This window comes from Aquabacterium sp., from assembly GCF_036279655.1.
Lineage (GTDB): Bacteria > Pseudomonadota > Gammaproteobacteria > Burkholderiales > Burkholderiaceae_C > Aquabacterium.
Genome location: NZ_DASUIT010000089.1, coordinates 1 through 55,526 on the forward strand (window position 1 = coordinate 1; position 55,526 = coordinate 55,526).

Genomic DNA, 55,526 nt, shown 5'->3' on the forward strand with positions numbered 1-55,526 from the left:
TATAGGAATCAGATCAGACCTTCGGCCTTCAGCGCGGCCTGGACGGCAGGTCGAGCGCCCACCCGGCCCAGGAAGGCGGTGAGGTGGGGCCAGGCGCTGAGGTCCAGTTGAATGACCTTGGCCCAGTTCACCACGGTGAACAGGTAGGCATCGGCGACGCTGAAATCCTCGCCCAGCAGGTAGTTGCGACCTGCCAGTTGGTCGTTGGTGTAGGCCAGTCGGCGCTCCAGATTGGCCCGGGCGGCGTTCTTGATGTCAGGTGTGGCGGCCGGGTTGAAGAAGGGGCTGAAGTTCTTGTGGATCTCGGTGCCGATGAAGGTCAGCCAGCTCTGCATCTGGTAGCGGGGCAGGGTGCCGTTGGCGGGGGCCAGGTTCTTCGCTGGCACCAGATCGGCCAGGTATTGCACGATGGCCGGGCCTTCGGTCAGCAGCTCGCCGCTGTCGAGCAACAGGGCGGGCACATAGCCCTTGGGGTTGATGGCCAGGTAGTCGGCGCCACTGGCGGTGACTTTCTTGGCCAGGTCGACCACTTCGGTCTCGTAGCTCAGGCCGGCTTCTTCCAGCACGATGTGGGGGGACAGGGAGCAGGCGCCGGGTTTGAGAAAGAGTTTCATCGGGGTGTCCTGAAGGAGTTGGGAGCGAAATGATTGTGGCCGAGTCGTCTTGTCCCCGCGCAGGGACAGGGTTTGAGGGGCCAAGGACCAGGGCCGGACGGGCTTGACATCGATGTCGTGCGGGCGCACGCTGATCGCTCGATCATGAGGAGGTGTGCATGAACCTGTCGTCCATCGTCAATCGCACGGTCGCGGTGGCTTTGCCCCACACGTCGGTCACCCAGGCCGCCAAGCTGATGCGTGAGTATCACATCGGGGCCCTGGTGGTGATGAGTTCGGATCAGCCCGATGCCTTGCCCCGAGGCATGCTGACCGATCGGGATCTGGTCCTGGAGGTGCTGGCTCAGGAGGTCGATCCCGACATGGTGACGGTGGGGGACATCTCGCTCGAGCGACTGGTCACGGCCAGCGTCGACGACAGCCTGTTCGAGGCGGTGAGCCGCATGAGCGAGGCCGGTGTACGGCGTCTGGTCATCGTGGACGAGGTGGGGGGCCTGATCGGGCTGGTGAGCATGGATGACGTCATCGTGGCCTTGTCGCAGGCCCTGGTGGCGCTGGCCCAGATCATTCCCTCGGAGCTGCGCGCAGAGCGACGTGAGCGGCCGGGGCTGGACGAAGGTGCCGAGGCAGGCTCAGCCTGGCGCGCGTGAAGCGGCGGGCAGCCCGAAGATGTGGTCGAACACCCAGTTGAACACATAGGTGTAGACCAGAAAGAACAGGACCAGGGAGAGGTCGGCCACCAGTGCGGCCCACCAGCCCAGGTCCAGCCACCACATGAACAGGGGCACGGTCAGCAGCACCAGGCCGCCTTCGAAGCCCAGGGCATGGGCCGCGCGCCGCAGGGCGCTGCGGCCGTGGCGCGTCTGGCGGCGCTCCCAGGCTTCAAAGAGCAGGTTGAACACCAGGTTCCAGGCCATGGCCAGCACGGAGCTCAAGACGGCCAGGCCCATGGCGCCACCCGTGTCCGACCAGCCCAGGAGCTTCACGGCCACGGTCACGAAGGCAATGGCCAGGGCTTCGTACAGCAGGGTGTGCACGATGCGGCGTTTTACACCTTGCACGGCGGGCTTCCCGTCAGATCACCGGCGGCTGAAGAAGAAATCCATGTCGAGAGCATCTGGATAGGTGCCGTCGGTCTTGGGTTTGTCGGGTGGGCTGATGTAGAGCCGATTGTTTTCCAGCAGGCGCAACTCCTTGTCGACAGAGCCTTCCGTGAATTTCTGGATGGCGACCTGGCGGACGGGGTTGCCAAATTCGATGAGGAGGTTCTTGTCGGAGTCCGTGGTCTTGGCCCGAGGGGTGGTGGTGCTTTGCAGCAAGCCTTCGACCAAGGTGACGGTGACCTGGTCCACGGTACGGCCGTCGATCTTGGTTTGACCGTCCAGCACCCAGGTCGATGTCGGTAGGGTCAGTGTCACGAGCAGGCTGTCGGCCGGGCAATCCTCGGCGCCGAAGAAGGCCTTTTGATACACCGCGGACACCGTGCGAGCGTCGGTGGGCGTGAGGGTCAGGATGTCAAAGTAGTACAGGCCTTCCGAAATGGCCATGCACGAGGTATCAAAGCGGCCCTTGTAGGCGGCAGATGCCCAGGGTGCGGCGGGAGCGCTTGCCGAAGACGCTGCGGCGGGATGAACCTGTGCACAACCGATCAGGGCGGTGATGCTCAGCGCGGTGAACAGGGCAATGCCTGCGCGGATGATGGCGTTCTGGCTCATGTGTCGGTGTCGTGGATGGTCAAGGCCTGTTAGTGTACGGACTCATGCATGCTGATCGATCCTCCATTTCCCTCAAAGTGGCCTATGGCTTGTTTGCCGTGGTGTTTTTCTGGTCCTGGTGGCAGCCCTTGTGGCCTGTCGAGCAGGCCATGCACGACAGTCTGACCGTGGCAGCTTTGTTGGCCCTGTGGGTCTGGCGTGATCGTTGGGCCCTGCGCGCCAATGACCAGATGCTGATCTTGCTGTTTCTCTCGCTGCACAGCCTGGCGGCGCACTGGTTGTACTCCAACGTGCCTTACGACGCCTGGACGCGGGCCTGGCTGGGCGTGTCGCTCAACGAGTGGATGGGCTGGCGGCGCAACCACTTTGACCGTCTGGTGCACTTCATGTACGGCGTGTGCTTCACGCCCGCGCTGTTCTCGATCGCGCTGGCGCGCCTGACGCCTTCGGTGGGGCTGGCGCGTGTGCTGGCGGTGGGGGCCATCATCGTCAGCGGGGTGGTCTACGAGTGGCTGGAGTGGGGGGTGGCCCTGGCCCTGTCCCCCGAGGCGGCCGAGTCCTACAACGGCCAGCAGGGCGATGTGTGGGACCCCCACATGGACATGCTGCTGGCCGCGATCGGCGCGCTGATCACCTGGCCGTGGCTGCGGCCAGCTTCGCCTCGAACTCCGCAGGCTTCATGAGCTGACCGCCCCAGAGCATGTAGATCTCGTCGCCTTCGCTCAGGCTGTGCTGGCGGTGGGTGATGATGAAGCGGCCGCTGCCCAGGGCGTTGATGGACTGCTGCACATGGTGCTCGGTGTCGAAGTCCAGGTGGCTGGTGTACTCGTCGAGCAGCAGGAAACGCGGCTTCTTGTAGAGCGCGCGGGCCAGCAGCACGCGCTGCTTCTGGCCACCCGACAGGGTGGCGCCCATGCCGCCTACCAGGGTCTGATAGCCCATGGGCATGCGCATGATGTCGTCGTGCACACAGGCCAGTCGGGCGGCCTCTTCGACCTTCTCGGGCGTGGCCTCGACATCGTTCATGGCGATGTTGTCGTAGATCGAGCAGGAAAAGAGCTGGTCGTCCTGGAAGACCGTGCCCAGCACCGAGCGGAAGGCCTCGGCGCCGATGCGCTGGATGGACACGCCATTGAGCAGCACCTCGCCCGATTCAGGGATGACCTGCCCGGAGAGCACCTTGAGCAGCGTGGACTTGCCGCAGCCCGAGGGGCCCACCACCGCCACGGCCTGGCCGGTGCGCAGTGTCAGGTTGATCTTGTCCAGCACGGGCTCTTCGCCAGTGGAGTAGCGGAAGGTGACGTCGCGCAATTCCAGCGTCATGGGCTCCTCAGGCCGCAGCGACAGGGCAGCGTGGGCGGGTGAGGGGGCCTCGGTTTCGGTCAGCACGATGTCGGCCAGACGCTCGCCCTGCAGCTTGAGCAGGCGCAGGCTGATGACACGTTCCAGCAGTTCGGAGACGCGCTGCAGGAACTGGCTCTTGTAGGCCATGAAGGCCACCAGCATGCCGATGGAGAACTGCTCTTCCAGGATCATCTGGGCGGCCAGGTAGAGCACCAGGGCCTGCTCGACCGCGCCCACCACGCCATTGACGCCCTGGTAGAGCATGCTGATGCGCTGCTGGCGGACATTGGCATTGACCATGGCGGCCTGCTGGTTCATCCAGCCGCCGACACGCCAGCCGGGCTTGGCAAAGAACTTGATGGCGGCCACGCCCCGCAGGGTCTCCAGCAGGAAGGTCTGCGCATTGGCCTCGCGCACGATGAGCTCTTCGGCGGCCTGGCGGTAGGGGTTGAAGACCGCAAACCGCACGGCGGTGTAGATCGCGGCCACGCCCAGCACGATCAGCGCCAGCGTGGGGCTGTACATGAACATCAGACCCAGGGTGACCAGGCTGACCACGCCGTCGAGCACGGTTTCCACCAGGTGGCTGGTGATGGTGTCCTGGATGGTGTCGACCGAGCCGAAACGCGAGAGCACATCGCCCGTGTGGCGCTTGTCGAAGTAGGACAGCGGCAGCTTGAGCATGTAGCGGAACACATTGGTGCTCGACGAGATCTTCCACGACAGGCTGGCACCCAGCACGATCCAGCTGCGCAGCAGCCGCGTGCCCAGGGACATCACCGCCAGCAGGAAGGTGGCCAGGGCCAGCACGGCCAGCAGCGGCGCATCGCGGGTCACGACGACATCGTCGATGATCCACTGGCTGAGCATGGGCATGAGGATGGCGAAGATCTCCAGCACGATGGACAGCGCGGCCATCTGGGCAAAGGCGCGCCACAGGCCTTTCTGCCCAGTGAAGAGCACCTTCAGATCGAAGGGGGTTTTTTCAGCCTTCTTCTGGAAGCCCGAACTGGGCGAGACCTCCAGCGCCACCCCGGTGAAGTGGGGGCTGACCTCCTTCATGCTCAGGGTGCGCTCGCCCACCGCCGGATCGAGGATGGTGATGCGCTGGCTGTCGGCCTTGACCAGCACCACAAAGTGGTTGAGGTCCCAGTGCAGCATGCACGGGGTCTGCAGTTGGGGCAGCTCCTCGAGCTCCAGGCGCAGGGCGCGGTTGGCAAAGCCCATCTGCTCGGCGATTTCCATCAGCCGTGCCAGGGTGGCTCCCCGCGAGGACAACTCGAAGCGGCGGCGCAGGGTCAGCAGGTCGGTCTCATGGCCGTGGGCGGTGGCCAGCATGGCCAGGCAGGCCAGGCCGCATTCCGCCGCTTCCGACTGCAGGATCATGGGCGCGCGCTTGCGGGGCCACAGCGAGAGCAGGTTCGATGTCATGGTCACGTCAGTGTCTCGGGGGTCAGAGCTTGCCGCTGAAGGCGAACAGCGGGTCCATCATCCAGCGGATGAGGCGGCGGCGGTCGATCTCGACATCGGCGGTCAGGGTGTGGCCGGGGCGCACGGCGATCTCGGTGCCATAGGCCTTCACGGTGGGCTTGTCCAGGGCCACGCGGACCATGAAGAAGGCGCGGCGGTCCTGGCTGCCGCCATTGGCGCTGCTGGCCACGGGCACATCGGTCTGCGACACGCTGCGCACGGTGCCCTTGTACTGCCCGAAGCGCTGGTAGGGGAAGGCGTCGTAGCTCACGCGCACGTTCTGCCCGGCCTGGATGAAGCCCATGGCGGTGCTGGGCACGTAGAGCACGGCCTCCATGGTCGAGTCGCCCGGAACGACGGAGGTGATCAGGCTGCCAGCCGACACGCTTTGCCCCGGGGTGACCATCACGCCGGAGATGGTGCCATCGATGGGGGCCTTGAGCAGCAGCACGCGGGCGCCGCGTCGCTGCACCTGTTCCTGCTGCAGATTCAGCAGATCGCGGTCCAGGCCGGCGCGTTCGACGCGGTGCTGCGCACTCAGGCGCTGTTGCTCGTCCTGGGCCTGGGCCAGATCGGCCTCGGTGGCGCTGCGCTGGCGCTTGAGCGTCTGCAGGCGCGCCGTCTGGTCGAGCAGCACCTGGCGTTGCTGTTCATATTGCAGATCGGAGATGATGCGTTCGGCCAGCAGGGGTTCGAGCTGGTTGAGCAGCTTGCGCGCCGAGGCAATCTGCTGCTCCTGCAGGCGGGTTTCTTCGCCGAGGGTGATCAGATCCCGTCGACCCTGGGCGATGCGCTGGTCCAGCGCGGCGAGCGCTGCACTCTGGGCCTGGGCCTGGTTGTCGGCCTGGGAGAGCACCTGCTGGCGTTGCCCTTCCAGGTTGCGCTCCAGCAGGGCCTGGGTGTTGCCGGCATCGCTGAAACGCTCGTTGCTGATCTCGGCGATGACATCGCCGGCCTTGACGCGCTGCCCCTCATTGACCAGCACGCGCTTGACCAGTCCCGCCTCCGGTGGCACGACCATGGCCACGCCCGCGCGCGGCTGCACCACGCCCTGCACGCGCTCCTTTTTGGTGTAGGAGCCAAACACCAGCACCAGGATCACGGCGATGCTGAGCAGGACAAAGAACCAGGTCAGTCGAGCGGCGCCGACGGGCTGGATGGTGATGGCCTTGCCGGAGGTGGTGTCCGAGCGGGCGGCCAGGACCTCCTGCCGGAACAGCGATTGCGGATCGGAACTCATGGGGTGCGCTCCTGCAGGGGGGCGGTATCGAACAGAGGGGTCAGGGGGGCCACGCCGGTGGGGTCGAGTTGATCCAGCAGCGCCAGGATGGTGACCTGGGCGCTCACGGCCGTGATGCGGGCACTCACCAGGCTCTGGCGGGCGGCGTAGATCTGCTGTTGCGCATTGAGCAGGTCCTCGTTGGTGCGCATGCCGGCCACGAAGGCCTTGCGCACAGCCTCGTAGGTGGCGGTGGCGGTCTGCTCGACCTGGCGCTGCACCTCGATCAGGCCGCGGGTCTGCGCCAAGGTCTGATAGGCATCGCGCAGTCCGGTGTCGATCTCGGCCAGGGCTTCGTCGCGGCGCGCCTGGGCCTGGCTGAGCAGGGCGGCGGCTTCCTGGGTGCGACCCTGGTGGTAGCCGCCAGTGAACAGGGGCCAGTTCAGTTGCAGACCGACCGACTGGGTCGTGAGGTTCTGCTTTTCGGTGATGCCGTCGAACTGTTGCACCTGCCGGCTGCGCTGGGCCTGGGCCACGGCGTCGAGCGTGGGTTGCCAGCTTTCGGCCTGGCGGGCCTGGGTGGTGGCCTGGGCGGCGTTGATCTGGGCCTGGGTGTCCTGCAGTTGGGGGCTGCGCTCGCTGGCCTGGCGCAGGGCGTCCATCAGTTCGGGCACGACGATGGGCAGATCCGGCCCTTGGGGGTTGAGGCCGGCGGGCAGGCGCACGGCGCTGCCCGACAGTCGCTCGATGATCAGGCGCTGGCTGGCCAGGCGGGTGCCCAGTTCCTGCAGCGTGGCTCGGGCCTGGTCGACGCGGGTGCGGGTTTCCAGGACGTCGAGCACGGTGCCGGCACCGGCCTGCAGGCGGCGTTCATTGATGCGCAATTGCTCTTGCAGCAAGGCCAGTTGGGCCTCGATCAGACGCCGTTGTTCGGCGGCTTCGGCGGCCGTCAGGTAAGCGGTGCTGAGTTCACGTGCCACCGACTGGCGGTTGCCGCGGGCCTGCCACTGTGCCTGCTCGGCCACGGCGGCCTGCGCGCGCGCCGAGGCGCGGTCGGCCGGACGCCACACGGGCAGGACGGCCGACAGGGTCAGGGAGGACGCCGGGGTGCGGCTGTCCAGGCCGTTGTAGGTCTGGCGTTGTTTGCTGCTGCTGGCGCTGGCATCCAGGCGGGGCATCCAGGCATTGGCCCAGACCTGCCGGCTTTGGGCCTGGGCGGCGAGCGCGCCGGCGTCGGCGGAGCGGTTGCTGGCTGATTGCGTGGCGGCCTGCGCCAGCAATTCGGGCCAGGCCTGGGGCGCGTTGGCGGTCGTGGGGGTGGCCAGCGTCAGGACGGTGGCGGGCTGGCGGGCGCGCTCCGGTGCCGGCATCGACAAGGTGTGCGTCCAGGACAAGGCCAGGGTGTCGGGGGCGGCGGGCAGGCCAGCCGCCCATGCGGGACAGCTCAACAGCCACAGAGGAAGCCAGCGAGGGCGAAACACGTCAGACATCGCGAGAGTATGGCGCCAACATGACAAAGGCCGCTTGCGCGGCCTTGTGGTGATGCAGCGTCAACGCTGCATCAGATGGGCAGGTGCCGTGGATCAGAGGATGACAGGGCCCGTGGGCGTGCCACCACCGCAGGTGGGGGGCGTCGGGGTGCACAGCTGTGCGGTGGGCGAGGTCTGGCCGGTGCACAGCAGCTTGATGGCGCCACCGATGAAGCCCAGCACGTAGGCCAGGGGGGTGAGGCAGGTGGGCGCGGGTGCGCAGACAGGCTTGGGCTGGCAGCTGGGCTTGGGCTTGCAGAAGGTGCCGCCGCTCACGGCGGTCAGTTCGTTTTGATGCAGGGTGCGCATGGTCTTGTCCTTGGGGTGGCTGCGGCCAGGGTGGTCGCATCGGTCGGTGAAATAAGTCACGCATTGTGGCACCCTTGTGCGGAGGGGCCCCATCCCTAGATTGAGGGTGCCGGCCGGTTCGGGGCCGATGCGCCTCCTGCGTCCGGCGGGGGCCCGTGGGTCAGGCGGTGGGCGCCTTGATGCCCCACTTGCTCCAGTCGATGGAGAAGAGCTTGTAGGTCTTGGTGTCGGTGACCAGGTTCACGTGAACGTATTGTTCGACCTGGTTCACGTCAACGACGATGGCGGCTTTGGCGCCGGAGACCTGGGCGAGTTCCTGCTTGTCGAGTGTGCGCATGATGGTGTGTGGCTTGGGGGAGAGTGGATCGGGAGAGCCCCTGCGCCATGCCAGGCAGGTGCAGGGGCTGCAGCGTGTCAACGCCAAGGGCGAATTACTTCTTGCCCCAGATCACGTTGACCAGCACGTCGACCAGGCTGTTGGACACGACCACGTTGGTCGAGCCTTCAGGCTTGGCCACCACGTCGACGTTCACCAGGGTCTTGCCGAGCTGGGCCAGCCAGTCGGCCAGCTTGCCGGCACCGTTCACAGAGGTCACTTCTTGTTGGGTCAAAGTACGCATATCTAACTCCGATTAACGAGTTGGTTTTAATGTGGCGTGCGGCATGCGCGCCGGTGACCATTCTGCGATTGTCAAAAATCTTACATACTCCTGCGAATTAGGGGGGTGCCTGCCCTACAAGGCTTCGGAGGAGATAAACCAAGGGTAATTACCCGCCACTTGGGGTAAGGGTTTGTCCGAAATGTGGCATTCGTGCGCCACATGCGGCCGTCGAACAGGGCTCAGGACGCGATGGTCAGGCTGATGCCCCACTCATGCATCAGGGCCGGCAGGGGGGCGGGCGGCAGTGCATCGGTGAACACGCGGTGGACCTGCTGCAGGTGCAGGGCCGGTGTCGGGGCGGTTTGCGAGAACTTGCTGGCGTCGGCCACCAGCCAGTGCTCGCGCGACTGATCCAGCATGGCGCGCAGCGTGCCGGCCTCGCGGGTGTCGCGGTCGAACACCTGGCCTTGGGCGTCTACCCCCAGGGCCGAGACGATGACGATGTCGGCCTGCCACTGGCGCAGGGCCTCCTCGGTGGCGCTGCCCTCCAGGGCGCCATCGCGCTTGCGCAGGCGTCCGGTGGGCACCTCGACCGTGCAGTCGGGGTTGTTGACCAGGGTGAGGGCCACCGGCAGGCTGTGGGTGATGATGTGCAGCTTCTTCTTGCCTTCCAGGGCCTGGGCCACCGCCTCGACGGTGGTGCCGATGCCCAGCATCACGCGTGAACCATCGGGGATGGCCGCGGCCACCGAGCGGGCGATGCGGGCCTTGGCTTCGGCCTTGAGGGCTTGTCGCTCGCGCCAGGCCACGCCGGGGGGCAGGCCGCGCGCGGTGTGGACGGGGGCGGGCAGGCGCACCCCGCCATGGAAGCGGTCCAGCAGGCCGGCTTCTGTCAGGCGCTGGATGTCGCGGCGCACGGTCTGCATGGTCACGTCCAGCCTTTGGGCCAGCCGCTCCACCGAGACGGCGCCGCGCGCGCGCACTTCGTCAAGCAAGGATTGCTGGCGCGAGTTGGGCGCCCAGGCATCGCTGCGAGGCGAGGTCATGGTGGGGGTCTCCTTATCTTGGTGTGGCTGGCGCTGTCGCGCTCTCGCAGCGTAATCGAAGATGTCGCTGATGTCAGCCTGCGGGGCCGATAACATGTCGTCATGAGTGAAGACCTGACACAGACCCAGGCGCCGGCCGAGGACGACGCTGTCGACGTGCGCTGCGATGTGCTCGTGGTGGGCGGCGGCATCAACGGGGCGGGGGTGGCGCGCGACCTGGCGGGGCGAGGCTGGTCGGTGGTGTTGTGTGAACAGGACGATCTGGCCAGCCACACCTCGTCGGCCTCGACCAAGCTGATCCACGGGGGGCTGCGGTATCTGGAGTACGGGCAGCTCGGGTTGGTGCGCAAGGCCTTGATCGAGCGCGAGGGCCTGCTGCGCGGGGCTCCTCACATCATGCGGCCCCTGCGCTTCGTGCTGCCCCATGATGCGGGCATGCGCCCCGCCTGGCTGATCCGCATGGGCCTGTGGCTGTATGACCATCTGGCGCCGCGCGAGTTTCTGCCTGGCTGCGAGCACATCGATCTGGCTCAGCACCCGGCTGGCCAGGCGCTCAAGCCGCTGTGGCGCGAAGGCTTTGTCTACTCGGATGGCTGGGTGGACGATGCCCGGCTGGTGCTGCTGTGCGCCCAGGATGCGCGCGCCCGAGGCGCCTCGGTGCTGACCCGCACGCGTTGCGAACAGCTTCGGCGCCATGCCCAGGGCTGGCAGGCCCTGCTGGCCCACCACGACCCGCACAGCGGCCGGCTGACCCACCATGTCAGTGTCCAGGCGCGCCTGGTGGTCAATGCGGCCGGCCCCTGGGCGGACCAGGTGCAGCAGATGCTGACCCACCAGCGTGGGGCCGGGGCCGCTCCGACGCCACCGCAGCGCCTGCGCCTGGTCAAGGGCAGCCACATCGTCGTGCCCAGGCTGTTTGCCCACGATCAGGCCTACATCTTCCAGGGCAAGGATGGCCGCATCGTCTTTGCCATCCCCTACGAGCAACGCTTCACGCTGGTGGGCACGACCGATGTCGACTACCAGGGCGATCCCGCCCGGGTGAGCATCGACGAGGCCGAGATCCGCTATCTGTGCGAGGCCGTGGGACGTTATTTCCGCCAGGGCGTGACGCCCTCGGATGTGGTCTGGCATTACGCCGGCGTGCGGCCCCTGATGGACGATGCCCATGGCAAGGCCTCGGCCGTGACGCGGGACTATCGGCTGGAAAAGGCGGGCGGGAGCTCCCCCTGGCTCACCGTCTGGGGCGGCAAGATCACCACCTTCCGCAAGCTGGCCGACCAGGCCGGGCGGGCGGTGGGGGAGTTGCTGGACGATCCCCGTCCAGGCTGGACCCGGGATGCGGTGATGCCTGGCGGGCGCCTGCTGGACCTCATCGATGCCGAGGTCGATCCCGTCAGTGACATGGCCGAGTTCCAGCTCAGGCTGCGGCGACGCCATCCCTGGATGAACCTGGCGCTGGCACGCCGCTGGAGTCAGCAGTACGGCAGCGATGTTCTGCGCCTGCTGGAGGGCGTGCAGGGGCGTGAGGACCTGGGGGCGGAGATCGCTCCGGATGTCTACGAAGCCGAGTTGTCCTACCTGCGCCACCAGGAGTGGGCCTGCACGGGGGACGATGTGCTGTGGCGCCGCACCAAGCTGGGCCTGCACTTGTCGCCCGAGCAGTGCGAGGCGGTGCAGCGCTGGATGGCGTGCGACCGCTGAGGACTCACTCGCTGGCGCGGGGCAGCAGGCAATGGCTGCGTGCCGACACGATGGGCCGGGTGGGGTCGTCCTGCCAGACATGCACCTGCACCAGCGCCACGCGGCTGCCCTGCCGCACTGTGGTGCAGCGGGCCCAGGTGTCGATGGGCTTGGCCGAGCGCAGGTAGTCGATGGCGAAGTCCACGCCACGTGGCGTGGTGTCACGCTGCAGCCCGTTGGAGTAGACCAGGTGCAGCACCGCCGCCGTCTCGGCAAACCCGGCGATCACGCCACCGTGCAGCGCGGGCAGCACGGGGTTGCCGATCAGGCCTGGGTTGAAGGGCAGTTTGAACAGCATCTCGTCCGAGGCGGTTGGCTCGGGCAGTGTGTGACGCTCGACGGCCAGGAAGTCCACATACGGCGACAGGCCGGCCGGCAGGGCCGGCGTGGCCGAGAGCTCGCCCAGGCGCGCCAGCAGCGGGCTGGCCGGCGCGGGCTGGGTGGCGGCGGGGGGCAGGGGGGGCGCCCCGGCGTCCTTGGCGGGCAGGTCGGTGCGCCGTGCATTGGCCGTGCCCAGCATGAAGGTGGCGTTGACGGCGGCCACAGCCTCCTCGCTGCCTTGCTGGAAGACCTCACCGCGCACGAAGGCCACGCTGCGTGACAGGCGGTGGCAGTGCGCTTCGCACTCCAGCACGGCACCCGTCTGGGCGGGGCGCAGGTAGTCCATGCGCAGGTCCAGCGTGGCGAAAGGCACGATGGGGTTCAGGGCCGTGCCGACGGCCACGCCGCAGGCCGTGTCGGCCAGCACCGTGGCACAGCCCGGGTGCAACTGGCCTCGGGCCGCGTCACCGACCCATTCGGCGCGCGCATCCATGCTCACGCGGGCGCGTCCTTCACCGATGGAAACCACACGCATGCCGGCGTCACGGGCGTAGGGGATGCCTTGCAGGAAGGCGTTGCCCCAGGCGGTGTAGTGGGCGTTGTCGAAGATGCTCATGATTTTGGGGTCAGGACAAAGGCCAGACCTCGGTGGGTGATCTTGATGTCCGACACCGTGAAGCCGTGTTTGTCGGCCTTCTGGATATCGTCGGCGCTGAGGCGGTGGATCGGGTAGTTCTGCAGGCGCTCCTCGCTCAGCCAGGAGCCCAGCTTGGTGAGGTGGCGCTCGTAACTGGCGGGCAGGCCCTGGAGCGCGACCTTGTCGATGGTGACCTGGTGCAGGCGGATGGTCTGATCGCGCGGTTCGTAGCGCAGACCGAAGCTCAGCCACAGCGAGCCCTGGTAGGCGCGGCCGAAGAGCTTGTCGCGCGCGGCCAGATCCACATCGGCCAGCACGCGGTTCGAGTCAGGCTGCAGTGTCAGGCGGGGGGTGGTGGCCGTGACCTCGAACAGGTCCAGCACCTGATTGCGCATGGGGAACTGCGTGCTGAGCTGGCGCATCAGCGCATCGCGGCTGATCTCGATGGTGCGCGGCCCCATCAGGCTGACCATGCTGGAGCAGCCGGCCACCGTCAGGAAGGTGCCGGCTGTCAGCGCCCATCCCAGGCCGGAGGTGCTGCGCATCCAGGCGCGGCGTGTCGTGTTCAGTGACATGGTCTGGCAAGAAAAAAAGTCGAAGAGGCGCCCTTGGCGTGGGCAAAGGGAGATCCTAGCGCGAGTGTGAGGGTTTTCCTGGGGGCTTTCGGTGCAAAAGCACCCGAATGTTGGCGCTATTCGCATGCACTGTCTGGCAACTGTACTTGTACATTGTTTGGGCGGTGTGGCTCGACCCCCGGGTGGATGACCCATCGCACACGTCTCAAAAATGGGAGAGCGATGGTGAGCAACTTGAGCATCAGGGTGCGCCTGACGGCGTTGGTGACCGCATTGCTGGTCATGGTGGTGGTGGCGGCGGCGTGGTCGGTCGCCTTGTTCCGACAAAGCAATGCGGTGCTGGGCACGGTCTACAACGACCGGGTCGTGCCGCTGCAGCAGATCAAGCTGGTGGGGGATGCTTACCGCATCCAGATCATCGACGCCGTCCAACGGGTGCATGACGGGGTGCTACCCCCTGCTCAGGCTCTGACGGTGCTGTCGAGTGCGCAGACGCAGATCCGTACCCAGTGGGCGGCTTACGAGGCCACCTATCTGGTGCCCCGAGAGAAGGAGCTGGTGGCGCAGGCGGTGCCCGTCATGCGCCGGGCCGATGAGGCCATCGAGCAACTGCGGCGTTTGCTGCAGTCGGGGCAGACGGGGGTCGTGGACCAGGTGCTGTCCAAGGCGCTGTATCCAGCCACCGACCAGTTGGGCGCGGTCCTGGATCGCCTGACCCAGTTGCAGCTGGACGTGGCCGCGCAGGAATATCAGCAGGCCCAGGCGCACTACAACACGGTGATGCTCTGGAGTGTGACGCTGGCGGGGCTGGCTGTGCTGTCGGGCGGAACCATGGCCTGGGTGCTGATCCGCGCCCTGACACGCGGCATCGACCATGCCGTGCAGGTGGCCGAGACCGTGGCCCGGGGGGACTTGAGCTCGCGCATCGAACCACAGGGACGCGATGAGATCGCGGTGCTGATGCGGGCCCTGCAGCGCATGAATGCCAACTTGGCCACCATGGTCACCCAGGTGCGAGGGGGGGCCGACAGCATTGCCACGGGCGCCGCACAGATCGCCACCGGCAATCTGGACCTGAGCCAGCGCACCGAACTGCAGGCCAGCAGCCTGCAGGAGACGGCCGCGTCCATGGAGCAGCTCATGAGCACGGTGCGCAGCAATGCCGAAACCGCGCAGCAGGTCACCCGCATGGTGGGTGAAACCTCGCAGGCGGTGACCGACGGGGGCGGGGTGGTGCGCGACATCGTGTCCACGATGGAGGCCATCACCAGCAGTTCGCGCAAGATCGCCGACATCATCGGTGTGATCGATGGCATCGCGTTCCAGACCAATATCCTGGCCTTGAACGCTGCGGTCGAGGCCGCCCGAGCGGGTGAGCAAGGCCGTGGTTTTGCGGTCGTGGCCAGCGAGGTGCGCAGCCTGGCGCAGCGCAGTGCCAATGCCGCCCGGGAGATCAAGAGCCTGATCGGCGACAGCGTCGAGAAGGTGGAGGTGGGCGCGCAACTGGTCAGCCGTGCGGGGGCGACGATGGATGACATCGTGGCCCAGGTGCACCGGGTCAGCACTCTGATTCAGGAGATCGGCCAGGCCAGCGTGGCCCAGAGCAGCGGGATCGCTCAGATCGGTGTGGCCGTGCAGCAGTTGGACGAGGTCACGCAGCAGAACGCTGCGCTGGTGGAGGAGTCCGCCGCGGCAGCGGGCAGCCTGCAGCGTCAGGCCGACGAGCTCACCGGTTCGGTGGCGGTGTTCAGGCTGGCGTCGGCCTGAGCGCACCAGCGCTGCAGGCTGGTCACCTCGGTGCCCAGCAGGCGAGCGCGCCGGGCCAGCTTGAGCAGGGCGGCATCCTTGGTGAAGAGCCAGCGCGCCTGCGTGTGCAGGGCCAGGTCGATGAAGACCTGGTCGTCGGGGTCCTTGCAGCGCAGCGGGCCGCGAGGGGGCTCGTCGACCAAGGTGGCGTGCTGGAACACCGTCAGCGTCAGCATCGGCTCGGGTTGCCAGGGCTTGAGGTAGCTGCGCGGCCAGACCTGATGCCACTCCTGCTCCATCGACGGGCAGGCCAGCCAGCGCATCCGGCCGGCCAGGATGGCCTCGGCGATGGGGTGGGCGGCCGGGTCCTTGAACACCCGCCAGTCCAGCAGGGCATTGGTGTCGAGGATGACGATGTCGGGGAGCCGGCTCATGGGGCGCGCGCTCAGGATGCGGCGTTGATGATGCCGCCGCCCAGACAGATCTCACCGTCATACAGCACAGTCGATTGACCTGGCGTGACCGCCCATTGCGCTTGTGGAAAGTGCAAGGTGAGCTCGCTGGCGCTGCTGGCGCGCACCTCGCAGGGCGCGTCGGCCTGGCGGTAGCGCGTCTTGGCGCCCAGGCCGGGGGTGCCGGTGGCTGGGGGCTGGCCGCTGACCCAGCTCAGATCCTGGGCCACCAGCGTGTGCTGCAGCAGCCAGGGGTGGTCGTGGCCCTGCACCACATACAGGGTGTTGCTGGCCATGTCCTTGCGGGCCACGAACCAGGGCTCGTGCTCGCCGCCGCCGCGGGGGGCGCCTTTTTCCTTGACACCCCCGATGCCGATGCCCTTGCGCTGGCCCAGGGTGTAGAAGCTCAGACCCACGTGCTCGCCGATCTGGCGGCCCCGGTCGTCGCGGATGGGACCGGGCTGGTTGGCGAGGTAGCGGTTGAGGAACTCGCGGAAGGGGCGCTCGCCGATGAAGCAGATGCCGGTCGAATCCTTCTTCCTGGCGTTGGGCAGGGCGATCTCGGCGGCGATGCGGCGCACCTCGGTCTTGGGCAGCTCGCCCACGGGGAACAGGGTCTTGCTCAGTTGTGCCTGATTGAGCCGGTGCAGGAAGTAGCTCTGGTCCTTGAGCGGGTCCAGGCCCTTGAGCAATTCAAAGCGCTCGCCCGCCGGGCAGGCCGCATCGGCCACCGCGCGCACCCGGGCGTAGTGGCCGGTGGCGATCTTCTCGGCGCCCAGGCGCATGGCGTGGTCCAGAAAGGCCTTGAACTTGATCTCGGCGTTGCACAGCACATCCGGGTTGGGCGTGCGCCCGGCCTGGTATTCGCGCAGGAACTCGGAAAAGACCCGGTCCTTGTAGTCGGCTGCAAAGTTGACGTGTTCGATCTCGATGCCGATCACGTCGGCCACGCTGGCCGCGTCCAGGAAGTCCTGACGGCTGGAGCAGTACTCGCTGTCGTCATCGTCCTCCCAGTTCTTCATGAAGATGCCGATGACCTCGTGCCCCTGCTGCTTGAGCAGCCAGGCGCTGACGGCGGAGTCGACACCGCCACTGAGGCCCACGACGACGCGGTGGAGTTTCTTCACGGACAAATACCCAGAACTTGGCGGTTGATCAGGCCGACATTGTCGCAGGCCCGGCATAAATGCGCCCCGATCAGGGCACTTCTGCGCCCTTCAGATCAAAAGTCGTACACGTACAGTACGTGAGCAAGATGGGGGCGTATCACGCGCAGTCAAGCCCCCCCCCCGTGTCCGGTCTCGATTCCGAAGGTGCTCGCGATGATGACAAGTACGTGGACGGTCAAAGCCAAGTTGAATCTGGCCTTCGGCATGCTGGCCTTTCTGGTGTTGCTGGTGTCTCTGGCCTCCTTGCGCTCGCTGTCGGCGGCCAACGAGCGCTTCGAGCAGTTCGTGCAGCGGGAGGCGCATCAGCAATCGCTGGCGGCAGACTTGCGCAAAGCCGCCAGTGCGCGTGCGATTGCCGTGCGCAACCTGGTGTTGCTGACCGACGCCAGTGAGCGGGACGCCGAACGGGTCGTGGTGCGGCAGGCACACGCGCAAGTTCAGGAGACGATCGCCCGCCTGAAGGAGGCCGTCTCTGCCGAGCGCGGTGGTGATGATCATGACCGTGAGCTCATCGCGGCCGTGGTGAAAGTCGAAGAGGCCTATGGCCCCGTGGCACTGTCCATTGTCCAGTTGGCTGCCAGCGGGCAACGCGATGAGGCCGTCACCCTGATGAACCGGGACTGCCGGCCGCTGCTCAAGTCCTTGCTGCAGGCGGCCACGGTGTTCATGGACCACATCCAGGAGCAGGCCCAGCTCAATATTGCCGAGGGCCAGGCCAGCCATGATCGCGATCGCCTGATCCTGATCGCGGCCAGTGTGGTGGCCATCGTCTCGGCGGTGGTGCTGGGCTGGATGATCTCGCGGGGGCTGTCTCGTGCCCTGGGCGCAGAGCCCACGGAACTGGCGCAGGCGGTGGGGCGCGTCGCGGCGGGGGATCTCTCTCCGGTGCCGGGTGGCGCACACGCTTTCCCTGGGAGCGTGCTGGCCTCGGTGGCCCTGATGCAGGGCAATCTGGTGCGCATCATCGGTGGCGTGCGCCATGCCGCAGACCACATCGCCACGGCGTCGGCGCAGATCGCCTCGGGCAATCTGGATCTGTCCAACCGCACCGAGCACCAGGCCTCGGCCCTGGAGCAGACGGCGGCGTCCATGCACCAGATGACCGCCTCGGTGCGGCACAACGCCGAAGGATCGCGCCAGGCCAATGTGCTGGCCGAGGGGGCTGCCCGTGTCGCCAGCGAAGGCGGGGCGCTGGTGGAGCAGGTGGTCCACACCATGGCCGACATCAGCGCCAGCAGCCGTCAGATCGCCGACATCATCGGTGTGATCGACGGCATCGCCTTCCAGACCAATATCCTGGCCCTCAACGCAGCGGTGGAAGCTGCCCGTGCGGGCGAGCAAGGCCGAGGCTTTGCCGTGGTGGCCGGCGAGGTGCGTCAACTGGCCCAGCGCAGCGCCAATGCGGCTCGAGAGATCAAGAGTCTGATCTCCAGCTCGGTCGAGAAGGTCGAAGGGGGTGGGCAGCAGGTCCATCAGGCGGGCGCCAAGATGGGCGAGATCGTGGCCCAGGTGCGCTCGGTCACGGCCTTGATCGCCGAGATCAATGCGGCCACGCAGGAGCAGAACCAGGGCATCGAGCAGGTCAATGCGGCCGTGGGTTCGCTGGACCAGGCCACACAGCAGAATGCTGCCCTGGTGGAAGAAGGCACGGCGGCGGCGGAGAGCCTCAAGGCTCAGGCGGCCGAGCTGCTGCGTGAGGTGTCGGTGTTCCGGCTCTGAACCGGCAGGACTCAGGCCGCGCGAGCGGCGGTCGGCGGCGAGAACACGCTGTCGTGCGTGGTCAGGATGGACAGCGGGTAGCGGTGCCCGGCCAGATAGGCTTCCAGGCATTCGAGCACCAGCGGGCTGCGGTGGCGCTCGGGGCAGGCCCGGATCTCGTCGGCCGTCATCCACACCGTGCGGATGATGCCTTCGTCCAGTTGCAGCTGGGGGTCTGGTTCGGAGACGCTGCCATAGTAGGCTAGGCGCAGGTAGGTGATGTCCTCGCCGGTGCGGGTGCGCCGAAAGCGGGACATGAACATGCCCAGAAAGCCTTCGGGGGTGAACTGGCAGGCGGTTTCTTCCAGCGCCTCGCGGATCACGCCCTGCACTGGCGATTCACCCGGATCGAGGTGGCCCGCCGGGTTGTTGAGCAGCACACCGTCGGAGGTGTCTTCTTCCACGAGAAGAAAACGGCCCTCGCGCTCAATGAGCGCGGCCACGGTGACGTTGGGCTTCCAGCGTGCTTTGGGGGTGGCCCCCTGGATATCGACGGGCTTCATGAGCCGAAGATTATCCGCCAATGTGGCGACATCTGCATGACAGGCTTTCACTGGGGGGATCCCTCATTCCTCTGCTAAGGTATGGCCGCTTCGCCATGGGATGGGCGTGGCATTTCAATGAAAGGGAACTCGTTTTGAAGTTGGTCACAGTACTCAAGGGTGGGTTGGTGATGGCCGCGGTGGCCTTGATCACCGGTTGTGCAACCCAGGCGCCACCGTATCAGGCGTCCATCGACAATGTGCAGGTGCTCCAGCAGAAGCTGAGTGCCAAGGTCCGCGTGGGGGCCTTCACGGTCAAGCCAGGTGCCGTGGGCGAAAAGACCATTGCCTTGCGCGCCGTGTCCATGGCCGCGCCCAATGGCGATTACGGTGTTTATCTGGGGGACGCGGTCAAGTCGGAGCTGTCTCTGGCCAAGCGTCTGGATCAGGCCTCTCCCCTGGAGTTGTCGGGCACCCTCCTGGGCAATGACATCGATACGGCCATGGGGACCGCCAGCGGTTATGCCGAAGCGCAGTTCGTGATCGCCAAGGATGGGCAGGTGCGTTTCAGCAAGGTCAAGCGCGGGCAACAGAGCTGGGAGTCGTCCTTTGCTGGGCCGGTGGCCATTCCCAAGGCCCAGCAGCAATACCCGCTGATCATCCAGCAACTGCTGTCGTCGCTCTACAGTGATCCAGATTTTGTCAACGCATTGAAGTGAATGAATAGGGAGATCAAGAAATGTTGAATTTCATCGGAACCATGGGTCGTGCGGCTTCGGTGGCCGCCAGCGCGGTGGTGGTGGCCCTGGTGACAGGTTGCGCTCATCCGATCTCGGTGGCACCTGATCTCAATCAGGTGCCACAGGCGGCGTCGAAGATCAACAAGACGGCGGCCTATTACGTGAGCGCCGAGGACATGGCCAAGGAGGTTGAAACCCCTGGTGGTGGCGGAGACAAGGTCAAGTACGCCCCGTACCGGGACCTGGATTCCGGCTTGTACAAGGCCTTCTCCCAGGTGTTTGACAACGTGGTCAAGCTCAAGAGCCCCCAAGATGCGGCGGCCATCGCGGCGCAAGGCGTGTCTCTGGTGATCAAGCCGACGATCACCACCAGCTCTTCGTCGGACAGTGTGCTGACCTGGCCCCCCACGCAGTTCAGCGTGGACATTCTGTGCACCGTGACGGATGCCAGCGGCAAGGAGTTGGTGCGCACTCACAGCACCGGCCAGGGCGCGGCGACCTTCAGCGAGTTCGTTGGAGACTACTCCTTGTCAGCCAAGCGCGCCTCACAGGACGCGCTGGCCAAGCTGGTGCGTGATCTGGCGGCCTCTGACGCACTGCGTCGCTGAACCTGACGGTGTGAGCGGGTGGGTGCTGACCGGCCAGTCAGGGTAGTCTGAACTGGCCGACGGCCCCCACCAGTGCCGCCGACTCGTTCCGCACAGATTCGACCGCCGACACGGACTGCTCCGCCAGGGCCGCGTTCTGCTGCGTCGCCTGATCCAGATGGGTCATGGCCTGATCGATCAGGGTGATGCCCGAGGCCTGCTCGCTGAGGGCGCCATTGACCTCGGAAATCAGGGTCGACACCGTCTGCACTGCGTCGACCACCTCCTGGATGGTGCTGCCCGCCTGGGTGACCAGGGTGGAGCCCGATTCGACCTTCTCGACCGAGTCGCGGATCAGGGTGGCGATCTCTTTGGCCGCGCTGGCACTGCGCTGGGCCAGTTGGCGCACTTCGCTGGCCACCACGGCAAAGCCCCGGCCCTGCTCACCCGCGCGGGCGGCTTCCACCGCGGCATTGAGGGCCAGGATATTGGTCTGGAAGGCGATGCCGTCGATCACGCTGATGATGTCGGAGATCTTGCGCGAAGCGCTCAGGATCTGACCCATGCTGTGGACCACCTGCTCGACGGTCTGCCCCCCGGTGAGCGCGACCTGGGCCGCGCTGGAGGCGCGTTGATCGGCTTCGCGCACGCGCTCGACGCTGTGCTGGACCGAGCTGCTCAGCTCTTCCACGCTGGAGGCGGTCTGCTGGATGGTGGCGGCCTGCTGTTCGGTGCGCTGCGACAGGTCGCCGTGGCCGCTGGCCACCTCGCTCATGCTGCCCGCCACCGACTCGGAGCGTTGCCGGACATCGGCCACCACGCGGGCCAGGCTGTCTTGCATGTCGGCCAGGGCCTGCATCAACTGGCCCATCTCGTCCTGGGCGTGAACCGGGACGGGGCCGCTCAGATCGCCCTGAGCGATGCGGCGCGCGGTGACCAGGGCTTCGTTCAGCGGGGCCAGGGTGGCTTGACGGATCACCCAGAAGCTGCCGATCAGGGCGCTGATGCCCAGCAGGTTGATGGTCAGCACGATGGCCTTGACGGTGTCGACCGCCTCGGCCACCAGCGGGCCGAACTGGTTGGAGTTGTCCAGCACGACGTCCATGTCGGCGCGCACGCTGCGGGCCAACTCTGCGGTGAGGGGGCCGCTGTCGGCCTGCAGGCGCTCGCGGACGCGGTCCAGATCCTTCATGTCCTTGTGGGGCAGGTCGATCACGCCGCCGTAGCCCATCAGCCGGAAAGCCCATTGCTCAACGGCGAACAGCTCCACGTCGACGCGTGAGGCGATGGCATGGGCCTTGTCGACGGACGCCAGCACATGCTCTTTGGTGGCATCGGTCCTGGCGCCGGCGATCACCATGTCCAGCGAGGCCGAGGCGTGCATCACCTCGGCCAGGTGTTCGCGCTCCAGATAGTGGAACAGCGCGGATTTGCCCAACAAGCGGATCCCCAGCATGACCACCAGGGTGACGATGATCACGGCACTCAGGCCGGCCGTGAACTTCTGGCGCAGTGTCCAGTTGGGGAGCATCAGAAACCTCCAGGGAAGATCAAATCCATGGAGGTTTATCGGTCAGTGCGGCGGATTCTTCAGGCGGGGGCGCTCTGCCAGCGCTCCAGGCACTGGAGCAGTTCGCTGATGACCCGGTCGCGGTGCCGCACGGCCTCGTCGGCGTCGTAGCCGAAGATGCCGATGGCGCAGTGCAGGAAGCCCAGGGCCTGGTACATCGTCAGGATGCGGAACTCGTCGACCCGTGCCTGTTCGTCGGCCCGACCGGCGAACAGGGGACGGGCCAGATCCATGTAGTTCTCGAAGTGGCGGCTCACGCCTGCCTGGGTGAACAACTGGGAGCGCAGGCTCACGAAGTCCACATGGGGCGACTCGTTCAGGAAGATGAAGCGAAAGTGGTCGCGGTGCGCCAGCCAGTAGTCCAGGAAACACCTCAGGTAGGCGCCCACGCGTGCCTGGGGACTGGTGTGTCCTGCCGCCTCGGCGGCGCACAGATCGGCCGACTCCAGGATGATGTCATCCCAGATGTGGGTCAGCAGCGCATCCTTGGTGTCGAAGTACCAGTAGAAGGCCATCGGCGTGACCCCCGCCGTGGCCGTGATCCGCCGGATCGTCACGGCGGCGTAACCTTCGGTCAGGAAGATGTGCCGGGCGATGCCGATGAGCTCGTTGCGGAAGGCCTCGCGCGCCTGCGGGGTGTGGCGACGCCTTCCTCGTGGGGTGGCGGGCGCGGGCGTTTGAATGGGCGGAACGATCTCCATGGTCGCGCGCAGTCTACTCAGGACGCGCGCCGAATCAAGCCTGAACAGGCCAATGCCCTTGGCTGTCTGGGGTTACGCCCTTGGCAGCAGCAGGCGGAAGATGCTACCTCGCCCCAGGCGGCTGCGCATGCTCACACGTGTCCCCAGGTGGGTGGCCATGCGCTGGGCCATGGCCAGACCCATGCCCGTGCCATCGGTCGGGCACAGCTCCTTGCCCAGTCGTTCGAATGGGGCAAACAGCGCGCGGCGCTGACATTTGTCAATCCCTATGCCGGAGTCGGCCACACGCAACAAGACCCCCCCTGAACCAGTGGCCCGAGCCGACAGAACGATGCGCCCGCCGGTGCGGTTGTAGCGCAAGGCGTTGGCCATCAGGCGCCGCAGGATGTGGCGGCACAGCACGGGGTCGGTCCAGGCCCGCAGGTCGGGCGGGGCCTTCACCTCGACCTGGATCTGGTGATGCCGTGCGTGTTCACACAGCACCTCCGTCAGATCCTGGCACATCGCCTGGACGGCCACCGCCTGGGGCTCGGGTGCTTGCGCCTCCAGCGAGATCCAGGCCCGGAACTCGGTCTGCAGGGCCTGCAGCAGCTCGGCGGTGTCATGCAGGCGCGTGGCGTGCGCCGAGTCGAATCCATGCTGATCGCGCCTGAGGCGATCGCTCAGGGTCAGCAGTTCGCTGATGGGCGGCGCCAGGGCGTGGATGAAGCGGTGCAGGCTGTCGACGTCAATGGTGTTGTTGGGGGTCATGAAGGCACAACACGGGCACAAAAGCTTCGCCAGAAACGGGCAAGCCCCGGAAAAGAGGCCCAAGAAGGCGGCTGATTCAGGTTTGATCAGGTTTTGTTCAACCTTAAGCTATACATGTATAGTACCTGAACAAGAGGTGGGAACGAAGTCAACCCCGCCCAAAAAACAATCGGTGCGCGTGTGGTCGCGGTGCGCGCCCAGTGACGATCCAGTGGATCCCAAGGGAGGGATGATGGTGAGGTTGCAGGATGTATCGGTAGACCCCTCGGGAGAGGGCGAGACCTGGGGGCGGCTTCAGCAGGTGCTGGAGCAGTTGCAGAAATACCGCCTGGTGGTGGAGCACACCCTCAATATGGTGGTGATCACCGATGCCCACAAACGCATCGAATACGTCAACCCGGCCTACACCGAGGTGACGGGCTGGACGCTGGACGAAGTGCGTGGCCTCAAGCCGGGGCGTCTCCTGCAGGGCCCCGGCACCAACCCGCAGACCGTTCGCAGGATTTCCGAGGCCCTGAGCAAGGGGCAGGCCGTGCGGGATGTCGAGCTGGTGAACTACAACCGGCGCGGCGAGCCCTATTGGGTGTCGCTCAACATCCAGCCCGTGTGTGACGACGAGGGAGTGATCACCCATTTCGTGGCAGTCGAATGCGATGTGACGGAGCGGCGGCGTGCGCGCGAGTCTCTGGAGGCGAGCGAGCGCAGGCTGGCCGAGGCCCAGCGCGTGGCGCGCATGGCCAGCTTCGAATGCGATCTGGCCAGTGATGGCCTGTTCTGGTCACCGGATGCGGCGGCCGTGCTGGGGCGCGCACCCCAGGCGCTGGCAGCGCGCTACGTGGAGCATGTGCTGACCTTGCACGAGGATGACCGCGACGCCCTGATGGACGCCCACTGGGGCATGCTCTCCGAGCACCGGCCCTATGAGATCGAGTACCGCCTGATGTCGGACGAGGCCCCGGGCTACCGCTGGATCCGCGAGCGCGGCGCTTACCTGCCGGCCGACGATCGGGCCCCCGAGCGACTGAGCGGCCTGGTGCAGGACATCAGTGCCACCAGGGCGGCCCATGAACGCGCCGAGTACCTGGCCAGCCACGACACGCTGACCGGCCTGATCAACCGGGAGCAGTGGCGCGTGGTGTTGCGCACCCGCCTGCGGGAGTCCCAGGACACCCGGCGACCGCTGGCCGTGCTGTGTGTGGATCTGGATCGATTCAAGGCCATCAACGACAGCCTGGGGCACCCGGTGGGCGACGAGGTGCTGCAGCAGGTGGCGCATAGATTGCGCGAGAGCGTGCGAGGCAGCGATGTCGTGGCCCGCCTCGGGGGTGACGAGTTCGTGCTGCTGCTCTGCGGTGTGGACGACCCCTGTGTGGTGTCCCGTCTGACCAGCAAGATCCTGGCGCGGCTGGCCCTGCCGATGATGCACGAGGGGCGTGACCTGCACGTGACGGCGTGCGTCGGCATCAGCCTGCATCCGCAGGACGGCCACACGGCCGAGGAGCTGATGCGCCACGCGGACGCCGCCTTGCATCAGGCCAAGGCACGCGGCCCCCACACCTTGAGCTTCTATTGCGCCAAGACCAATGCCCGCTCCGAGGAGCGCTACCAGATCGAGAGCGGCTTGCGTCAGGCGCAGGCCAGGCAGGAGCTGGCGCTGCACTACCAGCCCCAGTTCGACCGCGCAGGTGTTCAGCTGGTGGGCTTCGAGGCCTTGTTGCGCTGGCATCCGCGCGAGGGCCCGCCCATCGGCCCGGACCGCTTCATCCCCGTGGCCGAGGAGTGCGGGCTGATCGGGGCCATGGGGGCCTGGGTGCTGGAGGAGGCCTGCCGCCAGTGGCGGGCCTGGCAGGACGGCCTCCACGCGGGCGTGCGCCTGGCGGTCAACATCTCGGCCCATCAGTTGCGCGCCGACCGGGATCTGCCCGCCTTGATCGCCACCTTGCTGCAGCGCTACGACATCGCGCCGGACATGCTGGAGCTCGAACTCACCGAGACCGTGGCCATGCACGACCCGGCGGCCAGCATCGAGCTGATGCAGCGCCTGCGTCTGCTCGGGGTGTCGCTGGCGGTGGACGACTTCGGGACGGGCTACTCCTCGCTGTCCTACCTCAAGACCTTGCCCATCCAGCGCATCAAGCTGGACCGCTCCTTCGTCAAGGACATCGATGTGGATCCGGATGACAAGGCGATCTGCAGCGCCACGATCGCGCTGGCCCACCGACTGGGTCTGGAGGTGGTGGCCGAAGGCGTGGAGACGGCATCCCAGCATGCCTACCTGAGTGAACAAGGATGCGACCTCATGCAGGGCTACCTGCTGGGGCGCCCTCTGCCGGCGGCGCAGGCCGTCGCCCTGATCGATGACCCTGAAAGGAGACGCATCCCACGCCTGAACTGACGTCCCCTGTCGCGTGAGCGGACCCGTCGGCGTTCGATGCACGTACCTTCATGCCCGCACAGCTCGGGCCCTTTCGGAGAAACTCGATGCGAAACAACCAACCTGTCACGACGCGTGAGCATGAACTGGCCGACGGTGTCACGCTCATGTCCACCACCGACCTCAGCAGCCGCGTCACCTACGCGAACGCGGCCTTCATCCAGATCAGCGGCTACACCCGCGAAGAGCTGATCGGTCAGCCCCATAACCTGGTGCGTCACCCTGACATGCCGCCCGAGGCCTTTGCCGACATGTGGCGCACGCTCAAGGGCGGGGAGTCCTGGACGGCCCTGGTCAAGAACCGCTGCAAGAACGGTGATTTCTACTGGGTGCGTGCCAATGTGACGCCGGTGCGCCGCGATGGCCAGATCACCGGCTACATGTCGGTGCGCACGCGACCGTCGCGTGAGGAAGTGGCCCAGGCCGAAGTGCTCTACCGCGATTTTCGCGAGGGCCGGGTGCGGGGGCGGGCCTTCCACAAGGGCGTGATCGTGCACACCGGTGTGCTGGGGGCCTGGCGCTCGTGGGGCCAGCGTCTGACTGTGCGCTGGCGCTTGCGCGCGGCCCTGGCGGCGATCCTGATCGGGGCTCTGCTGGCGGCAGCGCTCCTGCCGGCATGGGGCCCCTGGGCGGCCCCTCTGGGGGTGGTCATGGTCGCTCTGGCCACGGGGGCCTGGCTGGAGCGGCGCATCGCCGCACCGCTGGACATCATCCAGACGCAGGCCCTGGCGGTGGCGGCCGGGCAGCCCTGCCACAACTGCAACCTCACGCGGGTGGACGAGCTGGGCATGATCCTGCGCGCCGTCAATCAGGCGGGCTTGAACCTGCGCTCCCTGGTCGACGACGTCAATGAGCAGGCACACGGCCTGCGTCAAGTCAGTCACGAGATCGCCACGGGCAACACCGATCTCAGCTCGCGCACGGAGCAGACCGCGTCCAGCCTGGAGCAGACGGCGGCGTCGATGGAGCAGCTCAGCGCCACGGTCAAGAACAACGCCGACTCCGCCCGCCAGGCCACCGACTTGGCGGCCACGGCCAGCAGCGTGGCCGGTGACGGCGGCGCGGTGGTGGCCGAGGTGGTGGCCACCATGGACGACATCACCGCCAGCTCGGCTCGCATCGCCGACATCATCGGCGTGATCGACGGCATTTCGTTTCAGACCAACATCCTGGCGCTGAACGCCGCCGTGGAGGCCGCCCGGGCGGGTGAGCAGGGGCGCGGCTTTGCCGTGGTGGCCGGTGAGGTGCGCTCCCTGGCGCACCGCAGCGCCGAGGCGGCCAAGGAAATCAAGTCCCTGATCGGCAGCAGCGTGGATCGCATCGATGCGGGGGCCGGTCTGGTGCAAAAGGCCGGGCGCAGCATGAACGACATCGTGGCCCAGGTGCAGCGGGTCAGCGCCTTGATGCAGGCCATCAGCTCGGCTTCGGCCGACCAGTCCAATGGCATCGACCAGGTGGCCTGCGCCGTGACCGAGCTCGATCAGCTCACCCAGCAGAACGCGGCGCTGGTGCAGCAATCGGCCTCGGCCACCGCCGCCCTGCGGCACCGCGCCGAGCGTCTGGTCGACGCCGTGGGGGTGTACCGCGCCTGAGCAGGGTCACGCATCCGGGGGGTGTGACAGTCGCCATGTCATGGTGCTCGGGTATGATCGCGCGTTCTGACAACATTTCTTGTCAAGTTGACTGCAGGCTCGGTCGCGACCGTCTGCATGCGCGGTAGGTCGCGCTCCTCTGTCGAGGGGTGCGCAAACCTGTGTATGCTCGTGCGTTCCGCAGCGTATTTCGCCCCCTGAACGGGCACCAGCCGAAGGAGACCTCTGTATGCTCATTGGCATACCCCTGGAGACAGTCGCGGGTGAAACCCGTGTGGCGATCACGCCCGAGACTGTGAAAAAGTTGAAAGCCCAGGGCCATACCCTGCGCGTGCAGTCGGGCGCCGGCATTGCTGCCAGCGTGACCGATGAGGCCTACGTGGCCGCAGGCGCCGAGATCACCGATGCCGCAGGCGCACTGGGTGCCGACATGGTGCTCAAGGTGCGCTCGCCGCAGGCCGACGAGCGCGCGCTCATGAAGCCAGGTGCCGTGCTGGTGGGCATGCTCAACCCCTTCGACAAGGAGGGGCTGCAGGCCTTGACCGACGCGAAGCTGACTGCCTTTGCGCTGGAAGCCGCGCCTCGCACCACCCGTGCGCAGAGCATGGACGTGCTGTCCTCGCAGGCCAACATCGCCGGCTACAAGGCCGTGATGATCGCGGCCGACAAGTACCAGCGCCTCTTTCCGATGCTGATGACCGCCGCCGGCACCATCAAGGCTGCCCGCGTGGTCATCCTGGGGGTGGGCGTGGCCGGTCTGCAGGCCATTGCCACGGCCAAGCGCCTGGGCGCCGTCATTGAAGCCTCGGATGTGCGCCCCTCCGTCAAGGAGCAGGTCGAATCGCTGGGCGCCAAGTTCATCGACGTGCCCTACGAGACACCCGAAGAAAAGGAAGCCGCCGAAGGCGTGGGCGGTTATGCCCGCCCCATGCCCCAGAGCTGGCTGGACCGCCAGAAGGTCGAGGTCGCCAAGCGCGTGGCCCAGGCCGACGTGGTCATCACCACCGCCCTGATCCCCGGTCGTGCTGCCCCCGTGCTGGTCACCGAGGACATGGTCAAGGCCATGAAGCCGGGCTCCGTCATCGTCGACCTCGCGGCCATCCAGGGCGGCAACTGCCCCCTGACCGAAGCGGGCAAGACCGTGGTCAAGCATGGTGTGACCCTGGTTGGCGAGACCAATCTGCCGGCCCTGGTGGCGGCTGATTCTTCATCCCTGTACGCGCGCAATGTGCTGGACTTCCTGAAGCTTGTCTTCAACAAGGAAGGCCAGTTCCATGTGGATCTGGAGGACGACATCGTCAAGGCCTGCCTGATGTGTCGTGACGGCCAACTGCTGCGCGCCTGATTGTTTCCGAGAGGGGTTGATATGCAACGCAATATGCTGCGTGCCAAGCTGCACCGTGCCACGGTGACCGAAGCGGACCTTCACTACGAAGGTTCCTGCGGCATCGACGAAGACCTGCTCGACGCGGCCGACATGAAAGAGTTCGAGTACATCGAGCTCTACAACATCAACAACGGCGAGCGCTTTTCGACCTACGTCATCAAGGCCCCTCGGGGCTCGGGCGTGATCTCGCTCAACGGCGCGGCGGCGCGCCGGGCGCATGTGGGTGATCTGATGATCATCTGCACCTACGCCCCCATGACGGAGGCGGAAGTGGCCACCTACAAGCCCAAGGTGGTGCTGCTTGACGGCACCAACCGGATCAAGGAAATCCGCAAGTTCTGATTTGCCCGGTTCTTAGTTTTCTGGAGACAACGATGGAAGCCATTTCCCACGTCGTCATCAACCTTTCCATTTTTGTGCTGGCCATCTATGTTGGCTACCACGTGGTCTGGACGGTGACGCCCGCTCTGCATACCCCCCTGATGGCCGTGACCAACGCGGTGTCGGCCATCGTGATCGTCGGTGCCATGCTGGCTGCCGCCTTGACGGAAACCACCCTGGGCAAATCCATGGGTGTGCTGGCCGTGGCCCTGGCGGCCGTCAACGTGTTTGGCGGCTTCCTGGTCACGCGGCGCATGCTGGAGATGTTCAAGAAAAAGGACAAGAAGGCGGGGGCCAAGTAAATGAGCATGAACCTGATTGCACTGCTGTACCTGGTCGCCTCGGTGTGCTTCATTCAGGCCCTCAAGGGCCTGAGCCACCCCACGACCTCGATTCGCGGCAACCTCTTCGGCATGATCGGCATGGCCATTGCCGTGGCCACCACGATCGGCCTGATCCACGGCCAGGCGCAAGCCTTGAACGTCGACTTTGGCCAGGGCGTGGCCTGGGTGCTGGGCGCCCTGGTGGTCGGCGGCGGCGCGGGGGCCATCATGGCCAAGCGCGTCGAGATGACCAAGATGCCCGAGCTGGTGGCCTTCATGCACAGCATGATCGGTCTGGCGGCGGTGTTCATCGCCGTGGCCGTGGTCGCTGAGCCCTATGCCTTCCAGATCGTGGCCAAGCCCACGGATGGCTCCCTGCCCCTGATCCCGGTGGGCAACCGCCTGGAGTTGGCCCTGGGCGCCGCCATCGGTGCCATCACCTTCTCGGGCTCGGTCATTGCCTTCGGCAAGCTCAGCGGCAAGTACAAGTTCCGCCTGTTCCAGGGCGCGCCGGTGGTCTTCCAGGGCCAGCACATGCTGAACCTGGTGCTGGGGCTGGCTCTGATCGGTCTGATCGGTGCCTTCATGGCCACGCAGCGCATGGACCTGTTCGTGGCGCTGATCGCCCTGAGCTTCGTGCTGGGCGTGCTGATCATCATCCCCATCGGCGGCGCGGACATGCCCGTGGTGGTTTCGATGCTCAACAGCTACTCGGGTTGGGCGGCGGCCGGCATCGGCTTCTCGCTGAACAACTCCATGCTGATCATTGCCGGCTCACTGGTGGGCAGCTCGGGTGCGATCCTGAGCTACATCATGTGCAAGGCCATGAACCGCTCCTTCTTCAACGTGATCCTGGGTGGGTTCGGGGGTGACGCCGCCGCGGCCACCACCGGTGGCGCGCAGCAGCAGCGTCCCGTCAAGAGCGGCAGCGCCGACGACGCGGCCTTCGTGCTGGGCAATGCCGAGACCGTGATCATCGTGCCGGGCTATGGCCTGGCCGTGGCCCGTGCGCAGCACGCCGTCAAGGAACTGGCCGCCAAGCTCACCGAGAAGGGCATCACCGTCAAGTACGCCATCCACCCGGTGGCGGGCCGCATGCCCGGCCACATGAACGTGCTGCTGGCCGAGGCCGAGGTGCCTTACGACCAGGTCTTCGAGATGGAAGACATCAACGGCGAGTTCGGTCAGGCCGACGTGGCCATCATCCTGGGTGCCAACGACGTGGTGAACCCCGCAGCCCACGTCAAGGGCAGCCCGATCTACGGCATGCCCATCCTGGAGGCCTACAAGGCCAAGACCGTGATCGTGAACAAGCGCTCCATGGCCAGCGGTTATGCCGGCCTGGACAACGAGCTGTTCTACATGGACAAGACCATGATGGTCTTTGGCGATGCCAAGAAGGTCGTGGAAGAGATGGTCAAGGCGGTCGAATGAGTGGCGCGTGATCCGCGAGACTCGAGCAAAGAAAAAGGGGCCGTCAGGCCCCTTTTTCATGTGCAGCTCAGGAGAGCGTCAGGATCATTGTGCGACTTTGCACTGCTGAGCACTGGTCGGGCCCACCACGCCTGCGGCACTGATGGCCGACACGCTGACGCACACGGTGCTGCCGGTGGTCACGGTGCTGCTGCTCGATGACGTTGTGAGGTCCTGGGTGGTGACGCGTTTGGGGCCGCTGGGATACAGGACGGTGGTGCTGACCCGGTAGGCCTGGATGGCCACGTTCGGCACCACAGGCTTGGCCCAGGATGAGGTGACTTTGAAGAGTCCGGTGCTGGTGTTGCGCACGGCCGCCATGCTCACGCTGCCGATCCCGCCAGGGGTGGCCATGTCAAAGGTGCTGCACCCCGGCGTCACGAAGGTCGCGGTCGGGTAGCGCGAGGTCACCCAGGCTGCGTTGCCGGGACCTCGGGGATTGACGGCTTGCACACAGGCGGTCCAGTAGCGCGAGCCGCTGGTGGGCACAGAGACCTGCAAGGGCGATGTCGCTCCGACCGTGAGGCGCCCGGTGACGACCCCGTCGTGCCCATAGCTCACGTTGTAGGAGCTCACGCTGCTGTCTGCCGGAGCGCTCCAGCGCACGATCAGATTCGTGCCCGAGACCCCGCCGGATGTGGGTGGGGAGGGCAGGTCGGCGGCCGAGCGCGCCTGGAGATCGCCGTAATGGCTGGTGCTGGAGACGGACGCCGGTGGGGTGTCCCCATACTGCGCGATGTGCGTCTGGATGAAGGCGATGGCGTCTTCGGTCAGAAACTGCAGCGGTGTGGTGGTGATGCCGGTGAGGGCCCATTGACCGGTGAGGCTGGAGTAGGCATAGATGCCACCGCCGCTGTCACCACCATTGAGGGCCGAAATGGTGGCTCCGCTGGGGTCTGTGATGGGGGAGTGCCCGTGGGGCAGACCGTTGAAGCCCATGAAGGCCACCTTGTTGCCGCCGTTGCCGTGGCCGTAGAGCATCAGGGAGCCGAGGTGCGCGCTGCGGTCGGCCAGTTGCGCGTGGGTGGGCAAGGTCGGGCTGTTGCTGGCACCTCGAATGGGGCCTGCCACCAGGGGCGGGAAGGGGCCGTTGTAGGGGGCCGGGGCGCTGTCGGCCAATCGACAGATGAACATGTCGGTCGACATGCGTTGTCCGGGCTGCAGGGGGTTGGGTTCGGTCACCGTGGCACAGATCGGCCATTGGGGATCCTGGGGCAGGGCCAGCGTCTGGCCATTCATCAGCGGGAAGGCTTGCCCGGGCGCCAGATGGTCATTGGTGTAGTTGCCCGCAGCGGCACAGTGCTTGCTGGAGAGCACCCATCGTGGGGTGATCAGCTCGGCCGTGCAACCGGAGGCTCGCCCGACCAGCTTCCAGACATCGGTGCTCAGGCCAGTGAAGGGATTGATCACCGGCGTGGTGAGGGGGTCGATGCCGACGGTCATGGCCTGGGCCGACAGCGAGAGGGCAGCGATGGCCGAGGCCATGAGGCCGCGTGAGGAGGGTGGGAGTCGTGTGTTCATGGGGGTTCCAGGCCCCCACCCAGGGGTGGGGGCGCATGCATCAGTTGGCGATGGCGCAGACTTGCGGCGATGTCGGGCCCAGCTTCAGGTTCACCGCTTGTGCGGCGGCCGTGACGCAGACCTTGCTGCCCCGGGGCACGACCACCGATGTGCGGGGGCTGCTGACCGTCGAGACCGTGGTGCGGCTCGGCCCGCTGACGTAGGTCACGGTCTGGGTGACGCGGTAGCCGGAGATGGCCAGGTCAGACGGAGAGGGCGCGCTGCTCCAGCCAAAACCCACGCTGATCTGCGAGGACACCAGCTTGTTGCCCGTGGCGGCCAGGCCACTGATGGTGGCCAGGTTGTCCCGGTTGTCCAGCTTGAGGCAGTTGACCGATGTCACCGTCATATTGGCCCAGTCTCCGTTGGAGAAGGTGAATGTATCGGCCGGCAGGCTGGCGCCAAGGGCGTTGTAGGGCCGTGCACACAGCGTGTACTTGTCGGAGCTCAGGTTCAGCGTGACCTGGTTGGCGGCGGTCGGCGCCACGTAGAAGCTGTTGTCCAGCGCGCCATTGCGACCCACCGAGACCTTGAAGGTGGAGACCGCAGGTGTGGCCGACGGTGTGGCCCACTGCAGCACCACGCTGCTGGTGTTGCCCACACGAGTGAAGGTGGGGGCGGCGGACAGCCGGGGGGCCGGGTTGTCGCTCGGGGGGGTGAAGACCGTGCTGATGCCAGGCATGCTGGGCGGGGTGTCGCCACGAGCCTGGATCGTGCTCTTGATCCAGGCCAGATTGTCTTCACGGAAATAGAAGGGGCTGTTGGCAACGCCGCCGCCGCTCACCAGCACGCCCACCATGTGAGCCGTGCCCGATGCGGGGGGGAACCAGTAGGCCGCTCCGCCACTGTCACCGCCAGAGGTGAAGGGGTAGGGGGTCAGGCTCGGAGCCGCCGGATCGAAGTTCAGGGGGTAGCTGTCCAGGCTGACAAAGGCCAGGCCGTCTCCGGCGGTGGCATGGCCATACCCCATCACGCTGCCGTACTTGATGGCGTTCAGGCGGTCCTGGCGCCAGGTGGCGGGCAGCGCCACCATGGCGGGGTAGCTGCTCAGGGCGGTGAGGTTTTCCGGGTTCTTGAGGCGGCAGAGTTGGAAGTCGTCCGCACCTTGGCGATAGCAGTCGGTGCCGAGCACCGTGGAGGAGCCCAGGTGCCCACGGAAGGTGCTGGTGCCGGTGGCGCCCAGTGCGCAGTGACCCGCCTGAATCACCCATTCACGGCTGATCTGGAAGGCCGAGCAGCCCAGGTAGCCCACGAGTTTCCAGGCGTCGGTGGCTTGGGATGTGAAGGGGTTGACGATGGGAGGGGCGCCTGCAGCCATGCTGGGCACCGTGCCGTTGACAACAGCGTGGGCGGGGAGTTGCAGAGACAGTGCGGCGGCCAGGGCCAGCACATGGACGGGATGGAAATTTTTCATGGAAGGATGACTCCGATATGGGGGAGCCTCGCGCCCGAGCACGAGCCCGAGCGCGAGGACCAAGGGGGGGTGAGGTGGATCAGCCCTGGATCCAGGCCGAGTTGTAGGCCGCCACCAACTGGCTGGGAGCCTGGGCGCCGCTCAGGTCCTGCGGCGTGAACTGGGCCATCGCACTCACCAGGCCGCTGACGGCCGAGGCATTGAGCGTGTAGCCACTGGTGTCATCGACGATGGTCTCCAGCTGATTGCCCGATGCGCTGAACCAGCCCTGGATCGTGATGCTGTTGCTGCTGCCCAGCTCGGCGATCTTCAGGTCATTGCCCAACTGGCTGAGCCACAGGTGGTTGCGGGTGGCCGTCACGAAGTGCAGTGCGTCGGCCTGGCCGGCGCTGTCGGCGATGACGTCGTTGCCAAAGGCGCCGTAGGCGAAGTACTGGTCGTTGCCTGCACCACCTTGCATCTGGTCGGTGCCTGCGCCGCCTTCCAGTTGGTCATGGCCGTCGCCACCCAGCAGCAGGTCATTGCCCTCGTCGCCGAACAGGATGTCGTCGCCGGCATCGCCCTGCACGCTGTCGTTGCCGGTGCCGCCAAACAGGTTGTCGTCGCCTGCGCCGCCGATCAGCGTGTCGTTGCCGTCTTCGCCGAAGAGCTGGTCGTTGCCTGGGGCCGTCTCTTCCTCGGTGATGTTCATCGTGTCGCCTTCGAGGCGGTCGTTGCCCAGCCCGCCCAGCATCAGGTCGTCGCCGTTGCCGCCCAGGCCCACGTCGTCGCCACCGTTGAGGATGAAGGTGTCGTTGCCGTCTTCGCCGCCAACGATGCCCAGGCCCTCGCTGTCGGTGAAGGTGTTGTCCAGCGCATTGCCCACGCCGATGTGCAAGGCGGTGGTGGTCATGACCAGGTTGTCCAGATGCTCGCCCAGGGCGTAGGTGAGCGATTCGGTCTCGACGGTGTCGATGCCTTCATCGGCGTTCTCGACGATGAGGTCTTCGTCGGCCCAGTCGATGTAGTAGTCGTCACCGGTGCCGCCCACGAGCGAGTCGATGCCGTACTGACCGTTGAGGGTGTCGTTGCCCGCACCACCGATGAGCGTGTCGTTGCCAGCAGTCAACGCGGCTCCGGGGTCGTTCATGGTGTCGCCTTCCAGCTGATCGTTGCCGTTCTCGCCTTCCAGCAGGTCGTTGCCGTCGCCGCCAAAGGCCACGTCGTCGTCGCCACCCATGCGGACGGTGTCGTTGCCGGCTTCAGCCGCAAAGATGCCAAAGCCGTCACGGTCGATCATCAGGTTGTCCTTGTCCGTACCCGCGCCGATGTGCAGGCCGCCAAAGGTCATCACCAGATTTTCGATTTCGCCCTCGAGGCCGTAGGCCAGCTCGTCGGTTTCGATGGTGTCGATGCCTTCGTTGGCGAGCTCGACCACGATGTCCTCAGCCAGGCTGTCGCCGTTGAGGATGTAGTAGTCGTCACCGCTGCCGCCCACCAGGGAGTCTGCGCCGCCCTGGCCGTCCAGGGTGTCGTTGCCTGTGCCGCCGATGAGGGTGTCCTGACCGGGGGCCAGCACGACGTCGGGATCGTTCATGGTGTCGCCCTCGAGCTTGTCGTCGCCGGCGCCGCCTTCCAGCAGGTCGTTGCCATTGCCGCCCATGGCCACATCGTCGTCTCCGCCCATGCGCATCGTGTCATTGCCCTCTTCCGCGGCAAAGATGCCCAGGCCGACATCGCTGTCGATCATCAGGTTGTCGAGGGCATTGCCCGCACCGATGTGGATGATGTCGGTGGAGGTGCTGACCAGGTTCTCGATGTGATTGCCCAGTTCGTAGACCTGTGCCTCGGTTTCGACCGTGTCGGTGCCTTCGTTGGCATATTCGACGATGTAGTCCTCGTCGCCCCAGTCGATGTAGTAATCGTTGCCGGTGCCACCCAGCAGGGAGTCCACGCCATGCTGGCCGTTGAGGGTGTCGTTGCCCTCTCCGCCGATGAGGGTGTCCTGACCGGCGGTCAGAGGCGCGCCGGGGTCGTTCATCGTGTCGCCTTCGAGCTTGTCGTCGCCCGCGCCACCTTCCAGCAGGTCGTTGCCGTCACCGCCCATGGCGACGTCGTCGTCACCGCCCATGCGGACGGTGTCGTTGCCGGCTTCCGAGGCAAAGATGCCGTAGCCGACGTCACTGTCGATCATCAGGTTGTTGAGGGCGTTGCCTGCACCGATGTGAATGATGTCGGTGGAAGTGCTGACCAGGTTCTCGATGTGATCACCCAGGGCATAGACCTGCGCCTCGCTCTCGACGGTGTCGGTACCCTCGTTGGCGAGTTCGACGATGGTGTCTTCATCGGCCCAGTCGATGTAGTAGTCATCGCCTGTGCCCCCCACCAGGGAGTCGATGCCATGCTGGCCGTTGAGGGTGTCGTTGCCCGTGCCGCCGATGAGGGTGTCCTGACCGGCGGTCAAAGGCGCACCGGTGTCGTTCATGGTGTCGCCTTCGAGCTTGTCGTTGCCGGCGCCGCCTTCCAGCAGGTCGTTGCCGTCGCCGCCCATGGCGACGTCGTCGTCACCGCCCATGCGGACGGTGTCGTTGCCGGCTTCCGAGGCAAAAATGCCGTAGCCGACGTCGCTGTCGATCATCAGGTTGTTGAGGGCGTTGCCTGCACCGATGTGGATGAGGTCGGTGGAGGTGCTGACCAGGTTCTCGACGTGATCGCCCAGCGCGTAGACCTGCGAGGCCGACTCGACGGTGTCGGTGCCTTCGTTGGCGAGCTCGACAATGGTGTCTTCGTCGGCATCGTCGACGTAGTAGTCGTCACCGGTGCCGCCCACCAGGGAGTCGATGCCCACTTGCCCATGCAGGGTGTCGTTGCCCGCGCCGCCGAGCAGGGTGTCGTTGCCGCCCTGGCCGTACAGGACATCGTTGCCATTCAGGCCGGAGAGCGTATTGGCGCTGTTGTTGCCGGTCAGGGTGTTGTTGAGCGTATTGCCCGTGCCGGTCGTGGCGGTGCCGGTCAGGGTCAGGTTCTCGATGTTGGCGGCGGCCGTCAGGCTGACCGAGGTCTGGACGGTATCGATGCCGGTGGCACCGGTGTCATTGACGATATCGGTGGCCACATCGACGATGTAGGTGTCGCCACCGTCTCCGCCCACCAGGGTGTCGTTGCCCGTGCCGCCGTTGAGGGTGTCGTTGCCATTGCCGCCCACCAGGGAGTCGTTGCCCGCCAGGCCGCTCAGGGAGTCGTTGCCGTCCAGCCCGGACAAGGTGTTGGCGCCGCTGTTGCCGGTCAGGGTGTTGTTCAGGGCATTGCCCGTCAGGCTCAGGCTGGAGGAGCCTTGCAGGAAGGCGATCTCGACGTTGGCGGCCAGTGCCGACAGCGTGACCGTGGAGTAGACGGTGTCGATGCCACCGGTGCTGCCCGCTGCCTCGGTGACGATGTCGCTGGCGCTGTCGACGTAATAGGTGTCGTCGCCGGTGCCGCCGACCATGGTGTCGGCGCCCGAGCCGCCGATGAGGGTGTCGTTGCCATCGCCGCCGTCCAGACTGTCGTTGCCGGAGCTGGCGCTGATGCTGTCGTTGCCTGCCAGGCCGATCAGGACGTCGGCGTAGATCGATCCGTTGAGGGTGTCGTTGCCGATGGTGCCGGTTTTGTTCATGTGAGTGCTTCTCGCCTAAGTGAAGGAGGTATGACGGACCAACAAGGCACGCGCAGCCAGGCGTGATGCCGAGAGGGCATCACACAAGGGGGTGAATCCGGGGTTCCGTACGGTCGAGCGCGATCAGACGCGCCGGTCGTGATCAACCGATGCGGTGAGCTGGAAATCCCTGCCTGCTTGAATGTGCTGATTGAATGTTGGTGTGTGGATGCCACCTTGTTCTGGTGACATCTACAGGTTCAAAGCGTATCAGTCAGTGAAAACGCTGATATGACAATAGGCGCAAGCAAATGTAAGGAGTGTGTTGCGACGTGATACGCACGGCTGGCGCAGGGGGCTTGTCAGGCCGCGGCGAGGCGTTGCGCCATGTCCTTGCGATAGCGATTGAGTTCCTGCACCGAGCCGAAGCTGCGTTCCATCAGCAGGCTCAGGTTGTGCAGGATGCGCTCCACCACCTTGTGCTCCCAGGTGGCGTCGAACTGGATCTGGCGGTCCAGCCAGTGCTCCAGCCACTGCGGGTCGGGCAGGCGGGACTGGATGGTGTCGCGCGGGAAGAGCTTTTCGTTGACGTGCAGGTTGGTGGGGTGCAGTGCCTGGGCCGTGCGACGGGCGCTGGCCATGAGCACGCCCACCTTGGCAAAGGCGGCGCGGGCCTCGTCGCCAAAGGTGTGCAGGGCGCGTTTCATGTAGCGCAGGTAGGCCCCGCCGTGGCGGGCTTCGTCACGGGCCAGGGTTTCGTAGATGGCCTGGATGACGGGCTCGGTGTGCCATTGCGCGGCGCGGCGGTACCAGTGGTTGAGCCGGATCTCGCCACAGAAGTGCAGCATCAGGGTCTCCAGGGCGGGCGCCGGGTCGAACTCGAAGCGCACCTCGTGCAGTTCCTGCTCGGTGGGGACCAGGTCCGGGCGGAAGCGGCGCAGGTACTCCATCAGCACCAGCGAGTGCTTTTGCTCTTCGAAGAACCACACGCTCATGAAGGCGCAGAAATCACTGTCGTGGCGGTTGTCCCGCAGGAACATCTCGGTGGCGGGCAGGGCGGCCCACTCCGTGATGGCGTTCATCTTGATGGTCTGGGCCTGCTCGTCGCTCAGCAAGGCGGGATCGAAGCGGTCCCAGGGGATGTCGGTGTCCATGTTCCAGCGCACGGATTCGAGTTGCTTGAAGAGTTCGGGGAAAAGCATGGTCATCGGGGTCTCCAGGGGCGTCGGTCGGTGCGGTGCGCTCTGCCACGGTAGCGGGTTCTCATGACAGCTTGTGGACAGGGCGGCTTCAGCCCTCAGTGGGGGCAGGGGCATGGCGCTGACGCCAGTCGCTCACGATGTCGGTCAGGCGGGGCATGTCGTTGAGCACGGTCACGCCTTCGGGCGGGCGCCGCTGCAGCAGGGGGTGGCTGCCTCCCACCCAGAGTTCGATGTGCGGGGGCAGTTTCTGGCGCAGCTCGGGCAGGGCGTCGGTGATCAGCTGGGGCTGTGCGTAGGCGGAAAAACTCAGCGCCACGACGTCGGCATGGCAGGCCTGCGCGGCATGCACCAGGTCCCACACCGGGGTCTGTGGTCCCAGATTGATGGGCTGGGCCTGCTCCAGGCACAGCCAGCACTCCACCATCAGCAGACCCAGGCTGTGGTGCTCGCCCGGCAGGGTGGACAGCAGCACGCGGGGGTGGCTGTCGTCGTTCAGGACGGGGAAGGTCTGGATGGCCGCGTGCAGGGCCTGCTGCAGGTAGTGGCTGACCCAATGTTCCTGATAGACCTGAAAGCGCCCGCGCAACCAGCCATTGCCGACGGCGGTGAGCAAGGGGGCGGCCAGGTCGCTGATGAAGCGCGCCAGACCCAGGCGGTTCTGGCAGTGGGCCAGCTCGCGCCGCAGGCCGATGGGGTCATGCCGATCGACATGGACCAGGCAGCGCTCGACCCATTGCGGTGTTGGCCCGGGCACTTGGGCCGACCAGGTGGGCGCCGAGGCGGAGGCCAGCAGGTGGGCCCGGCCGTGGCTGGTCGGGGTGGCGGGCGTGTTCGTGGGGGGCGTTGTGCGCAGCGCCCGGCGGCGGATGGGGCCGTCCAGGCCCTGGGCGTCGGCGGTGCGTTCACTGAGCGCGCGCAGATCGCTCATGTCCAGATGCACCAGCCGGCTGGGCCGGTGGCCGACATCCAGCAGGCGCTTGATCAGTCTCAGCCGTTCGATCTGGTCCAGGGGGTAGGCGCGCTCGCCCTGCGGGTCCCGCGCGGGCTGCGGAAAGCCGTAGCGGCGCTCCCAGACGCGCAAGGTGTCTTTGCTCAGGCCCGTATCGCGTTCGACGGCCGCGATCGACATCATCAGGCCGTGACCGGCAGGAAGGAGTGTGTTGTCCATGGCTCAGGTGGGGTCAAGGATCGGGGTGCCGCTGCACAAGCATCTTGTCCTGGACAAAATGGTTGATGTCTTGGGTTTGTGCCACTAATATACATAAATCATCTGATTTGACCAAGACAGAAGGACTCACCATGTTCAACATTCGACGCATCGTGTCCATCTCGTGTCTGGGGCTGGCAGCCTGGGCGGGCTCGGCACAGGCCGCCGGGGCCTGCCCCCCCTTGCTGGACAAGACCTTTGCCCGCCTGCAGGACGAAAAACCCCAGTCGCTGTGCCAGTACGCCGGGCAGGTGATCCTGGTGGTCAACACCGCCAGCTACTGCGGCTTCACCAAGCAGTACAAGGGCCTGGAGGCGCTCTACAGCCAGTACAAGGACCGCGGTTTTGTCGTGCTGGGGTTCCCCTCCAATGACTTTGGCAGCCAGGAGCCAGGCTCGGCCAAGGAGATCGCCGAGTTCTGCCAGAACACCTACGGCGTCAAGTTCCCCATGTTTGCCAAGAGCCATGTGCGCGGCAAGGAGGCCAACCCGCTGCACGCGGAGTTGACGCGCCTGAGTGGGTCGAGCCCGAAGTGGAACTTTCACAAATACCTCATCGCGCGCGATGGCCAGACCGTGACGGCCCGCACCAGCCTGACCGGACCGCAAGACCGTGACTTCGTCGAGGACATTGAAGCGCTCCTGAATGCCAAAAACTGACTGATCAGTTATATTGTGAACCAATCGGTATAAATTTGCATCCACCAGGCGATTCCTGCGTGGCGTGGATGCCCAGTCTGGAGATGCACGCATGAAGAAGATCGCCGTGGTCGGATCAGGGGTGTCGGGCCTGGGGGCCGCCTGGGCGCTGGTCGGCGGTGCTGCCGATGTCCAGGTCACCCTGTTCGAGTCGGATGCGCGCCTCGGCGGGCACGCTCACACGGTGGATGTGAGCCTGCCCGATGCGCAGGGCACGGTCGTGACCCACGGCGTGGACACGGGGTTCCTGGTCTTCAATGAGCGGACCTACCCCCGCCTGCTGGCCCTGTTCGCTGAACTGGGCATCGTCCCGGCCACGTCGGACATGTCGTTCTCGGTGCAGGTGCCGCGTGCCCCAGGTGCCGTGCGCGGAGCGCAGGCCTGGATGTCGGGCCTGCAGTGGTGTGGCTCCAGTCTCAACAGCGTGTTTTCACAGCGGCGCAATCTGTGCTCGCCCAGCTTCTGGTCCATGCTGCGCGACCTGCTGCGCTTCAACCGCCTGGCCACCGACCTGGCCCGGCGCGGCGACGATGCCGCCCTGGCCCAGCCCATCGGTGCATTCCTCGATGCCCAGGGCTTCGGGCACCCCTTCCGGGACGCCTACCTGCTGCCCATGATCGCCTGCATCTGGTCCTGCCCGACGCGGCAGATGGTGGACTTTCCGGTGGGCACCCTGATCCGTTTCTGTCACAACCACGGCCTGCTGCAGGTCACGGACCGGCCCCAGTGGTACACGGTGCGGGGGGGCTCGCGTGAGTACGTGCGCCGCCTGGCCGTGCGATTCGAGGGGCGCGGCGGGCGCATCCGCCTGGGCACTCCCGTGCGTGCCATCGAACGCCTGGGGGATTCGGTATCTGCTGGGGAGGCGGGCGTGCGGCTGATCACCGATGCCGGCGCGGAGCCCTTCGATGAGGTGGTGCTGGCCTGCCACTCCGATCAGGCCCTGGCCCTGCTGGGCGCCCAGGCCTCGGCGGCCGAGCGCGAGTTGCTGGGCGCCGTGCGCTACCACCACAACCGCGCCGTGCTGCACACCGACACGGCCTTGCTGCCTGATCGTCGCCTGACCTGGGCGGCATGGAACTACGAGCGCTCTGCTCCGGGGCGCGACGAGCCGGCCGCTGTGTGCCTGCACTACCTGCTCAATGTGCTGCAGCCCTTGCCCTGGTCGCAGCCGGTGGTGGTGTCGCTCAACCCCTTGCGGGAGCCCCGTGCGGAGACCGTGCTGCGCGAGTTCGACTATGCCCACCCGGTTTTCGATCAGGCGGCGGTGGCCGCCCAGTCGCGCCTGCCTGAGATCCAGGGCCGGCAGCGTGTGTGGTTCTGTGGCGCCTGGACGGGCTACGGCTTCCATGAAGATGGCCTGCGCTCCGGCCAGGATGTCGCGGCGGCCGTGCTGGCCGCGCTGGACCCTGCCGCGCAGGCCCCCCGGCGCGCGCCCGCCGTCTGGCCCGAACCGGCCGTGGCTTGAGGTCTCGCCCATGAGCGCCCCCCTGGCGGCCCCGCAACCCCTGCTGATGCTGGGGCAGGTGCGCCATACCCGCCTGCGCCCCCGGCACCACGCCTTTGCCTATGGCAGCTACTGCTGGATGTTGCCCATGCGTCAGTTGCGCCAGGCGCCTCATCCGGTCGTGAACCGCAACCGCTGGGGCTGGCTGAGCTTTCACGATGCCGACCATGGCCTGGGCGGCCCCGATGCCCTGGCCTGGCTGGACGAGCTGCTGACCCAGGCCGACCTGGGCGACGACGCCTGGCGCGGCGGCGAGGTCTGGCTGCAGACCTTTCCGCGTGTGCTGGGCTTTGCCTTCAAGCCCGTGAGCTTCTGGTGGGTGCACCGTGCAGACCGATCGCTGGCCGCCGTGGTGGCCGAGGTCAACAACACCTTCGGCGAGCGCCATGCCTATGTGCTGCACGGCCCGGCCCTGCGCCTGGGCCAGGAGATCGCGGAGCCCAAGGTTTTTCACGTCTCGCCCTTCTGCGAGGCACGTGGCGGCTACCGCTTCCGCTTCATGCGCACCGGTGACTGGGGAACGGGTGCGGCCCACGGCCGCGCGCTGGACCGGGTGCTGGTGTGCGTGGACCACGACGACGATGTCGGCCCGCTCCTGCGCACCAGCCAGAGCGGCGAGCTGCACCCCCTGACGCCCCGGACCGCGCGCGAGGCCTTCTGGGGCTGGCCCCTGATGACCTGGGGCGTGCTCGCGCGCATCCACTGGCAAGCCTTGCGCCTGTGGCTCAAGGGCACCCCTTTCTTTCGCAAGCCTGACCACACCCCTTCTCTGGGCTGAACCACCATGAACACTTCGACCCTGCGACGCTCTCCTTCCGACGCCAGCACCCGGGCCATGGCGCAACTGCCCCGTCAGGCCCCGGCCTCGGCCAAGGTGGTCTTCAAGCTGCTGCAACGCCTGTCGGTGGGCAGCCTGGATGTGCAATGGCCCGATGGCAGCACAGCCCACTTCGGCCAGCCAGGTGCCGAGCCCCGGGCCGCCTTGCGCCTCAAGGACTGGCGCCTGTGCGCCATGGCCTTGAAGTCGGGCGACATCGGCTTTGCGGAGTCCTACATCGCCGGCAGCTGGACCACCCCCCACCTGACCGATCTCATCAAGGTGCTGATCGCCAACCGCGAGCAGATTGAATCGGTCATCTATGGCCACTGGCTGGGGCGCCTGGCCTACCGCATCAAGCACCTGCTGAACCACAACTCCAAGGCCAACAGCCGCAAGAACATCCATGCCCACTACGACCTGGGCAACGACTTCTACCGCCTGTGGCTGGACCCCACGATGAACTACTCCAGCGCCTGGTTCAATGGCCGGCTGGACCAGCCCCTGCCCGTGGCGCAAACGGCCAAGGTCTGCCGCGCCTTGCGCGAGGTCGGGGTGCTGGGCGGCGCACCGGGCCAGCGCGTGCTGGAGATCGGCTGCGGCTGGGGTGCCCTGGCCGAGGTGGCGGCCCAGGAGGCGCGTGCGCGCGTGACGGGCGTGACCCTGTCCACGGAGCAACTGGCCTGGGCCCGTGAGCGCCTGAAGGATGCGCCCGCCGGGCTGGTCGATCTGCGCCTGCAGGACTATCGAGACATCCTCGACGAGCCCTTCGATGCCATCGTCTCCATCGAGATGTTCGAGGCCGTGGGCCAGGCCTACTGGCCCACCTATTTCTCGACCGTGTCCCGCCTGCTCAAACCCGGTGGACGCGCCTGCATTCAGACCATCACCATCCGCGATGACCTGTTCGAGCGCTACAGCCGCTCGACCGACTTCATCCAGCAGTACATCTTCCCCGGGGGCATGCTGCCCAGTGACGCGCAGTTCCGCCAGCAGGCCGAACGTGCCGGGCTGCGTGTGGTCCAGACCGAATCCTTCGGTCGCGATTACGCCGAGACGCTCAGGCGCTGGCGGGCCGCCTTCCTTTCCCAGGAAAGCCGCGTGGCACGCCTGGGCTTCGATCAGCGCTTCATGCGCATCTGGGAGTTCTACCTCTGCTATTGCGAAGCGGCCTTCGACACCGACAACACCGGGGTGGTGCAGTACACCCTGGTCAAGGACTGAGGCCATGCACGGCGTGTCGCGGCGTCAGGTGCTGATCACCGCCACGGCGCTGTCGTGCCCCGGGGTGCGCGCGCAGGGTCGGTTGGCGCCTGCGGCCCCGCCGTGGCCCCAGGAGGTCCGCCAGCTCGGGGCCGACGCGCGCCTGCAAGGCCAGATGCGGTTTCGCTACTGGGGCTTTCATGTGTACGACGCACAGTTGTGGGTGCGCCCGGGCTTCGATCCCCTGCGCCCCCTGGCACACCCCTTTGCGCTGAGCCTGGTGTATGCCCGCGAGCTGCTGGCACAGGACATCGCCGAGCGTTCGCTGGAAGAAATCGAGCGTCAGACCCGCGTCTCACCCGAGCAGGCTGAACGGTGGCGTGCCCACCTGCAGCAGGCCCTGGCCGATGTGGTGCCCGGTGACCGCCTGACGGGCATCCATCGGCCCGACGGCGCGGCCGCCTTCTTCCACAACGCCCGGCCCACGGCCGTGGTGAACGACCCGGTGTTTGCGGGCTTGTTCTTTGGCATCTGGCTGTCGCCTCAGACCTCGGCACCGGCATTGCGTCGGGCCCTGCTGCGCTTGCGGGCCGATCAGGAGCGTGACCTTGGCACCTGAGCGTGTCCCCGGCTGGCAGGATCATGCGCGCTATGGCGCCTTGGGCCTCCCGCTGGCCTTCGTGGCCCTGCCCCTGTATGTGATCCTGCCCGCGCACTATGGGCAGACCCTGGGCGTGCCCCTGGCCCTGCTGGGCGCGGTGCTGCTGGCCTCGCGCTTGCTCGATGCCCTGGTCGACCCCTGGCTGGGGCGGTGGGCCGATCGCTGGCTGGATGCACGCACCGACCATGCCCCGCATGGCGCCTGGTGGCCCCTGGCGGCGGGGGCCCTCGTGCTGGCGCTGGGCTTTGCGGCCTTGTTCTTCCCACCTGTGCAGGGCAGCACGCCCTTGTTGTGGTGGTGCGGCGTGACGGTCACCGTGACCTGCCTGGCCTTCAGTGTCTGCACCATCACCCACCAGGCCTGGGGCAGCCGCCTGGGGGGCGATGCCCAGACCCGTGCGCGCTGGGTGGCCTGGCGTGAAGGACTGGGGGTGCTGGGGGTGTTGCTCGCCAATGGCCTGGCGGCCAGCTGGGGCGTGGGCGCCCTGGTGACCAGCCTGTGCCTCACCCTGGCGCTGGCACTGTGGGCCTTGTGGCGCGCGCCTGCGCCGCCCCCACGCCTCATCCGGGCGTCCGCCCCACCGCAGCGCCCTCACTGGGCGGCCCCCTGGCGCCATGACGAGTTCCGGCGCCTGCTGCTGCTGTACCTGGTCAATGGCGTGGCGGCGGCCGTGCCTGCGACTCTGGTGCTGTTTTTCATCCGCGACGTGGTGCAGCGCGAGGACCTGGTCGGCCCGCTGCTGGCGGGCTACTTTCTGATGGCGGCACTGGGCGTGCCCCTGTGGGTGCGGCTGATCGGGCGCTGGGGGCCCTCGCGGGCCTGGGCCCTGGGCATGGGCGCGCAGGTGCTGGCCTTCAGCAGCGTGAGCTGGGTGGGCCCGGGCGATGTTGGGCTCTACACCGCCGTGTGCCTGAGCAGCGGCTTCATGCTGGGGGCGGACCTGACCGCACCCGGCACCTTGTTGACCGGGGTGATCCAGCGGGCCGGTCCGACCGGAGAGGCCAGCCTGGCGGGTGTGTTCACGGGCTGGTGGCAGTTGGCCACCAAACTCAATCTGGCCCTGGCGGCCGGCCTGGCGCTGCCCGCGCTGGGCTGGCTGGGTTACCGCCCCGGGGTGGGGGATGCTGCGTCGCAATCGGCGCTGGTGATGGTCTACGGGGTGCTGCCTTGCCTGTGCAAGGCCCTGGCTCTGTGGGCGTGGTGGCGCCTGTGGGCGCGCCGAGGACTGGAGTGATGATGAACCGCAAGTACACGCCATGGCGGGCATGGCGCCGCACCCTGCTCGCCCTCGCGGGCGCCACCCTGCTGTGGACCCTGCCCGGCTGCGCGGGCCACCCCACCGTGGCCGACTACGCCCAGGAGCAGCCCCGGCTGTCCTTGCGCGACTACTTCAACGGTCGGGTCGATGCCCATGGGGTGTTCACCGATCGCTCAGGCAAGGTCGTCAAGCGCTTCTCGGTGGTGCTGCAAGGCCGCTGGCAAGGCGATCAGGGTGTGCTCGAAGAAGACTTCCGCTACAGCGACGGCAGCACGCAGCGCCGCGTGTGGCGACTCACGGACCGGGGGGCGGGCCGCTTTGAAGGGCGCGCAGACGATGTCGTGGGCGTGGCGCAGGGTCAGGCCGCCGGCAATGTCCTGAACTGGCAGTACACCTTGTCCCTGCCGGTGGATGGCCGCCTCATCGAGGTGCAGTTCGACGACTGGATGTTCCTCATGGACGAGCGCACCCTGCTCAACAAGGCCGTGATGAGCAAGTGGGGTGTGCGCCTGGGCGAGGTCACGCTGGTCTTCACCCGACGTTGAGCACCCCACCATGCCCCTCAATCCTCGTCTCACCGACTGGCGCGCGCGCACCGTCTGGTTGCTGGGTGCCTCCAGCGGCATCGGTCGCGCGCTGGCCCATGTGCTGCATGAGGCGGGTGCCCATGTGATCGTGTCGGCGCGCAACACGGCCTCGCTGCAGGCCTTCGTGCAGGCGCACCCCGGCAGCGTGGCCTTGCCGTTGGACGTGACCGACCCCCAGGCCCTGCAGCGTGCAGCGGCGGCCGCACAGGCCGCGGCCCCCGATGGACGGGTGCACCTGACGGTCTACTGCGCGGCGCACTACCACCCCATGCGTGCCACCCAGTTCGATCTGGACGATGCCTTGCGGCATCAGCGTGTGAACGTGGAGGGCGCCTTGCGCTGGTTGGATGTGGTCCTGCCGATGCTGACGCAGCAGGGCCAGGGCCACCTTAGCCTCATTGCCAGCGTGGCGGGTTATCGGGGTCTGCCCCGTTCACTGGCCTATGGCCCCACCAAGGCCGCGCTCATCAACCTGGCCGAAGCCCTCTACCTGGACCTGGCCCCCCTGGGGCTGGGTGTGTCCGTGATCAACCCGGGTTTCGTGAAGACCGCCCTGACGGCGGGCAACGAGTTCGACATGCCGGCCCTGTTGTCGCCGGAGCAGGCCGCACGGGCCATCGTGAAGGGCTGGGCTCAAGGGCGCTTCGAGATCCACTTTCCGCGTCGTTTCACATGGTGGATGAAGATGCTGCGGCTCTTGCCCTACCGCGCCTACTTCCCGCTGGTGCAGCGTGTCACGGGGGGCTGAGGCGACCGCACAGACCCAAGGCTCATCACGCATTACCTGGTTGCACGCTTTGTCGGTGCAACGCGGGGCGCGGGCTGAGCCGACTTCCGGGCGGGCTTCAATGTGGGTGGTCCCGTCTTCGACGGGACGCCCCTCCGGTGCTCGCCATGGGCTTGTGCCGTGGAACTCGCTGCGCGGCTGACGCCGCTTCGCTCGAACAACCACGGCAAGTCAGATGACGAAGCGTGCTGCGCACGCCAAGCCCATGGCTGCGCTCCTCGGCACCCACAAGGCGCCCGCCCGAAAGCCAGCTCAGCCCTTCTTCGCCCCGCTGGTGGCATGCCGAGACCGTCACGGGTAAGGCAGGCGCGCTTTGAAAGTGGAAAGCCAGGGCAGCGTATGAATGAGCTGGGAGCGGTCAACTCAAAGGTCTGTGTGCGTTCGACCATGGTTGCGAAAGCGCAGCGACCATGGCACGTCAGAAAGTCTACGCGTGCCCCTTCACCCCGCGCCACGCGCTGCACCGCCAAAACGCACGAGCGTGGCGCATGAACAGCGGCCCCGAAATTCCGCGAGAGCAAAAAAAAGCCCCGCCGAAGCGGGGGCGCAAAGAAACTTTGCAGGGCCAACGTGGCCGGGGCTTTGCTGGGGGACCTTGTGTGCTCGTTCGGAACGTCCCCTGTTTCCGACGGCGATGTGGCTGAACCAGCGTTGTCAACCTCCGAGATGTGAATCCGTGTGACAGCACATGAACCGAACTTTACGCGGCCGCACCCACCCCTCCCATCCCCCTCAAGGGGGTGTTGGGGAACTTCTTGTTGTGCATTCCGCCACACAGATGGGTTGAGCCGACTGGCGGGCCCTCAAGTCGGGGGATGACGCGGCCGATTCACAGGTCAATGATGGCCTTGAGACAGTCGCCACTGTCCCCATCTTGGAACCACCTGAAGATCGGATCTGGAGTAATCGCCACATGCACATGCTCTACAACTCTGACAACTACGCCGTGGTTCAAATCGAGCTCGACGCGGGTCTGCCCGACCTCGCGCCCATCGATCAGGTCCTCACGCGTGGCGGTTATGAAATCGTCGACAAGTTCGCCCGCAAGGAGCTGTTCATCGAAGGCGCCTTGGCCGAGTCCTTCAAGGAAGGCGTCGAAGCCCTGATCGAGTCCAGCCCCAGCGTCGAAGAGTTCGACGCCTATCTGGAGCGCTTCGCAGGCATGGCCCTGCAGCCTGTGATCATGCACTGAAGACCGCATGTCCCAACAGGGACATGCCGGATGCTTCCTACAATGGCGGGATGAGCTCCGCACAGACACCCTCCCTGCCACCGGTCGAACGCCGCCCCTACACCCGCGCCGCCCAACTGCCCGACATCATGCGCGAGCGCATTGTCGTGCTCGATGGCGCCATGGGCACCATGATCCAGCGCTACAAGCTGGGTGAGGGCGACTACCGTGGCAGCCGCTTTGCCGAGCACCACAAGGACCTCAAGGGCAACAACGAGTTGCTGCAGCTCACCAAGCCCGAGGTGATCCGCGAGATCCACGAGCAGTACCTGGCCGCCGGTGCCGACCTCATCGAGACCAACACCTTCGGGGCCACCACCGTGGCCCAGGAGGACTACGACCTGCCAGAGCTGGCCTACGAGATGAACGTGGCCGCCGCCCGGCTGGCGCGCGAATGCTGCGACAAGTACAGCACCCCCGACAAACCTCGCTTCGTGGCCGGCGCCATCGGCCCGACCCCGCGCACGGCCAGCATCAGCCCGGACGTCAACGACCCCGGTGCGCGCAACATCGATTTCGACACCCTGCGTGCGGCCTATTACGACCAGGCCAAGGCCCTGCTCGAAGGCGGTGCCGACGTCCTCCTGGTCGAAACCATCTTTGACACGCTCAATGCCAAGGCGGCCATCTTCGCCATCGACGAGCTGTTCGAGGACACCGGCGAGCGCCTGCCCATCATCATCTCGGGTACCGTGACAGACGCGTCCGGCCGCATCCTGTCGGGCCAGACCGTGAGCGCTTTCTGGCATTCGGTGCGCCATGCCCACCCGCTGGCCATCGGCCTGAACTGTGCGCTGGGCGCCACGCTGATGCGCCCCTACATCGAGGAATTGACCAAGATCGCCGGCGACACCTTCGTGAGTTGCTACCCTAATGCCGGCTTGCCCAACCCCATGAGCGACACCGGTTTCGATGAAACGCCCGCCGTCACCGGGGCGCATGTCGAAGACTTTGCCAAGGCCGGCTTCCTCAACATCGCCGGCGGCTGCTGTGGCACCACGCCGGACCACATCGCCGAGATTGCCAAGAGGGTGAGCGCTTACAAACCTCGGTGCCTGCATGGAGGCACGCAGGGATTTTTGTCCGCACTACAGGCCTGAGTCATGACCCAAGACAGTCTTCCGGCGGTTCCAGCCGCCACGGCCCCGCGACGCTATGCCGGCGCTTCGGCCCAGGAGCGTCAGGCCCAACGCCGCGAGCGCCTGCTGGAGGCCGCCTTCGACGTCTTTGGCCGGGAAGGCTATCTGCGCGCCACCATGCGCCTCATCTGTGCCCAGGCGCGCCTGACCGAGCGTTACTTCTACGAGAGCTTCGCCACGATGGAGGAGCTCTTCGTGGCCGTGCACCGGCGGCAATCGGCTGCAGTCGGCTCGCGCATCATGGCGGCCGTGCTGCAGCAGCCCGACGACGGGGTGGCCCAGACCCGTGCGGGCCTGACGGCCTTCTTCGAGTACATCAAGGCCGATCCCCGTTGCGCGCAGATCCTGCTGACCGATGCCGTGACCACGGGCATGGCCAACCCGCAGAACCTCAACGCCAAGGTCTCCCAGTACGCCGACCTGCTCAAGGAGCGCCTGGGCCGACGCTACCCGGCCATGAAGGGCCAGCTGGAGATGGAGTACATCGTCGGGGGCTTTGCCGGCATGATCATCCAGACCGCGTCCCTGTGGGTGCAGCGGGGCTTCGACACGCCGATCGACCGGCTGGTGGACCACAACGTCTATGCCTGGATCGGGCTGCACGAGTGGTTGAGCAAGGCCAGCGCCGCAGCATCTGACAAACAGGCCGATCAGAAAGTTTGAATATTCAAACAGTCATTTCAAACGATCGTTTGAGGTTTTCACCGATGGTTTTTTGAACGCGGCTCGCTAATCTGAGCCTGTGTGACGCACACACGTTCCGATAAACCATATTGCAAGTGAGAAACAGCATGAAGACGCTCAACCGTGAAGAAATCTCCCAAGTCAGCGGCGGCGAAAGCCTGATCGACGCCATCCACCGCGCTGAGTGGAACTCCTACGGCGTGCCCCTGGTCAACGCCGCGATCTTTGCCTACAACCTGTTCGCCACCACCAAGCTGCCCTACGCTCAGAAGGTGCCTAAGCCCGCCTAAGCTGGTTCGGCAAAAAAAAGGGGGGCCGCAAGGCCCCCCAATACTTTCACCCCTAGAGATCGATCGTGCCGGGCTCCTTTCAGCCCAACATGCTGGCACGGTGGCGAGCCACGGCCTTGCCAAAACTGGAGTCTGACCAGGTGTTGGCCAGACGCGAGCGCCAGTCGCGCCCGGAGCGTGACGGCTTGAACAGCAGCTTGAAGACCTGAGGCGCGATGACCTGGAAGAAGGTCACCAGATCGGCACGGCCCACACAGGGCAACTCGGTGCCGCGCTCCCAGTCGGGATTGCGCTGTTCGAAAAATGCGATGTCGGTTTCTTCACGCTGCTCCTTGGTGATGGGCGTGACATTGTTTTTCAGGCAGTTATAACCATCGCCGAAATCCAGCACCATGGCGTCCTTGTTCAAATAACCCGGGAAGAGCTTGTCACAATAGGCCTGCACGATGTGCTTCATGTGCTCATTCTCGTGCTCGGGGTGCGGATAGTAATCAGGGAAATTACGGGTCAGCAGCAAAAAGGTTTTATAGCCCTTGGAAATGAGAAACCAGTATTGCGGCGTGAACGGATCCTTGATGGCCTCCCACAGCAGGCGCTTGACGAAGGCGGCGTTCATGGCGCGGTTGCCCCAGTACTCCTTCTCCAGGATGGTGTCGCCGCTGAAGATCCCGCGGATCTTCTTGCCGTCGACTTCCATGTGGTAGATGCCCATGGTCGAGAAGCCCACGATGGCGTTGTCGACCTTGCGGCGGATGATGAAGGCGCCGGACTTGCGGCCCAGATCCGCGACGAACTGCTCCAGCGAGGTGTTCTCGTAGTAGCGGCAGAACACCTTGAACATGTCGCGGATGTCCTGCACGGTGATGTGTTCGAGGGTCTGATACCGCGTGTAGATCTTGGCGCTCTTGAGAATGGACATCGAGGACCTCTTTGGGCTGGGCACTGAAGTGCGTTGTCGTTGGAGTCCATTGTTCCGACGACGCCCAAACCCCGGCACCGGGTCCACCCCCGCCACCCCCTGTTCATGGGGTCAGATAACCGTGCTGAAAATCACGGATATTCAAATCGATGTTCTGCGGGCCCCGATAAGGGGATATTCAAACGCTTGTTCGTCTGATATTAAAACGCCTGTTTGGACATGAATCAGGCGTAGGGATCCTCAAAACCCAGTCGGGTCAGGATCTCGCGCTCGCGCGCCTCCATGGCCTGGGCCTCGTCTTCTTCCAGGTGGTCCCAGCCCTGGGCGTGCAGGGCCCCGTGCACCAGCATGTGCGCGTAGTGGCTCTCCAGCGTCTTGCCTTGATCCAGGGCCTCCTGTTCGATGACCGGGGCGCAGATGATCAGATCGGCCATCACCACCGGCTCGTGGGCATAGTCGAAGGTCAGCACATTGGTGGCGTAGTCCTTCTGGCGGTAGTCGCGGTTCAGGGCCTGGCCCTCCTCGGCGTCCACCATGCGCACCGTCAGCTCGGCATCGCTCTCCAGGGCGGCACGCAGCCAGCGGATGACCTTGTGGCGGGGCAGGGTGTCGCGGTGGCGCTTGTCGGCAAATTGCAGGCTCAGGCTCAGGCTGAGGGTGGGCTTCATGCGTCGGGGGCGGTGGGTTCGGGGTGGTGAGAGGCGGACGAATCGGCCTGGTTCTGGGCTCGGTCATAGGCTTCGACAATGCGGGCCACCAGGGGGTGGCGCACCACGTCGGTCGACGTGAAGCGGGTGATCGCGATGCCCTTGACGTCCTTGAGGATGCGCTGGGCCTCGATCAAGCCGCTGCGCGCACCCTTGGGCAGATCGATCTGGCTCACGTCGCCCGTGACCACGGCCTTGGTGCCGAAGCCGATGCGGGTGAGGAACATCTTCATCTGCTCGGGCGTGGTGTTCTGTGCCTCGTCCAGGATGACGAAGGCGTGGTTGAGCGTGCGCCCGCGCATGAAGGCCAGCGGGGCCACCTCGATCAGACCCTTCTCGAACGCCTTGGTGACGCGGTCGAAGCCCATCAGGTCATACAGCGCGTCATACAGGGGGCGCAGATAGGGGTCGACCTTCTGGGACAGATCCCCCGGCAGGAAGCCCAGACGCTCGCCCGCCTCCACGGCCGGGCGGGTCAGGATGATGCGTTGCACCGCACTGCGCTCCAGGGCATCGACTGCACAGGCCACGGCCAGGAAGGTCTTGCCCGTGCCGGCCGGCCCGATGCCGAAACTCAGGTCGTGACCCATGATGTGCTGCAGGTAGCGCACCTGGTTGGGCGTGCGGCCCTGCAGGTCCGCGCGCCGGGTGTGCAGCACCGGCCCCTCGGTGTCGACGGGCTCCTCCGCCCGCTGGGTTGCGTCGGTGCCGGTGGGGCTGCGTCGTCCGCGTCGGCGAGCGTCCTCGCTCAAGGCCTGCGCCACCGCCAGTTGCACCGTCTCGGGGGGCAGCGGGCGGCCGGCCTGGGCGTACAGCGCTTCGAGCAGGTCGATCACCTGCTGTGCGCGTGTTTTGGGGCCATCGACACGGAACTGCTCACCCCGTCGGACCAGCACCACCTGGAAGGCGGCCTCGATGGTGCGCAGGTGCTCGTCCATGGGGCCACACAGGTGGGCCAGTCGCTGGTTGTCCGGCGGAGAAAAGGTGTGGCGCAAGGGCATCGGATCGGGCAGATGGGGGGCAAATCGAAGAAGATGGTCCCTAAATTGTCGCCTGTCATGGCCTTTCATGGGAGCACCATCCCTCAGAATGCCCTGATCCTTCAGTGTCGACAAGGGAAGCAGTCTCGAACATGGCTCAGCAGTGGTGGCAGCGGTGGTGGTCTCGAACGAGTGCGGGGTGGATGCCGACCACGGCCGCAGGCATGCCTGATGAACAGGTGGCCTCCTCGTCGCGCCTGCTGGCTCTGGGCACCTTGCTGCTGGGGCTCTTGCTGGCCTGGGTGGTGGGCTGGGGCGTGGTGGTGCTCAACCGCTCTGCGGGGCACCTGGATGACCCCGCCGATCCGGCCGCCGGTGCGGTGCCTGCCAGCGTCGCCCTGCGGGGCGCCTGGGTGGCCACGGGCGAGGGCACCGTCTTTCCCTCCGGCCAGCCGGCCGAGCTGGTGGCCCTGCCCGACGAGTGGTCGCGTTCGCGCCCCGGTTACCAGGGCAGCGTCTGGTACCGCTTCCATTTTGAAACCCCCACGCAGGCCAGCAGCGAGAACCTGCTGGCGGCCTACATCGACCGGGCCTGCTCGCGTGTCGAGGTGCGCCTCAACGGGCAACTGCTGTACCGGGCCGGCCGCGTGAGCGAGCCGGTCTCCCGTCAGTGCTATCAGTCCCATGCCGTGCCCCTGCCGCAGTTCCTGCTGCGCTCGGGGGACAACCAGCTTGATGTCAAGGTCACTGGCCATCCGCTGGAACAGGTGTCGGCGCGTCAGCGTGCCGGTGGCCTGGGGGCGGTGCGCATCGGTTCCTGGACCGAACTGCGGGCGCGCCAGGACGAACAGATCTTCTGGTCGGTCACGGTGTCGCAGATCATCGGCGGCATCCTGACGGTGCTGGGCATCTTTGCCCTGGGCATGGCCTGGGTGCGTCGCTTGGGTTACCTGGTGTACTTCGGCCTGCTGACCCTGACCTGGGCGGTGCTCACCGGGCGCCTGTGGCTCAGTGGCCTGCCGCTGTCCAACCTGGCTGTCGAGATCTCGCTGGCCAGCCTGTTTGCGCCCATGACCCTGTTTGGCGTGAAGTTCCTGCTGGGCTATGCCGGGCACGGTCTGCACAGCCCGGGTGAGCCGCGTGGGGTGCGCATCGTCCAGCGCGTGCTGGTCGCGCAGGTGCTGCTGGCGCCGCTGAGCCTCGTGCTGGGCTCGTCCCATCTCTTCCTGCTCTCGCGGATCTGGTACGTGGTGTTTGCGCTGGAGGTGGTGGCCGCCATCGTCTACTTCCTGTGGCATGCAGGCCGGGCGCGGCGCGCCGAGTTCTGGCTCATGAGCGGCACCCTGGGCGTGGTGGCGGCGCTGGTGGGCATCGAGTTGTTCTTCCAGCATGGTCTGGTGCAGGTCTGGGGCTGGAACGTCACCCACTTCGTCATGCCCATTCTGTTTGCGGCCGTGTCCTTCCGCCTGATCCAGGTTTATGCCCGAGCCCTGCAGACGGCCGAGGGCGCGCGTGCCCAACTGGAGCGGCGTGTGCAGGAGATCAGTGGCGAGATCGAGCGCAACTTCACGCAGATCGCCGAGTTGCGTGTCGAGCAGATCGCTGAAAAGGAGCGCAAGCGCATCGCCGCCGACCTGCACGATGACCTGGGCGCCAAGCTGCTGACCATCGTGCACACCAGCGACAACGACCGCATCTCCACCCTGGCGCGCGAGGCGCTTGAAGAGATGCGCCTGTCGGTGCGCGGCCTGACCGGGCGGCCCATGCGCCTGCCCGACGCCCTGGCCGACTGGCGTGCCGAGGTCGTCATGCGCCTGGGTCAGGCCGGCATCGAGGTCGAGTGGCGTCACCCTGATGACGTCATGGACGAACCCCTGTCGGCGCGCACCTATGTGCAGACCACGCGCATCATCCGCGAAGCCGTCAGCAACATCATCAAGCACAGCCAGGCCTCGCATGTGGTCATCACGACCGAGGTGGGCGCGCATGACTTCCAGATCGCCGTGCAGGACAACGGCAAGGGCATCCCGCTGGAGCTCGATGGCCGCCTGGACCGTGGTCACGGCATGGCCAGCATGAAGCACCGCGCCAAGCAGCTCAACGGGCAGTGCCTGGTCGAATCGGGGCCCGGATTTGGCACCGTGATCCGCATGACCCTGCCGCTGGAGATCGATTCCGTCGCATCGGCGCTAACACACGGCGCATCGGGCGCGCCAAGCGGTGTCGGCACTGTTAGCATTCCCAAACATCCCCGCGCAGATTGATGCTGCGCTCATTTGATGAAGAGGCCCTGGCCATGAAGCACATTCTCCTGCTCGAAGACCTGCCCGAGATCCGCGCCTGGCTCAAGACCCTGGCGCTGCAGGTCTTCCCCGGTGCGCAGATCAGCGAAA

The 55,526-nt window shown here is 66.2% G+C and carries 53 protein-coding genes (1 of these 53 running past the window's edge); 27 read left to right on the top strand and 26 right to left on the bottom strand.

Going from position 1 to position 55,526, the window contains the following annotated elements; translation table 11 throughout:
- Positions 1–8: 8 nt before the first annotated feature.
- On the bottom strand, positions 9–614 hold the full coding sequence (gstA, locus tag VFW84_RS10730) for a glutathione transferase GstA (RefSeq protein ID WP_329680444.1): 606 nt from the start codon (positions 612–614) through the stop codon (positions 9–11).
- A 158-nt stretch (positions 615–772) separates the two neighbouring features.
- Between gstA and VFW84_RS10735 the strand changes: the two genes are divergently transcribed.
- The gene (locus tag VFW84_RS10735) at positions 773–1,264 is read left to right on the top strand and encodes a CBS domain-containing protein (protein WP_329680445.1); all 492 of its coding nucleotides are present in this window, start codon (positions 773–775) and stop codon (positions 1,262–1,264) included.
- Here the strand turns inward: VFW84_RS10735 and VFW84_RS10740 are convergent.
- Together VFW84_RS10740 and VFW84_RS10745 are read right to left on the bottom strand one after the other, a co-directional pair.
- Positions 1,247–1,675 carry a PACE efflux transporter gene (locus VFW84_RS10740; RefSeq protein WP_329680446.1) on the bottom strand — a complete coding sequence of 143 codons (429 nt, stop codon included), beginning with the start codon at positions 1,673–1,675 and terminating at the stop codon, positions 1,247–1,249. The genes VFW84_RS10735 and VFW84_RS10740 overlap by 18 nt on opposite strands.
- A gap of 18 nt (positions 1,676–1,693) precedes the next feature.
- Positions 1,694–2,329 (bottom strand): hypothetical protein, encoded by a 636-nt coding sequence (locus VFW84_RS10745; protein ID WP_329680447.1) that lies wholly within the window; start codon positions 2,327–2,329, stop codon positions 1,694–1,696.
- Between the two features lie 44 nt (positions 2,330–2,373).
- Between VFW84_RS10745 and VFW84_RS10750 the strand changes: the two genes are divergently transcribed.
- Positions 2,374–3,012: a DUF2238 domain-containing protein gene (locus VFW84_RS10750; protein ID WP_329680448.1), complete on the top strand. Its 639-nt coding sequence runs from the start codon at positions 2,374–2,376 to the stop codon at positions 3,010–3,012.
- Here the strand turns inward: VFW84_RS10750 and VFW84_RS10755 are convergent.
- From VFW84_RS10755 to VFW84_RS10785, 7 genes are all read right to left on the bottom strand, one after another.
- Positions 2,960–5,104 (bottom strand): peptidase domain-containing ABC transporter, encoded by a 2,145-nt coding sequence (locus VFW84_RS10755; protein ID WP_329680449.1) that lies wholly within the window; start codon positions 5,102–5,104, stop codon positions 2,960–2,962. The genes VFW84_RS10750 and VFW84_RS10755 overlap by 53 nt on opposite strands.
- Before the next feature lie 22 nt (positions 5,105–5,126).
- Entirely contained in the window at positions 5,127–6,383 is a 1,257-nt protein-coding gene (locus VFW84_RS10760) for an HlyD family secretion protein (protein WP_329680450.1), read from the bottom strand.
- Positions 6,380–7,852: a TolC family protein gene (locus VFW84_RS10765; protein ID WP_329680451.1), complete on the bottom strand. Its 1,473-nt coding sequence runs from the start codon at positions 7,850–7,852 to the stop codon at positions 6,380–6,382. The genes VFW84_RS10760 and VFW84_RS10765 overlap by 4 nt, the downstream gene beginning before the upstream one ends.
- 93 nt (positions 7,853–7,945) lie before the next feature.
- The gene (locus VFW84_RS10770) at positions 7,946–8,200 is read right to left on the bottom strand and encodes a hypothetical protein (RefSeq protein WP_329680452.1); all 255 of its coding nucleotides are present in this window, start codon (positions 8,198–8,200) and stop codon (positions 7,946–7,948) included.
- Between the two features lie 160 nt (positions 8,201–8,360).
- The gene (locus tag VFW84_RS10775) at positions 8,361–8,537 is read right to left on the bottom strand and encodes a hypothetical protein (protein WP_329680453.1); all 177 of its coding nucleotides are present in this window, start codon (positions 8,535–8,537) and stop codon (positions 8,361–8,363) included.
- 94 nt (positions 8,538–8,631) lie between these two features.
- Complete coding sequence (locus VFW84_RS10780; protein WP_329680454.1) at positions 8,632–8,820, bottom strand: hypothetical protein; 189 nt, start codon at positions 8,818–8,820, stop codon at positions 8,632–8,634.
- A 221-nt stretch (positions 8,821–9,041) separates the two neighbouring features.
- Positions 9,042–9,848: a DeoR/GlpR family DNA-binding transcription regulator gene (locus tag VFW84_RS10785; RefSeq protein WP_329680455.1), complete on the bottom strand. Its 807-nt coding sequence runs from the start codon at positions 9,846–9,848 to the stop codon at positions 9,042–9,044.
- Between the two features lie 102 nt (positions 9,849–9,950).
- On the opposite strand from VFW84_RS10785, the gene glpD reads away from it, so the two are divergent.
- The gene (gene glpD / locus VFW84_RS10790; RefSeq protein ID WP_329680456.1) at positions 9,951–11,552 is read left to right on the top strand and encodes a glycerol-3-phosphate dehydrogenase; all 1,602 of its coding nucleotides are present in this window, start codon (positions 9,951–9,953) and stop codon (positions 11,550–11,552) included.
- A gap of 4 nt (positions 11,553–11,556) precedes the next feature.
- Here glpD and VFW84_RS10795 read toward each other — a convergent pair whose 3' ends face one another.
- The gene (locus tag VFW84_RS10795; protein WP_329680457.1) at positions 11,557–12,528 is read right to left on the bottom strand and encodes a PaaI family thioesterase; all 972 of its coding nucleotides are present in this window, start codon (positions 12,526–12,528) and stop codon (positions 11,557–11,559) included.
- The gene (locus tag VFW84_RS10800; RefSeq protein ID WP_329680458.1) at positions 12,525–13,124 is read right to left on the bottom strand and encodes a hypothetical protein; all 600 of its coding nucleotides are present in this window, start codon (positions 13,122–13,124) and stop codon (positions 12,525–12,527) included. The genes VFW84_RS10795 and VFW84_RS10800 overlap by 4 nt, the downstream gene beginning before the upstream one ends.
- Before the next feature lie 234 nt (positions 13,125–13,358).
- On the opposite strand from VFW84_RS10800, the gene VFW84_RS10805 reads away from it, so the two are divergent.
- Positions 13,359–14,891 carry a methyl-accepting chemotaxis protein gene (locus VFW84_RS10805; protein ID WP_329680459.1) on the top strand — a complete coding sequence of 511 codons (1,533 nt, stop codon included), beginning with the start codon at positions 13,359–13,361 and terminating at the stop codon, positions 14,889–14,891.
- Here VFW84_RS10805 and VFW84_RS10810 read toward each other — a convergent pair.
- On the bottom strand, positions 14,837–15,304 hold the full coding sequence (locus tag VFW84_RS10810; protein WP_329680460.1) for a PIN domain-containing protein: 468 nt from the start codon (positions 15,302–15,304) through the stop codon (positions 14,837–14,839). The genes VFW84_RS10805 and VFW84_RS10810 overlap by 55 nt on opposite strands.
- Before the next feature lie 11 nt (positions 15,305–15,315).
- Positions 15,316–16,449 carry a tRNA 2-thiouridine(34) synthase MnmA gene (mnmA, locus tag VFW84_RS10815; RefSeq protein ID WP_329680461.1) on the bottom strand — a complete coding sequence of 378 codons (1,134 nt, stop codon included), beginning with the start codon at positions 16,447–16,449 and terminating at the stop codon, positions 15,316–15,318.
- A gap of 195 nt (positions 16,450–16,644) precedes the next feature.
- Between mnmA and VFW84_RS10820 the strand changes: the two genes are divergently transcribed.
- Positions 16,645–18,210, top strand: a complete 1,566-nt coding sequence (locus VFW84_RS10820; protein ID WP_329680462.1) for a methyl-accepting chemotaxis protein — start codon at positions 16,645–16,647, stop codon at positions 18,208–18,210.
- A gap of 11 nt (positions 18,211–18,221) precedes the next feature.
- Here VFW84_RS10820 and VFW84_RS10825 read toward each other — a convergent pair whose 3' ends face one another.
- Entirely contained in the window at positions 18,222–18,752 is a 531-nt protein-coding gene (locus VFW84_RS10825; RefSeq protein ID WP_329680463.1) for an NUDIX hydrolase, read from the bottom strand.
- Between the two features lie 134 nt (positions 18,753–18,886).
- On the opposite strand from VFW84_RS10825, the gene VFW84_RS10830 reads away from it, so the two are divergent.
- Together VFW84_RS10830 and VFW84_RS10835 are read left to right on the top strand one after the other, a co-directional pair.
- Positions 18,887–19,450 carry a hypothetical protein gene (locus tag VFW84_RS10830; protein WP_329680464.1) on the top strand — a complete coding sequence of 188 codons (564 nt, stop codon included), beginning with the start codon at positions 18,887–18,889 and terminating at the stop codon, positions 19,448–19,450.
- 20 nt (positions 19,451–19,470) lie between these two features.
- Positions 19,471–20,079 carry a hypothetical protein gene (locus VFW84_RS10835; RefSeq protein ID WP_329680465.1) on the top strand — a complete coding sequence of 203 codons (609 nt, stop codon included), beginning with the start codon at positions 19,471–19,473 and terminating at the stop codon, positions 20,077–20,079.
- A 37-nt stretch (positions 20,080–20,116) separates the two neighbouring features.
- Here the strand turns inward: VFW84_RS10835 and VFW84_RS10840 are convergent, their stop codons facing one another.
- From VFW84_RS10840 to VFW84_RS10850, 3 genes are all read right to left on the bottom strand, one after another.
- Positions 20,117–21,589: a methyl-accepting chemotaxis protein gene (locus VFW84_RS10840; RefSeq protein WP_329680466.1), complete on the bottom strand. Its 1,473-nt coding sequence runs from the start codon at positions 21,587–21,589 to the stop codon at positions 20,117–20,119.
- A gap of 59 nt (positions 21,590–21,648) precedes the next feature.
- On the bottom strand, positions 21,649–22,329 hold the full coding sequence (locus tag VFW84_RS10845; RefSeq protein ID WP_329680467.1) for a TetR/AcrR family transcriptional regulator: 681 nt from the start codon (positions 22,327–22,329) through the stop codon (positions 21,649–21,651).
- A gap of 72 nt (positions 22,330–22,401) precedes the next feature.
- Complete coding sequence (locus tag VFW84_RS10850) at positions 22,402–23,079, bottom strand: HAMP domain-containing sensor histidine kinase (RefSeq protein ID WP_329680468.1); 678 nt, start codon at positions 23,077–23,079, stop codon at positions 22,402–22,404.
- 229 nt (positions 23,080–23,308) lie between these two features.
- On the opposite strand from VFW84_RS10850, the gene VFW84_RS10855 reads away from it, so the two are divergent.
- From VFW84_RS10855 to VFW84_RS10880, 6 genes are all read left to right on the top strand, one after another.
- Entirely contained in the window at positions 23,309–25,474 is a 2,166-nt protein-coding gene (locus tag VFW84_RS10855) for an EAL domain-containing protein (protein ID WP_329680469.1), read from the top strand.
- An 86-nt stretch (positions 25,475–25,560) separates the two neighbouring features.
- Positions 25,561–27,105, top strand: a complete 1,545-nt coding sequence (locus VFW84_RS10860; RefSeq protein WP_329680470.1) for a methyl-accepting chemotaxis protein — start codon at positions 25,561–25,563, stop codon at positions 27,103–27,105.
- 229 nt (positions 27,106–27,334) lie between these two features.
- Complete coding sequence (locus VFW84_RS10865) at positions 27,335–28,450, top strand: Re/Si-specific NAD(P)(+) transhydrogenase subunit alpha (protein ID WP_329680471.1); 1,116 nt, start codon at positions 27,335–27,337, stop codon at positions 28,448–28,450.
- A 21-nt stretch (positions 28,451–28,471) separates the two neighbouring features.
- Positions 28,472–28,834, top strand: a complete 363-nt coding sequence (panD, locus tag VFW84_RS10870; protein ID WP_329680472.1) for an aspartate 1-decarboxylase — start codon at positions 28,472–28,474, stop codon at positions 28,832–28,834.
- A gap of 32 nt (positions 28,835–28,866) precedes the next feature.
- A complete protein-coding gene (locus VFW84_RS10875) occupies positions 28,867–29,175 on the top strand; it encodes an NAD(P) transhydrogenase subunit alpha (protein ID WP_329680473.1) in 309 nt (102 codons plus the stop codon).
- Positions 29,176–30,630, top strand: a complete 1,455-nt coding sequence (locus tag VFW84_RS10880; RefSeq protein WP_329680474.1) for an NAD(P)(+) transhydrogenase (Re/Si-specific) subunit beta — start codon at positions 29,176–29,178, stop codon at positions 30,628–30,630. It abuts the gene before it with no gap.
- Positions 30,631–30,714: 84 nt separating this feature from the next.
- On the opposite strand, the gene VFW84_RS10885 is transcribed toward VFW84_RS10880, so the two are convergent.
- From VFW84_RS10885 to VFW84_RS10905, 5 genes are all read right to left on the bottom strand, one after another.
- Positions 30,715–32,190, bottom strand: coding sequence for a hypothetical protein (locus tag VFW84_RS10885; RefSeq protein ID WP_329680475.1), 1,476 nt, complete (start codon positions 32,188–32,190; stop codon positions 30,715–30,717).
- A 40-nt stretch (positions 32,191–32,230) separates the two neighbouring features.
- Positions 32,231–33,643, bottom strand: a complete 1,413-nt coding sequence (locus tag VFW84_RS10890) for a hypothetical protein (protein WP_329680476.1) — start codon at positions 33,641–33,643, stop codon at positions 32,231–32,233.
- Between the two features lie 79 nt (positions 33,644–33,722).
- Positions 33,723–37,277: a calcium-binding protein gene (locus tag VFW84_RS10895; protein ID WP_329680477.1), complete on the bottom strand. Its 3,555-nt coding sequence runs from the start codon at positions 37,275–37,277 to the stop codon at positions 33,723–33,725.
- Between the two features lie 341 nt (positions 37,278–37,618).
- A complete protein-coding gene (locus VFW84_RS10900; protein ID WP_329680499.1) occupies positions 37,619–38,458 on the bottom strand; it encodes a ferritin-like domain-containing protein in 840 nt (279 codons plus the stop codon).
- Between the two features lie 88 nt (positions 38,459–38,546).
- Entirely contained in the window at positions 38,547–39,626 is a 1,080-nt protein-coding gene (locus VFW84_RS10905; protein WP_329680478.1) for a MerR family transcriptional regulator, read from the bottom strand.
- Between the two features lie 131 nt (positions 39,627–39,757).
- Here VFW84_RS10905 and VFW84_RS10910 point away from each other — a divergent pair, with 131 nt between their 5' ends.
- The 12 genes from VFW84_RS10910 to VFW84_RS10965 all read left to right on the top strand — a co-directional run bounded on the left by VFW84_RS10910 (position 39,758) and on the right by VFW84_RS10965 (position 50,527).
- On the top strand, positions 39,758–40,324 hold the full coding sequence (locus VFW84_RS10910) for a glutathione peroxidase (RefSeq protein WP_329680479.1): 567 nt from the start codon (positions 39,758–39,760) through the stop codon (positions 40,322–40,324).
- A 91-nt stretch (positions 40,325–40,415) separates the two neighbouring features.
- Positions 40,416–41,831, top strand: a complete 1,416-nt coding sequence (locus tag VFW84_RS10915; RefSeq protein WP_329680480.1) for an NAD(P)/FAD-dependent oxidoreductase — start codon at positions 40,416–40,418, stop codon at positions 41,829–41,831.
- Between the two features lie 10 nt (positions 41,832–41,841).
- Positions 41,842–42,648 (top strand): DUF1365 domain-containing protein, encoded by an 807-nt coding sequence (locus VFW84_RS10920; protein ID WP_329680481.1) that lies wholly within the window; start codon positions 41,842–41,844, stop codon positions 42,646–42,648.
- Positions 42,649–42,654: 6 nt separating this feature from the next.
- Positions 42,655–43,911 (top strand): cyclopropane-fatty-acyl-phospholipid synthase family protein, encoded by a 1,257-nt coding sequence (locus VFW84_RS10925; RefSeq protein ID WP_329680482.1) that lies wholly within the window; start codon positions 42,655–42,657, stop codon positions 43,909–43,911.
- Positions 43,912–43,915: 4 nt separating this feature from the next.
- Complete coding sequence (locus VFW84_RS10930; protein ID WP_329680483.1) at positions 43,916–44,509, top strand: chalcone isomerase family protein; 594 nt, start codon at positions 43,916–43,918, stop codon at positions 44,507–44,509.
- Positions 44,493–45,785 (top strand): MFS transporter, encoded by a 1,293-nt coding sequence (locus VFW84_RS10935; protein ID WP_414638962.1) that lies wholly within the window; start codon positions 44,493–44,495, stop codon positions 45,783–45,785. Before VFW84_RS10930 ends, VFW84_RS10935 begins: the two co-directional genes overlap by 17 nt.
- Entirely contained in the window at positions 45,785–46,354 is a 570-nt protein-coding gene (locus VFW84_RS10940) for a DUF3833 domain-containing protein (RefSeq protein ID WP_329680485.1), read from the top strand. Before VFW84_RS10935 ends, VFW84_RS10940 begins: the two co-directional genes overlap by 1 nt.
- 10 nt (positions 46,355–46,364) lie before the next feature.
- Complete coding sequence (locus VFW84_RS10945) at positions 46,365–47,144, top strand: SDR family NAD(P)-dependent oxidoreductase (RefSeq protein WP_329680486.1); 780 nt, start codon at positions 46,365–46,367, stop codon at positions 47,142–47,144.
- Between the two features lie 952 nt (positions 47,145–48,096).
- A complete protein-coding gene (locus tag VFW84_RS10950) occupies positions 48,097–48,375 on the top strand; it encodes a BTH_I0359 family protein (RefSeq protein ID WP_329680487.1) in 279 nt (92 codons plus the stop codon).
- Positions 48,376–48,425: 50 nt separating this feature from the next.
- Entirely contained in the window at positions 48,426–49,514 is a 1,089-nt protein-coding gene (locus tag VFW84_RS10955; protein ID WP_329680488.1) for a homocysteine S-methyltransferase family protein, read from the top strand.
- A 3-nt stretch (positions 49,515–49,517) separates the two neighbouring features.
- The gene (locus VFW84_RS10960) at positions 49,518–50,216 is read left to right on the top strand and encodes a TetR/AcrR family transcriptional regulator (protein ID WP_329680489.1); all 699 of its coding nucleotides are present in this window, start codon (positions 49,518–49,520) and stop codon (positions 50,214–50,216) included.
- 128 nt (positions 50,217–50,344) lie between these two features.
- Positions 50,345–50,527 (top strand): hypothetical protein, encoded by a 183-nt coding sequence (locus tag VFW84_RS10965; protein WP_329680490.1) that lies wholly within the window; start codon positions 50,345–50,347, stop codon positions 50,525–50,527.
- Positions 50,528–50,606: 79 nt separating this feature from the next.
- On the opposite strand, the gene VFW84_RS10970 is transcribed toward VFW84_RS10965, so the two are convergent.
- The 3 genes from VFW84_RS10970 to VFW84_RS10980 all read right to left on the bottom strand — a co-directional run bounded on the left by VFW84_RS10970 (position 50,607) and on the right by VFW84_RS10980 (position 53,154).
- Positions 50,607–51,446, bottom strand: a complete 840-nt coding sequence (locus VFW84_RS10970) for a hypothetical protein (RefSeq protein WP_329680491.1) — start codon at positions 51,444–51,446, stop codon at positions 50,607–50,609.
- Positions 51,447–51,670: 224 nt separating this feature from the next.
- Complete coding sequence (gene ybeY, locus VFW84_RS10975; protein ID WP_329680492.1) at positions 51,671–52,114, bottom strand: rRNA maturation RNase YbeY; 444 nt, start codon at positions 52,112–52,114, stop codon at positions 51,671–51,673.
- Complete coding sequence (locus tag VFW84_RS10980; RefSeq protein ID WP_329680493.1) at positions 52,111–53,154, bottom strand: PhoH family protein; 1,044 nt, start codon at positions 53,152–53,154, stop codon at positions 52,111–52,113. Before VFW84_RS10980 ends, ybeY begins: the two co-directional genes overlap by 4 nt.
- Before the next feature lie 203 nt (positions 53,155–53,357).
- On the opposite strand from VFW84_RS10980, the gene VFW84_RS10985 reads away from it, so the two are divergent.
- Entirely contained in the window at positions 53,358–55,397 is a 2,040-nt protein-coding gene (locus VFW84_RS10985; RefSeq protein ID WP_329680494.1) for a sensor histidine kinase, read from the top strand.
- Between the two features lie 32 nt (positions 55,398–55,429).
- On the top strand, positions 55,430–55,526 hold the 5' portion of the coding sequence (locus tag VFW84_RS10990; RefSeq protein ID WP_329680495.1) for a response regulator transcription factor. It continues 578 nt past the right edge of the window; the window shows 97 of its 675 coding nt (coding positions 1–97); the start codon lies at positions 55,430–55,432; its stop codon lies off the right edge, out of view.

Coding starts and splice junctions, on each gene's coding strand:
- VFW84_RS10880 (WP_329680474.1), top strand. CDS start 29,176: ATGAGCATGAACCTGATTGCACTGCTGTACCTGGTCGCCTCGGTGTGC.
- VFW84_RS10845 (WP_329680467.1), bottom strand. CDS start 22,329: ATGGAGATCGTTCCGCCCATTCAAACGCCCGCGCCCGCCACCCCACGA.
- VFW84_RS10875 (WP_329680473.1), top strand. CDS start 28,867: ATGGAAGCCATTTCCCACGTCGTCATCAACCTTTCCATTTTTGTGCTG.
- VFW84_RS10915 (WP_329680480.1), top strand. CDS start 40,416: ATGAAGAAGATCGCCGTGGTCGGATCAGGGGTGTCGGGCCTGGGGGCC.
- VFW84_RS10900 (WP_329680499.1), bottom strand. CDS start 38,458: ATGCTTTTCCCCGAACTCTTCAAGCAACTCGAATCCGTGCGCTGGAAC.
- VFW84_RS10785 (WP_329680455.1), bottom strand. CDS start 9,848: ATGACCTCGCCTCGCAGCGATGCCTGGGCGCCCAACTCGCGCCAGCAA.
- VFW84_RS10940 (WP_329680485.1), top strand. CDS start 45,785: ATGATGAACCGCAAGTACACGCCATGGCGGGCATGGCGCCGCACCCTG.
- VFW84_RS10895 (WP_329680477.1), bottom strand. CDS start 37,277: ATGAACAAAACCGGCACCATCGGCAACGACACCCTCAACGGATCGATC.
- VFW84_RS10855 (WP_329680469.1), top strand. CDS start 23,309: ATGATGGTGAGGTTGCAGGATGTATCGGTAGACCCCTCGGGAGAGGGC.
- VFW84_RS10765 (WP_329680451.1), bottom strand. CDS start 7,852: ATGTCTGACGTGTTTCGCCCTCGCTGGCTTCCTCTGTGGCTGTTGAGC.
- VFW84_RS10850 (WP_329680468.1), bottom strand. CDS start 23,079: ATGACCCCCAACAACACCATTGACGTCGACAGCCTGCACCGCTTCATC.
- VFW84_RS10795 (WP_329680457.1), bottom strand. CDS start 12,528: ATGAGCATCTTCGACAACGCCCACTACACCGCCTGGGGCAACGCCTTC.
- VFW84_RS10955 (WP_329680488.1), top strand. CDS start 48,426: ATGAGCTCCGCACAGACACCCTCCCTGCCACCGGTCGAACGCCGCCCC.
- panD (WP_329680472.1), top strand. CDS start 28,472: ATGCAACGCAATATGCTGCGTGCCAAGCTGCACCGTGCCACGGTGACC.
- VFW84_RS10760 (WP_329680450.1), bottom strand. CDS start 6,383: ATGAGTTCCGATCCGCAATCGCTGTTCCGGCAGGAGGTCCTGGCCGCC.
- VFW84_RS10980 (WP_329680493.1), bottom strand. CDS start 53,154: ATGCCCTTGCGCCACACCTTTTCTCCGCCGGACAACCAGCGACTGGCC.
- VFW84_RS10970 (WP_329680491.1), bottom strand. CDS start 51,446: ATGTCCATTCTCAAGAGCGCCAAGATCTACACGCGGTATCAGACCCTC.
- VFW84_RS10950 (WP_329680487.1), top strand. CDS start 48,097: ATGCACATGCTCTACAACTCTGACAACTACGCCGTGGTTCAAATCGAG.
- ybeY (WP_329680492.1), bottom strand. CDS start 52,114: ATGAAGCCCACCCTCAGCCTGAGCCTGAGCCTGCAATTTGCCGACAAG.
- VFW84_RS10885 (WP_329680475.1), bottom strand. CDS start 32,190: ATGAACACACGACTCCCACCCTCCTCACGCGGCCTCATGGCCTCGGCC.
- VFW84_RS10865 (WP_329680471.1), top strand. CDS start 27,335: ATGCTCATTGGCATACCCCTGGAGACAGTCGCGGGTGAAACCCGTGTG.
- VFW84_RS10945 (WP_329680486.1), top strand. CDS start 46,365: ATGCCCCTCAATCCTCGTCTCACCGACTGGCGCGCGCGCACCGTCTGG.
- VFW84_RS10810 (WP_329680460.1), bottom strand. CDS start 15,304: ATGAGCCGGCTCCCCGACATCGTCATCCTCGACACCAATGCCCTGCTG.
- glpD (WP_329680456.1), top strand. CDS start 9,951: ATGAGTGAAGACCTGACACAGACCCAGGCGCCGGCCGAGGACGACGCT.
- VFW84_RS10965 (WP_329680490.1), top strand. CDS start 50,345: ATGAAGACGCTCAACCGTGAAGAAATCTCCCAAGTCAGCGGCGGCGAA.
- VFW84_RS10835 (WP_329680465.1), top strand. CDS start 19,471: ATGTTGAATTTCATCGGAACCATGGGTCGTGCGGCTTCGGTGGCCGCC.
- VFW84_RS10905 (WP_329680478.1), bottom strand. CDS start 39,626: ATGGACAACACACTCCTTCCTGCCGGTCACGGCCTGATGATGTCGATC.
- VFW84_RS10910 (WP_329680479.1), top strand. CDS start 39,758: ATGTTCAACATTCGACGCATCGTGTCCATCTCGTGTCTGGGGCTGGCA.
- VFW84_RS10745 (WP_329680447.1), bottom strand. CDS start 2,329: ATGAGCCAGAACGCCATCATCCGCGCAGGCATTGCCCTGTTCACCGCG.
- VFW84_RS10820 (WP_329680462.1), top strand. CDS start 16,645: ATGATGACAAGTACGTGGACGGTCAAAGCCAAGTTGAATCTGGCCTTC.
- VFW84_RS10840 (WP_329680466.1), bottom strand. CDS start 21,589: ATGCTCCCCAACTGGACACTGCGCCAGAAGTTCACGGCCGGCCTGAGT.
- VFW84_RS10750 (WP_329680448.1), top strand. CDS start 2,374: ATGCATGCTGATCGATCCTCCATTTCCCTCAAAGTGGCCTATGGCTTG.
- VFW84_RS10800 (WP_329680458.1), bottom strand. CDS start 13,124: ATGTCACTGAACACGACACGCCGCGCCTGGATGCGCAGCACCTCCGGC.
- VFW84_RS10890 (WP_329680476.1), bottom strand. CDS start 33,643: ATGAAAAATTTCCATCCCGTCCATGTGCTGGCCCTGGCCGCCGCACTG.
- VFW84_RS10755 (WP_329680449.1), bottom strand. CDS start 5,104: ATGACATCGAACCTGCTCTCGCTGTGGCCCCGCAAGCGCGCGCCCATG.
- VFW84_RS10825 (WP_329680463.1), bottom strand. CDS start 18,752: ATGAAGCCCGTCGATATCCAGGGGGCCACCCCCAAAGCACGCTGGAAG.
- VFW84_RS10860 (WP_329680470.1), top strand. CDS start 25,561: ATGCGAAACAACCAACCTGTCACGACGCGTGAGCATGAACTGGCCGAC.
- VFW84_RS10780 (WP_329680454.1), bottom strand. CDS start 8,820: ATGCGTACTTTGACCCAACAAGAAGTGACCTCTGTGAACGGTGCCGGC.
- VFW84_RS10930 (WP_329680483.1), top strand. CDS start 43,916: ATGCACGGCGTGTCGCGGCGTCAGGTGCTGATCACCGCCACGGCGCTG.
- VFW84_RS10920 (WP_329680481.1), top strand. CDS start 41,842: ATGAGCGCCCCCCTGGCGGCCCCGCAACCCCTGCTGATGCTGGGGCAG.
- gstA (WP_329680444.1), bottom strand. CDS start 614: ATGAAACTCTTTCTCAAACCCGGCGCCTGCTCCCTGTCCCCCCACATC.
- VFW84_RS10775 (WP_329680453.1), bottom strand. CDS start 8,537: ATGCGCACACTCGACAAGCAGGAACTCGCCCAGGTCTCCGGCGCCAAA.
- VFW84_RS10985 (WP_329680494.1), top strand. CDS start 53,358: ATGCCTGATGAACAGGTGGCCTCCTCGTCGCGCCTGCTGGCTCTGGGC.
- VFW84_RS10770 (WP_329680452.1), bottom strand. CDS start 8,200: ATGCGCACCCTGCATCAAAACGAACTGACCGCCGTGAGCGGCGGCACC.
- VFW84_RS10925 (WP_329680482.1), top strand. CDS start 42,655: ATGAACACTTCGACCCTGCGACGCTCTCCTTCCGACGCCAGCACCCGG.
- VFW84_RS10960 (WP_329680489.1), top strand. CDS start 49,518: ATGACCCAAGACAGTCTTCCGGCGGTTCCAGCCGCCACGGCCCCGCGA.
- VFW84_RS10735 (WP_329680445.1), top strand. CDS start 773: ATGAACCTGTCGTCCATCGTCAATCGCACGGTCGCGGTGGCTTTGCCC.